This window comes from Vibrio sp. 1288 (assembly GCF_033344475.1).
Genome location: NZ_JAWPOX010000039.1, coordinates 1 through 41,115 on the forward strand (window position 1 = coordinate 1; position 41,115 = coordinate 41,115).

Annotated in this window: 36 protein-coding genes and 1 pseudogene; 17 read left to right on the top strand and 20 right to left on the bottom strand. The window is 45.0% G+C overall.

Annotation, left to right across the window (positions count from 1 at the left end; all coding sequences use genetic code 11):
- Window positions 1-69 precede the first annotated feature (69 nt).
- Together R8O11_RS21170 and rnk are read right to left on the bottom strand one after the other, a co-directional pair.
- Window positions 70-960: pseudogene (locus R8O11_RS21170) on the bottom strand (GGDEF domain-containing protein); the annotation flags it as partial.
- Window positions 961-1,198: 238 nt separating this feature from the next.
- Window positions 1,199-1,606 carry a nucleoside diphosphate kinase regulator gene (gene rnk / locus R8O11_RS21175; RefSeq protein WP_005390213.1) on the bottom strand — a complete coding sequence of 136 codons (408 nt, stop codon included), beginning with the start codon at window positions 1,604-1,606 and terminating at the stop codon, window positions 1,199-1,201.
- 527 nt (window positions 1,607-2,133) lie between these two features.
- Here rnk and nirB point away from each other — a divergent pair.
- From nirB to cobA, 4 genes are all read left to right on the top strand, one after another.
- On the top strand, window positions 2,134-4,698 hold the full coding sequence (gene nirB / locus R8O11_RS21180) for a nitrite reductase large subunit NirB (RefSeq protein ID WP_205391159.1): 2,565 nt from the start codon (window positions 2,134-2,136) through the stop codon (window positions 4,696-4,698).
- Window positions 4,699-4,711: 13 nt separating this feature from the next.
- The gene (nirD, locus tag R8O11_RS21185; RefSeq protein WP_054575426.1) at window positions 4,712-5,035 is read left to right on the top strand and encodes a nitrite reductase small subunit NirD; all 324 of its coding nucleotides are present in this window, start codon (window positions 4,712-4,714) and stop codon (window positions 5,033-5,035) included.
- A 211-nt stretch (window positions 5,036-5,246) separates the two neighbouring features.
- On the top strand, window positions 5,247-6,095 hold the full coding sequence (locus tag R8O11_RS21190) for a formate/nitrite transporter family protein (RefSeq protein ID WP_005387971.1): 849 nt from the start codon (window positions 5,247-5,249) through the stop codon (window positions 6,093-6,095).
- A gap of 206 nt (window positions 6,096-6,301) precedes the next feature.
- On the top strand, window positions 6,302-7,060 hold the full coding sequence (cobA, locus tag R8O11_RS21195) for a uroporphyrinogen-III C-methyltransferase (protein WP_017634651.1): 759 nt from the start codon (window positions 6,302-6,304) through the stop codon (window positions 7,058-7,060).
- 16 nt (window positions 7,061-7,076) lie between these two features.
- On the opposite strand, the gene R8O11_RS21200 is transcribed toward cobA, so the two are convergent.
- A complete protein-coding gene (locus R8O11_RS21200) occupies window positions 7,077-7,517 on the bottom strand; it encodes a DUF4174 domain-containing protein (protein ID WP_005387976.1) in 441 nt (146 codons plus the stop codon).
- Window positions 7,518-7,636: 119 nt separating this feature from the next.
- Between R8O11_RS21200 and R8O11_RS21205 the strand changes: the two genes are divergently transcribed.
- Complete coding sequence (locus R8O11_RS21205) at window positions 7,637-8,125, top strand: NYN domain-containing protein (RefSeq protein WP_005387978.1); 489 nt, start codon at window positions 7,637-7,639, stop codon at window positions 8,123-8,125.
- 86 nt (window positions 8,126-8,211) lie between these two features.
- Here R8O11_RS21205 and R8O11_RS21210 read toward each other — a convergent pair whose 3' ends face one another.
- Window positions 8,212-9,543 carry an anaerobic C4-dicarboxylate transporter gene (locus R8O11_RS21210; RefSeq protein ID WP_005376060.1) on the bottom strand — a complete coding sequence of 444 codons (1,332 nt, stop codon included), beginning with the start codon at window positions 9,541-9,543 and terminating at the stop codon, window positions 8,212-8,214.
- Between the two features lie 419 nt (window positions 9,544-9,962).
- Between R8O11_RS21210 and R8O11_RS21215 the strand changes: the two genes are divergently transcribed.
- Together R8O11_RS21215 and R8O11_RS21220 are read left to right on the top strand one after the other, a co-directional pair.
- Complete coding sequence (locus R8O11_RS21215) at window positions 9,963-10,700, top strand: siderophore ferric iron reductase (RefSeq protein WP_042520969.1); 738 nt, start codon at window positions 9,963-9,965, stop codon at window positions 10,698-10,700.
- A gap of 89 nt (window positions 10,701-10,789) precedes the next feature.
- Window positions 10,790-12,961, top strand: coding sequence for a TonB-dependent receptor (locus tag R8O11_RS21220; protein WP_005376064.1), 2,172 nt, complete (start codon window positions 10,790-10,792; stop codon window positions 12,959-12,961).
- A gap of 49 nt (window positions 12,962-13,010) precedes the next feature.
- On the opposite strand, the gene R8O11_RS21225 is transcribed toward R8O11_RS21220, so the two are convergent.
- Entirely contained in the window at window positions 13,011-13,202 is a 192-nt protein-coding gene (locus R8O11_RS21225; protein WP_005376066.1) for a DUF2986 domain-containing protein, read from the bottom strand.
- Window positions 13,203-13,338: 136 nt separating this feature from the next.
- Here R8O11_RS21225 and R8O11_RS21230 point away from each other — a divergent pair, with 136 nt between their 5' ends.
- Together R8O11_RS21230 and R8O11_RS21235 are read left to right on the top strand one after the other, a co-directional pair.
- Complete coding sequence (locus tag R8O11_RS21230) at window positions 13,339-13,848, top strand: GNAT family N-acetyltransferase (RefSeq protein WP_033907038.1); 510 nt, start codon at window positions 13,339-13,341, stop codon at window positions 13,846-13,848.
- Between the two features lie 14 nt (window positions 13,849-13,862).
- A complete protein-coding gene (locus R8O11_RS21235) occupies window positions 13,863-14,252 on the top strand; it encodes a nitrous oxide-stimulated promoter family protein (protein WP_005387988.1) in 390 nt (129 codons plus the stop codon).
- A 50-nt stretch (window positions 14,253-14,302) separates the two neighbouring features.
- Here the strand turns inward: R8O11_RS21235 and R8O11_RS21240 are convergent, their stop codons facing one another.
- Entirely contained in the window at window positions 14,303-15,463 is a 1,161-nt protein-coding gene (locus tag R8O11_RS21240; RefSeq protein ID WP_033907039.1) for an MFS transporter, read from the bottom strand.
- 176 nt (window positions 15,464-15,639) lie between these two features.
- Entirely contained in the window at window positions 15,640-16,074 is a 435-nt protein-coding gene (trxC, locus tag R8O11_RS21245) for a thioredoxin TrxC (RefSeq protein WP_005376074.1), read from the bottom strand.
- A gap of 162 nt (window positions 16,075-16,236) precedes the next feature.
- Here trxC and R8O11_RS21250 point away from each other — a divergent pair, with 162 nt between their 5' ends.
- A complete protein-coding gene (locus R8O11_RS21250) occupies window positions 16,237-17,331 on the top strand; it encodes a ketoacyl-ACP synthase III (RefSeq protein ID WP_033907040.1) in 1,095 nt (364 codons plus the stop codon).
- An 86-nt stretch (window positions 17,332-17,417) separates the two neighbouring features.
- Here R8O11_RS21250 and R8O11_RS21255 read toward each other — a convergent pair whose 3' ends face one another.
- From R8O11_RS21255 to R8O11_RS21300, 10 genes are all read right to left on the bottom strand, one after another.
- Window positions 17,418-18,743: a DUF1501 domain-containing protein gene (locus tag R8O11_RS21255; RefSeq protein WP_033907041.1), complete on the bottom strand. Its 1,326-nt coding sequence runs from the start codon at window positions 18,741-18,743 to the stop codon at window positions 17,418-17,420.
- 9 nt (window positions 18,744-18,752) lie between these two features.
- A complete protein-coding gene (locus R8O11_RS21260) occupies window positions 18,753-20,321 on the bottom strand; it encodes a DUF1800 domain-containing protein (protein ID WP_318194409.1) in 1,569 nt (522 codons plus the stop codon).
- A 407-nt stretch (window positions 20,322-20,728) separates the two neighbouring features.
- Window positions 20,729-21,991 carry a hydroxymethylglutaryl-CoA reductase gene (locus tag R8O11_RS21265; protein WP_033907044.1) on the bottom strand — a complete coding sequence of 421 codons (1,263 nt, stop codon included), beginning with the start codon at window positions 21,989-21,991 and terminating at the stop codon, window positions 20,729-20,731.
- Window positions 21,992-22,343: 352 nt separating this feature from the next.
- Window positions 22,344-23,561, bottom strand: a complete 1,218-nt coding sequence (manA, locus tag R8O11_RS21270; protein WP_033907045.1) for a mannose-6-phosphate isomerase, class I — start codon at window positions 23,559-23,561, stop codon at window positions 22,344-22,346.
- 123 nt (window positions 23,562-23,684) lie between these two features.
- The gene (locus tag R8O11_RS21275; RefSeq protein WP_005480243.1) at window positions 23,685-25,025 is read right to left on the bottom strand and encodes an MFS transporter; all 1,341 of its coding nucleotides are present in this window, start codon (window positions 25,023-25,025) and stop codon (window positions 23,685-23,687) included.
- Window positions 25,026-25,031: 6 nt separating this feature from the next.
- Entirely contained in the window at window positions 25,032-26,534 is a 1,503-nt protein-coding gene (uhpB, locus tag R8O11_RS21280; protein WP_064376966.1) for a signal transduction histidine-protein kinase/phosphatase UhpB, read from the bottom strand.
- Window positions 26,534-27,142, bottom strand: a complete 609-nt coding sequence (gene uhpA, locus R8O11_RS21285) for a transcriptional regulator UhpA (RefSeq protein WP_064376967.1) — start codon at window positions 27,140-27,142, stop codon at window positions 26,534-26,536. The genes uhpB and uhpA overlap by 1 nt, the downstream gene beginning before the upstream one ends.
- A gap of 138 nt (window positions 27,143-27,280) precedes the next feature.
- Entirely contained in the window at window positions 27,281-28,675 is a 1,395-nt protein-coding gene (uhpT, locus tag R8O11_RS21290; protein WP_021707729.1) for a hexose-6-phosphate:phosphate antiporter, read from the bottom strand.
- A 406-nt stretch (window positions 28,676-29,081) separates the two neighbouring features.
- Entirely contained in the window at window positions 29,082-29,912 is an 831-nt protein-coding gene (fdhD, locus tag R8O11_RS21295; RefSeq protein ID WP_017447522.1) for a formate dehydrogenase accessory sulfurtransferase FdhD, read from the bottom strand.
- 53 nt (window positions 29,913-29,965) lie between these two features.
- On the bottom strand, window positions 29,966-30,850 hold the full coding sequence (locus R8O11_RS21300; protein WP_258494607.1) for a LysR family transcriptional regulator: 885 nt from the start codon (window positions 30,848-30,850) through the stop codon (window positions 29,966-29,968).
- Window positions 30,851-31,517: 667 nt separating this feature from the next.
- Between R8O11_RS21300 and R8O11_RS21305 the strand changes: the two genes are divergently transcribed.
- A complete protein-coding gene (locus R8O11_RS21305; RefSeq protein WP_318194410.1) occupies window positions 31,518-33,842 on the top strand; it encodes an FdhF/YdeP family oxidoreductase in 2,325 nt (774 codons plus the stop codon).
- A gap of 195 nt (window positions 33,843-34,037) precedes the next feature.
- Window positions 34,038-34,514: a DM13 domain-containing protein gene (locus tag R8O11_RS21310; protein WP_005376099.1), complete on the top strand. Its 477-nt coding sequence runs from the start codon at window positions 34,038-34,040 to the stop codon at window positions 34,512-34,514.
- Between the two features lie 198 nt (window positions 34,515-34,712).
- Here R8O11_RS21310 and R8O11_RS21315 read toward each other — a convergent pair whose 3' ends face one another.
- On the bottom strand, window positions 34,713-35,162 hold the full coding sequence (locus tag R8O11_RS21315; RefSeq protein WP_005376100.1) for a YkgB family protein: 450 nt from the start codon (window positions 35,160-35,162) through the stop codon (window positions 34,713-34,715).
- A 146-nt stretch (window positions 35,163-35,308) separates the two neighbouring features.
- On the opposite strand from R8O11_RS21315, the gene R8O11_RS21320 reads away from it, so the two are divergent.
- Window positions 35,309-36,109 (top strand): PhzF family phenazine biosynthesis isomerase, encoded by an 801-nt coding sequence (locus tag R8O11_RS21320; RefSeq protein ID WP_318131756.1) that lies wholly within the window; start codon window positions 35,309-35,311, stop codon window positions 36,107-36,109.
- Between the two features lie 140 nt (window positions 36,110-36,249).
- On the top strand, window positions 36,250-36,948 hold the full coding sequence (locus R8O11_RS21325) for an aspartate/glutamate racemase family protein (RefSeq protein ID WP_262583604.1): 699 nt from the start codon (window positions 36,250-36,252) through the stop codon (window positions 36,946-36,948).
- A 66-nt stretch (window positions 36,949-37,014) separates the two neighbouring features.
- Here the strand turns inward: R8O11_RS21325 and R8O11_RS21330 are convergent, their stop codons facing one another.
- Window positions 37,015-38,718, bottom strand: a complete 1,704-nt coding sequence (locus R8O11_RS21330; RefSeq protein ID WP_053303645.1) for an FAD-dependent oxidoreductase — start codon at window positions 38,716-38,718, stop codon at window positions 37,015-37,017.
- 151 nt (window positions 38,719-38,869) lie between these two features.
- Here R8O11_RS21330 and R8O11_RS21335 point away from each other — a divergent pair, with 151 nt between their 5' ends.
- The 3 genes from R8O11_RS21335 to R8O11_RS21345 are packed head-to-tail and all read left to right on the top strand — an operon-like array spanning window position 38,870 to window position 40,034.
- Window positions 38,870-39,160 carry an ArsR/SmtB family transcription factor gene (locus R8O11_RS21335; RefSeq protein ID WP_005376206.1) on the top strand — a complete coding sequence of 97 codons (291 nt, stop codon included), beginning with the start codon at window positions 38,870-38,872 and terminating at the stop codon, window positions 39,158-39,160.
- A 5-nt stretch (window positions 39,161-39,165) separates the two neighbouring features.
- Window positions 39,166-39,579: a YeeE/YedE family protein gene (locus tag R8O11_RS21340; RefSeq protein ID WP_372058356.1), complete on the top strand. Its 414-nt coding sequence runs from the start codon at window positions 39,166-39,168 to the stop codon at window positions 39,577-39,579.
- A 14-nt stretch (window positions 39,580-39,593) separates the two neighbouring features.
- Complete coding sequence (locus tag R8O11_RS21345; protein ID WP_031781165.1) at window positions 39,594-40,034, top strand: YeeE/YedE family protein; 441 nt, start codon at window positions 39,594-39,596, stop codon at window positions 40,032-40,034.
- Between the two features lie 36 nt (window positions 40,035-40,070).
- On the opposite strand, the gene R8O11_RS21350 is transcribed toward R8O11_RS21345, so the two are convergent.
- Complete coding sequence (locus R8O11_RS21350) at window positions 40,071-40,934, bottom strand: endonuclease/exonuclease/phosphatase family protein (protein WP_222711866.1); 864 nt, start codon at window positions 40,932-40,934, stop codon at window positions 40,071-40,073.
- Window positions 40,935-41,115: the final 181 nt, after the last annotated feature.

The window sequence follows — 41,115 nt, forward strand, 5'->3', positions numbered from 1 at the left end:
ACATGGAAGTTACTGAAGAACTTAATGAAAACAGGATGTTAAGTCTTCAGCAACAATTAAAGGGAACATAGCCTTTTGATACACTTCATTAAACGGTTGCTTTCCTTTGTTAAAGAGACAAACACCGATACTCATTCCTATAGTTACTTTATGTAAGTCTTGATTTATCGCTGGAATGATTGAGTCTAAGAGTTGATTGCAAAGTTGGGATATTTCCTCTCGACTTGAATGCCAGTTTAAGATAACAAATTCATCGCCTCCTATGCGTCCAACTTGAGACTTGCTTGACGCAAGCTCTGTTAAGCTATTGGCTATATTAATGAGGAGAGTATCACCAGTATGATGACCTAGCTGGTCGTTAACTGCTTTAAAATTATCTATATCAACAAACACTAAGGCAGACTGCTGAGACGGCTTGGTTTGAGGTTGATGATTAAAGTTTTCCTCAATTGCTTTTCTATTTAACAGTCCGGTCAATGGATCACTCGAAGCTAACTTAGCCAGTTGCTGCTCATATCGCTTTTCTTTTGTAATATCGATATGAGTGCCCATCATGCGCAGTGGTTCGCCATCAGAACCATACTCGACGATGCGCCCTCGATCGTAGACCCAACTATCACTGCCGTCTTTATGAATCATGCGATGCACTACCTCATAAAGGTCGGTTTTGCCAGCTAGGTGATCTTCAAATGCACCCACCGCAAGATCATAATCTTCAGGGTGGAGATTGTTTTTCCACGTTTCAACCGTCGCGGTTAACTCATGGGGCTGATAACCTAGCATTTTGCCCCACTGCATATTGAATATCGTCAAAGTACCTGAAGGAATATGCTGCTCCCACAAACACAGTCCATTACTGTCGAGTGCAGCATTCAACTTTTCTTGTAGTCGCGCATTCTTCCGCTTCAGCTCTTCATTTTCTTTTTCTAAGCAGGCAATTCGAGTTAGATATTCTTCCATTTTGCGCATAATTTACGTCGTTTTCGGAGCGACAATATACGAAAAATACTTTGCAATTTCTATGATTGAGCTTGGAGATATAAGTATTGAATATGCGGTAAATAATAAAGAATCGGTGATGTTACTTAAGAGCAGCAAAGTAAATGCTTGGAAAACAAAGAAGGAAATAGGGGGTAAGCGAGGGGCTCTCCTGGTGCAAAGTCTTAAATGGAGGCCTTTGCACCGGGACTACTGAGGGTTAGCGGTTTAGTGCACCACAACGCTCAGGTTGGTATGTGATATCGACAATTTCAATTGTCTTCACTTGATTATTTGGCATTGGCCAGTCAAGTTTTTGGCCGACAGACAAACCGATCAGTGCGCTGCCTACGGGCGCAAAAATAGAGATATCATCACTGCTTTTCAGTTCAGAAGGGTAAACCAGTGTCTTTGTCATGGTTCTATCTTCACCTGAAAATTTAAACTCTACAGTCGAGTTCATCGTGACCACGTTATCTGGCATTTGTTCTGGCTCAAGAACTGTTGCTCGGTCGAGCTCTGCTTCTAATTCCACAAGCTCCGCTGCGATGTTTGGCATTTTATCCAACAAGGCCGTGATTCGGTTCATATCTAAGCTTGAGATGTAGATAGAATTGTTTTCTGACATTTTATGACTCCCAAATAAAAGGCCGCCTCACAAAAATGGGACGGCACTCTATATGTCAATTACGGTATCAATCATATGGACGCTATTCCATATGAACTAAACCTGATTTTAGTCTTTATAGTGCGACTTAGCTAGTAAAAAATTTTTGTTGTGAAGCTTGATTTTTCTAAATCTTTCAATCACTTCAGATATTGTTCTCTGTTCACCTTGAAACGGTGAAGTCAAGTGAGTGCGTCGTTTAGAAGCAAAGCAGGATTTATCGTAGGTGTGCTCGGTTTCGATGGTCAGCCTAACTTCATAAAAGCAAAACGGTATAGTCCGTTGCTAGCATGGCTTCGGTTATCTCAGTTTGTTAAAACTACCAATATCCGTTAATAAATTACTTTTTATTTCGCAATAGTCAGATAAATCCGTTCATCTACCCCTTTAGGGTAGTTTGAAATTGTAATTGATTTACATCATGTATTAATTTTCTTTCACAATTAACAATGAGCTCAGTGATAAGAACCTAACCCTTAGGAATTATAATGAGCAAGTTGAAGCTAGTAGTCATCGGTAACGGTATGGTAGGGCACCGTTATATTGAAGACTTAGTCGAGAAAGCTGATATGTCTAATATAGACATTACGGTTTTCTGTGAAGAACCTCGTGTCGCATACGACCGTGTGCATCTTTCCTCTTACTTTTCTCACCATACTGCAGATGAACTTTCTTTAGTAAAAGAAGGCTTCTGCGAGAAACACGGTATTAACATGCTGATCGGCGAACGCGCGATTAACATCAACCGTGAAAACCGCATTGTTTACTCAAGCACTGGCCGTGAAGTTCAATACGACAAGCTGATTCTTGCTACTGGCTCATTCCCATTTGTTCCACCTATTAAAGGTCACGAAAGCAAAGACTGTTTTGTTTACCGTACTATCGAAGATCTTAAAGCGATCGAAGCGTGTGCGAAGAAGAGCAAATCAGGCGTTGTTGTCGGTGGTGGTCTGCTAGGCCTTGAAGCAGCAGGCGCACTGAAAGCACTGGGTGTAGAAACGCACGTTGTTGAGTTCGCGCCAAAACTAATGGCTGAGCAACTTGACCTGGCTGGTGGTAACCAACTTCGTCACAAGATCGAGCGTATGGGCGTGAACGTTCACACCAGCAAAAATACGCTTGAGATTGCGCCAGAAGGCACAAACGCACGCAACGTTATGCGTTTTGCTGACGGTTCAGAACTAGAAACAGACTTCATCGTATTCTCTGCAGGTATTCGTCCACAAGACAAACTAGCACGCCAAATGGAGCTAGAAGTGGCACCTCGTGGCGGTGTTGCTATCAACGACCATTGTCAGACTTCTGATGAGAACATCTACGCGATTGGTGAGTGTGCGTCTTGGAACGAAATGTTCTACGGCCTTGTTGCTCCTGGCTACAAGATGGCGACCGTTGCTGTTGACCACCTACTAGGTAACACAGAAAGCAAATTCGAAGGCGCTGACATGTCTGCGAAGCTGAAACTTCTAGGTGTAAAAGTAGGTTCAATCGGTGACGCGAACGGTCGTACTGAAGGCTGTAAGAGTTACGTTTACCAGAACGAAGAACAAGAAGTTTACAAACGTCTTATCGTTTCTAAAGACAACAAGAAACTGCTTGGCGCGGTTATGGTTGGCGACACCTCTGACTACGGTGACCTGCTTCAACTTATGTTGAACGAAATCGACCTACCAGAACACCCGGATGCGTTGATCCTTCCTGCACACGCAGGCGCTGAGAAACCAGCACTCGGTGCAGACGCTCTACCAGAAAGCGCAGTAATCTGTTCTTGTTTCGACGTAACCAAAGGCAAGATCGCACAAGCGGTTGCTGATGGTCACCACACATTGGGCGACATCAAAGCAGTGACTGGCGCAGGTACAGGCTGTGGTGGTTGTATTCCTCTAGTGACCTCTGTTCTAAATGCTGAGCTTGCTAAATCTGGTATCGAAGTGAAGAACGACGTGTGTGAGCACTTTGCATACTCACGCCAAGAGCTGTTCCACCTAATCCGTATTGAAGAGATCAAAACGTTTGATGAGCTTCTAGAGAAATACGGTAAAGGTTACGGCTGTGAAGTTTGTAAACCACTGGCTGGTTCTATCTTGGCTTCTTGCTGGGGTGAGCACATTCTTAAGCCACAACTGGTTAAGCTGCACGACACGAACGATAACTTCCTAGGTAACATCCAAAAAGACGGTACTTACTCTGTTATCCCACGTATGGCGGGTGGTGAAGTAACACCTCAAGCACTGGGTGCGTTAGCGAACGTTGCAGCAGAATACAACCTATACACCAAAGTAACCGGTGCTCAACGTATTGGTCTGTTTGGTGCTCAAAAAGACGATCTTCCAGAGATCTGGCGCAAGCTTATCGACGCTGGTTTCGAAACAGGTCAAGCGTACGCAAAAGCACTTCGTATGGCGAAGACCTGTGTTGGCTCAACGTGGTGTCGTTACGGCGTTCAAGACTCTGTTGGTCTGGGTTCTTACATCGAGAACCGTTACAAAGGCATTCGTACACCTCATAAGATGAAGTTCGGTGTTTCTGGCTGTACTCGTGAGTGTGCGGAAGCACAAGGTAAAGACCTTGGTATTATCGCGACTGACGCAGGTTGGAACATGTACGTATGTGGTAACGGTGGTATGAAACCTCGTCACGCAGACCTACTTGCAAGTGACCTAGATAAAGAAACGCTAATCAAGTACATCGACCGCTTCATGATGTTCTACATCCGTACTGCTGCGCCACTACAACGCACATCAGTTTGGATGGAAAACATGGAAGGTGGCGTTGACTACCTACGCGAAGTGATTGTTAACGACAAACTTGGCATCAACACTCAACTAGAAGCTGACGTAGCGAAGCTTGTAGACGAGTACGAGTGTGAGTGGACTGCGACCATCAACGACGAATCACAACTGACTCGTTTCGCGCACTTCATCAACTCTGACAAGCGCGATGAAAACGTCGTGTTTGTACAAGAGCGCGAACAGCACCGCCCAGCAACCTTCACGGAAAAACACCCTGAAGCGAAAGGCGACATCCTACACGTAGCGATCACTGAAGCATAAGGGAAGTTTGATTATGTCATTTGAAAAGATTTGCCAAATCAGCGACATCGTACCGGGCACGGGTGTTTGTGCTTTGGTTAATGGTCAGCAAGTTGCGGTATTTCGCCCAACACAAGCAGAAGAAGTGCTGGCGATCAGCAACACAGACCCGTTCTTCCAATCAAACGTGCTTTCTCGCGGTTTGATCTGTGAGCACCAAGGCGAGCTTTGGGTGGCAAGCCCACTTAAGAAGCAGCGCTTTAACCTGACAACAGGTGCGTGCATGGAAGACGAGCGTTTTAGCGTGAAAGCGTACAAAACCCGCGTAACCAACGGCGAAGTAGAAATCTCTGCGTAAGCTTGGTTTTCATTCCCTCCTCTTAGGGGGAGGGAATGAACTGAAACCTAGATTCAATAGACAAAGGCTTTCCAAGCATCATCTCAGGGGAACAGGGAAGCGAGGTGTTGTAGACAGCGTTCAGGTGTCAACGGGAAGCCTTTCTCTATTCAATCTTTAACTTTTTAACTTTTTAACTTTTTAACTTTCAATTTTGGATAAGGACACATTCATGTCTACTGATTTTAAGCCTGCAGAATTCGTGCAAACCATGATCAATGTTGGTGAAGCGAAAACTAATACAAGCACGCGAGACCTTCTGCTTCGCGGTACGATGGCTGGCGTTATTCTTTCGCTTGCGGTGGTGGTTGCTATTACCGCGATTGTACAAACGGGTATCGGTCTTGTAGGAGCACTTGTTTTCCCCGTTGGTTTCGTAATTCTAAGTGTGATGGGGTATGACCTAGTAACCGGTGTTTTTGGTCTAGCGCCTCTGGCTAAGTTTGCTAACCGTCCGGGCATCACTTGGGGTCGTATCTTCCGTTGTTGGGGTCTTGTAGGCTTGGGTAACCTTATCGGTTCTCTGATCGTTGCTTACCTAGTGGCTATCTCTCTAACAGGTAACTTCTCTCTAGAACTGAACGCAGTAGCGAAGAAATTTGTGGCTGTTTCTACCGCGCGTAGCCTTGGTTTTGAAAACATGGGTATGGACGGATGGATCACGTGTTTCGTACGCGGCATCTTCTGTAACCTAATGGTATGTCTAGGCGTTATCGGCAACATGACAGCACGTTCAGTATCTGGTCGCGTAGCAATGATGTGGTTCCCAATCTTCATCTTCTTCGCTCTAGTATTCGAGCACACAGTAGTAAACATGTTCCTATTCCCACTAGGTATGATTCTAGGTGCGGATTTTGGTATCGCGACTTGGTTGAACTTCAACCTTATCCCAACCATCCTAGGTAACATTGTTGGTGGTCTAGTAATGACTTGTATTCCACTGTACCTAACTCACGCTAAAACTGCGCCTTCTATCAATGCTGAAGAAGAAGTAAAAGCGCAACCTGCAATGGCTAAATAACCATTAACGGGTAATTCGCTTAATATGGTCCTGCTTCTGGATGGGCGGGACTATTCTCTAACTAGATTTCAATTTTTAACTTTCACTTTCGCGACATATTTTATTGATTTAGCTATAAAAAGTAATAACTCCTTAGAGTGGTTTTAGCCCTAAGTGCATAACGCGAGTGTTACTCTTTATATCTAAATTTTTCGATAGGCGTTGATATGACTACTGCTCACTCATCTTTAAACAGCGGCTTTGTTTCTCTTGTTGGTGCAGGTCCAGGTGATCCTGATTTGCTCACAGTAAAAGGCTTAAAAGCCATTCAAGCGGCTGAAGTTGTTGTATACGACCGTTTGGTGTCGAAAGACATTCTAGAATTGGCTCATGCATCAGCAGAGATGATCTACGTAGGTAAAAAATTAGACTTTCACTGTGTGCCTCAAGATCAAATCAACCAAATCTTGGTGCAGAAAGCACAAGAAGGTAAGCGTGTTGTGCGTCTGAAGGGCGGTGACTCATTTATCTTTGGCCGTGGCGGTGAAGAGTTAGAAGAACTAGCGGAATTTGGTATCAAATACGAAGTGGTTCCGGGTATCACAGCAGCAGCGGGTGCAACGGCTTATGCTGGTATTCCATTAACACACCGCGACCATGCGCAAAGCGTTCAATTCATCACTGGTCACGTACAAAAAGATGGTCGTGAGATTGAGTGGCATTCACTGGCGCAATCCAACAACACGCTTGTGTTCTACATGGGTTTGAAGCAAAGCGGCCACATTATGGATAAGCTGATCACTCACGGCTTAGATCCTGAGATGTCATGCGCCATTATTGAAAACGGTACGCGCCCAGAGCAGCGTGTGTTCCAAGGAAAGTTGAACGAGCTATCGATCATGGCAGAGCAAGCCGTGAGCCCAGCATTGATTGTGGTTGGCAGCGTGACTCAACTTCACAACAAGTTGGATTGGTTCGCAAAGTAATACTGCCCAGAACTGACTATATTTTACAGGGGCTTTGTTGCCTCTGCATTTCTTGCTTACGCATCGGCATTTGATCAATGAGGTTGTTGATAAACGACCAGTCTGTTTCTGCGCCCCAGCGGTGCTTTTCTAGACCATCTTTACCAAGCAAAATAGCGGTATGAGAACCTTTTTCGACCTCATAAAGACGAGCTAGCATTTTTAGGTCGAACTCTTCTTTAAGCCAAGCAGGAAAAGTATAACCTTGTTCTGTAATGACCAGCGTGACGACATCTCTGTCTTCCAACTCACACTCATTCATAAGTGTTTCTAGCAAGAATTGTTTGACGTATTCATCATTTTCTGGCGCAAAGTAGAGCACGCTTCTATGTGGCCAGTATTTGGAGTGCGCTGGATAACCAAATGCTGTCGATGACAAGATACAAGAAAGCAGTATCACTAGTAACTTTCCGCCCATGACAGTTCCCCTAGAAACCCAAATAACTTTTTATACGTTAAGTTTAGTGGAATTGGCTCATTGTGCTTTTTCCAAAACTGGCATAGGGTAGGCAGCAAATAAATTGAGCGTAGAAATAGATGAGTTCGGAAAGCAAACAAAAAATCGCCATTTTGGTTGATGTACAGAATGTGTATTACACCTGTCGCGAAGCGTATCGAAGCAATTTCGATTACAACCAGTTTTGGTATGTCGCCACACAAGGGAAAGAGGTGGTGAGTGCTCGTGCTTATGCCATCGCGAGTAACGATCCAAAACAACGTCAGTTTCATCACATTTTACGCGGTGTTGGATTTGAGGTGATGCTTAAACCCTACATCCAGCGTCGTGATGGCAGCTCGAAAGGCGATTGGGATGTGGGTATTACTCTCGATGCAATTGAAATTGCTCCCGAAGTTGAGGAAGTGATTCTAGTTTCGGGAGATGGAGACTTTAGTCTGCTAGTAGAGAGAATTCAGCAGCGCTTCAATAAAACGGTGACCGTTTATGGTGTACCTAAACTTACATCTCAAACTCTGATTGATTGTGCCGACAATTTTGTCGCGATTGATGACGATTTCTTGCTGTAGTGAATAGTGCAATAAAGAAAGGCGAGTCACTCAGGCTGTACGAAACGTACAATGACTCGCCTCTAATTTATCCTTGATTTGGCTAGTTACGAAGGAATGATCATTTGCCCTAGCAAGTAACCCAAGCAACACGCACCAATCACGCCGATTAAGCCCACAGACATGAATGAGTGGTTGAAGTACCACTTACCAATCTTAGTTGTGCCCGAGGTATCGAAGTTCACAGTCGCGATATCTGAAGGGTAGTTTGGAATAAAGAAGTAGCCGTATACCGCTGGCATCAAGCCGATAAGCAGCGCAGGTTCCAAACCTAAGCCGAGACCAACAGGCAACATCATGCGAGCCGTTGCAGCTTGAGAGTTCACCACAACCGACACAATGAATAACGCAAGCGCGAATGTCCAAGGATAGTTGGTTACCATCTCTACGATGCCAGATTTAAATTGAGGCATAGCGTACTGGAAGTAGGTATCTGACATCCATGCAATACCGAAGATAGCAATCGCCGCCACCATACCAGATTTAAATACCACCCCATTTGGTACGTCGCGCGGGTCAGTTTTGGTCGCAAGCAAAATGATACCGCCGAAGCAGAGCATCATCATTTGAATCACAACTGCCATGCTGATTGGCTTCGAGCCATCTACGATGGTACGAATGTCTGGCCACATTGCGATAACGACGATAACCAAGATAGAAGCAATGAACAGCAATACAGAGTTACGAGCACTTGTTGGTAGTACTTCATCAAGAGACGTTGCAGTTGTGTTGAGGATTTTTTCTCTCCACACAGGATCTTTCAAACGCTCTTGGTATTCTTCATCGTCGTCTAGTTCTTTACCACGCTTTAGGCTGTAAAGTGACATCAACAACGTACCGAATAAGGTTGCAGGTACAGTAACGAGCAGAATTGAGAGCAGAGTGATCTCGTGTTGAATATCAGAGAGTTGCGCCAAGTAGTAAACTACGGCCGCTGAAATTGGTGATGCCGTGATTGCGATTTGAGAGGCGACAGAAGCGGCAGCCATAGGACGCTCAGGACGAATGCCGTTTTTAAGTGCAACGTCGCCAATGATTGGCATGATAGAGTAAACCGCGTGACCTGTACCAAGTAGGAAGGTCATAAAGTAAGTCACGAACGGAGCAATAAGGGTGACGCGTTTTGGGTTCTTACGAAGCACACGCTCGGCAACTTGCAGCATGTATTTCAAACCGCCAGCGGCTTCAAGAATGGAAGCACATGTTACCACCGCTAAAATGATCAACATGACGGTGACAGGAGGAGAGGTTGGCGGCATCTTAAAGATGAAGACTTCAATCACCAAGCCAATTCCGGATACGACCCCAAGGCCTATACCACCATAACGTGAGCCGATATACAGCATCACGAGCAAAAATAGAAACTCAAGATACAACATGTGGATTTCCTTATTCAAAACAGAGGGCTACATAGCCAAATTACCTCTTTGTATTGTCTCGATATTCAGAAAGAAAATACTTCATGTTGTTCACAATCCGCTGGATAAGAAACAGCAATATTCAATTATTGGCAATAACTCACGCTACACAGGGGAACTGTTAACACAGTTTTATCAGGGTGTTTTTATGCTGTGTATTTTTGCGATCATGTGAGCGTTAAATGCGAAGAGGTTTAAGAGTTTGTTGCTATTCATCGCATACGTAACCAGACCTTACAGTTTCACAGAACGCGGAAATACAGTCATAACTAACCCTAAGAGTGCTTCTTTGTTATGAAAACGCAAAGGATAATAGTTTGCATTGCGATTGGTGCTTGGGTATAAAGGTGTCAGAATGACTACACCAACAATAAGCCATCATGTCTGAGCAATTTTTCCCGCAACTGTTTCAAACTTCGAGTGAGATTACACCTTATCTACACGGTGATATCGGCGAGATAGGGCAAGAAGCTATCCATATCGAGAATGATATCAACCCGATCATCCAAGGCCTTTACCAGCAAATCTCGGAGGCTCATCCGGAAGCGGGAAAAGCATATTGGTTGACAAGAACGTGGGATTTACTTTGTTGGCAGCCAGTTTATGTCGCATTCATCTCCATTTACGGTTACCACACGTTGCCAAACATTCGCGAGATAGCGCAGCACCTCAAACCTTGTTTTGTTTCTGGGTACCGATTCGCCGACGAAGCGCATATACATGGCGAGCCAGAAGCGTTGATAAAAGAGGCGGGGCGTCAAATCCGAGAACTGTTCGACTTCTATCAACAAGAGATGAGTCAATGGACACGCATTCGTCCTGGCTTCACCCATCAATTGATGTCGGACGGAATCATGGCTTGTTTAATTCGTCTCCAACAGCGCTTTCCGCAAATGACTAACTCGACACTTCAGGAGCATGCGGTCTTGTGGCTAAGCGCAATGGGTTTGGATGTTGATAATAGCCGCTCACTTCATGAGACGGAATCTGATCAGCCGCTAAAGTTAGTAAGAAAAAGTTGTTGTTTAGTCTATAAGTGTGAAGGCAGAAAGCTTTGTGCAGATTGTCCTCGTTTAGAGGAAAATCGACAGCTTATGAGCAAGAAGGTTCTTAATTAACATTTATTTAACTTGTGTAACAGTGCTCGATTTGAGAGTGAGAATAAGTATCATTGCATGCTCTTGTTGACAACAAAAAGATAAATACAATGATGAAAAGGACGTTTTCTTTCAATCTCATCGTACTTGCGATGAGCAGTGGATACGCAGTTAGCTCAATAGCAGCAGAAGATCTTCAACAAACATCGACTCCGAGCGATGAGCAATTGGTTGTTGTAGGCAGTGTGATGCCGAAATCGATCTCCGATATTCCAGGAACGGTTTGGTTTGTTGGCCAAGAAGAGATTGCTCAGCAATATCGTGCGGGCAAGACACTGGGTGATATTCTTTCTGCAACCATCCCTTCTTTAGACGTCGGCACCGGTGGTCGAACTAATTATGGTCAGAACCTTCGCGGTAGAGCAATGTTGGTAATGATTGATGGTGTCTCTTTACAGTCTTCTCGCCCGATTAGTCGTCAGTTAGACGCAATAGACCCATTCAACATCGAGCGAATTGAAGTACTATCTGGTGCAACCTCCATTTATGGTGCAGGCGCTACTGGTGGTGTTATTAACATTATCACCAAGAAAGCGTACTCGGATGACTTGTCGTTTGAATCCTACGTGAGTGGCACTACAGGCTTTAATAGCAGCGATGACTTTGATTACAAACTCGCTCAGTCTATCTCGGGTGGTAATGAGCGAATTACCGCTAGAGGTTCGGTTGTGTACACCGAGACACAAGGTGCATTTGACGCAAATGGCGACATTGTCACCCCAGACATTTCACAGGGCTCCTTGCAGTATAATTCAACGCTCGATGTTATGGGATCGACCGAGATTCAAATCTCCGATGCCAGCAAGTTAAACCTTGTCGCACAATACTATGACAGCCAGCAAGATTCGCCATACGGTTTGTACATTGTTAACAATAAATTTGTTGATGTACGAGAGGGGTTCGATTCCGACCGTGAACATGGTACAGAGCGAGTTCTCTTAAGTGCGAACTACGCTCACGACAGCGTATTCGGTCATCAACTGATAGGCGAGTTATCTTACCGTAGTGAAGACCAAACCTTTACTCCTTATTACCAAAGTGCCTCTCAACAAAAAACAGAAGTTTTTGCTGGGCGCTTAGCGTTAGCTAAAAGCTGGGAGTCATTCAAACTTGTTTATGGTGTCGATGCGTACTTAGACCGTTTTGAAAGTAACCAGGCTCTGTTCGATCCAACCATTGCGAACAGCTCTGGGAACTTAATTAATCGAACCTATGCCGAAGTGGGGCGTTACCCAGATGTTGATGTGGCGTCTTACGCAATGTTTGTCCAAGGGGATTACCAAATCAATCAAGATTGGTCAGTACAAGCAGGCTACCGCTACCAATACATGGACAATAAGATTGATGATTTTGTTGCCTATAGTATACAAAAGAAGATCGCATCGGGTAATGGTGTATCAGCGGATGCGGTACCAGGTGGCAGCACTGACTACTCAGTGAGCTTATTTAATTTGGGCACCATTTATCAGCTTAACGATGAATCTCAGCTTTGGGCGAACTTCTCTCAAGGTTTCGAACTCGCTGATCCTGCAAAGTACTACGGCCAAGGTAGCTACGATGCCGCGGATGCAAATGGTCACTACGCGTTGAACAATAGCATTAACGTATCTGACTCAAAAATGTCGGGCATCAAAACGGACAGCTATGAAATTGGTTACCGATTAGATACCGATACTGTCGCACTGCAAGCGGCGGGTTACTACTCGGTGTCGGATAACTCAATCAAGTATGACAAGAAGACGCTCCTAATCACCAATGTTGATGACGAGCAACGTGTATACGGTGCCGAAGCAAACATTAACTACTGGGTAAACCGTGATATTTTGTTAGGTGCATCAGGTCACTATGTGGTTTCTGAGCTGAAAACCAACGGTAAGTGGGAAGATCTAAGCGCGGGTAAAGCAAGTACATCAAAAGCGAACGCGTGGGCGGCTTACTATCAGGATGGCTATTCAGTACGTTTACAAAGCCAGACGATGTTTGATTACGAAGATGACGCAAACAATAAACTAGATGGATACACTACGTTTGATCTTCTTGGTAACGTAACACTACCTATCGGGCAGTTAGGTTTTGGTATTCAAAACCTATTTGACGAAGACTACACAACCGCTTGGGGACAACGTGCGCAGATTCTTTATGCAGCACACTACGATGCAGCAGCGTACGACTACAAAGGAAGAGGTCGCACATTCACACTGAACTACAGTGTCGAATACTAAAGCTAACTATCTCCGAATATCAAAAAAGCCGCTTGAAGCGGCTTTTCTTTTAGGCTTGATCTGTCTGCGCTGTGTCTACAACGTTTTCCGTGTGTTCTGAAGCTTGGTTTTGTTCTTCAGCTTCCATTTTCGCGCGTTCAGCTTTGGAGATATAACGCGGCTTATTGCTCTTATGTAGCTTAGCGTTATGCTTCTTCTGCTTCGCTTTCAAGATCTGATTGATTTTCTTCTTGCGGTTCATGGTGGTGGTCCTTTAATTTAGCGAGGCAGGATAGTTACTTTTTTATCAAGTTACAACTAAATAAGCGCCGGTATCGGTCGCAAAATTCAAGTACGTTCCTATGTCCAATCATCTATCGCGTTTTAATGGAGCCCAAATGAAAACACTGTACACCGAACGTTTGATACTGCGTCTTGTGAGTGTAGATGATGCACCATTTATACTAGAACTTTATAACCACCCAGACTTCTACCGTTTTGTCGGAGATAAACAAATTCGTACCGAATATGAAGCGGCGAGTTACATAAAAGAAAACATGCTACGCATGCAAAAAATTAGAGGCGTGAGTTTACTCGTTGTAGAGAAGAAAGAAGATGGGCAACCCATCGGGATTTGTGGGTTGGTTAAACGTGACACATTACAACACTATGATCTCGGATATGGATTTTTACCTTCCGCTTATGGCTTCGGCTACGGAACGGAGTCTGCAACCGCAGTGCTGGAATACGCTAGAGAGGAAATGAAACTCGATAATTTGGTTGCCATCACCAACAATGACAATATTCGTAGTATAAGTTTGCTCAAAAAACTGGGCTTTGAGTTTGAACGAGTTGAGCAGCAATATGATAATGGCCGCACGTTAGAACTTTACACAATGATGTTGTGATTTTTGGATAGTGCATGAGCGATATTTTACTTGGCAAACTCGCCACTGAATTTAAGACAGTAAAAGCCATGGTAGAGGTTTACTGTCATGACCATCATGGAACAAAACGTGACTTATGCTCAGAATGTCGTGAGCTGCTTGAATACGCAGAAGTGCGCCTCGACCGCTGTCCTTATGGAGAGAATAAACCGACGTGTAATAAATGTCCGATTCACTGCTACAAACCAGAGCCGAAAGAACAAATGCGTTTGGTCATGCGTTACTCTGGCCCCAGAATGTTACTGAAACATCCCATCTTGGCGGTTCGTCATTTGCTTCATGAAAAGCGCATGGTACCGGAAAAGCCTGCAGCGAACGCGTCAAACCGTCACAAGCGTTTATCTAAACAAAAATGCGAAGAATAAAAAAAACGAGGGCGACATGCCCTCGTTTTCGTTGAGTAGAAGCGGCGTGATTAGAGGCCAGCGGCCATACGCTGCTTGGTTTTGCTCGCAGCAAGTAGCATGTATACGCCAGTCGCAACCAAAGCGGCAAACAAGTAGCCTAGTAAGCCGTGTTCTTGGCCCATAAATTTATCAGCGACAACTGGGCCAGCAACAGAGCCGATGCTGTAGCTAAACAGCATGACTTGTGTCGCAGAGACAATAAAGCGTTCATCAAGTCCTTCGCAACCTAAGTTGATTGCTATCGGGTACAAGGCAAAAGTAGCTGCACCTAAAAAGAATAATGCAGCAGCCAATACCACGGCTGACGAGGAAATAAAGGTCATACCGATCGAAAAAATACCCAAAATACAGAAAAACGCCATTAGCACTGTGCGGCTCATGTATTTGTTTAACGCGGTCACCATTGGTTGAACTAGCATGCCACCTAGAATCACTAGCGCCATCAATGTACCAATGTCTTGATGGCTAATTTTACGGTTAGTTAACTCAACTGGCATTAATCCGTAGATTGCACCTAAGGTCAAACCTGAAACAACACAACCAATAATTGCTGCATGGTTTAGTTTGGCAATTTGCTTAAATGATAAAGCGGTTGATTCATGGCTGTTTGGCTGCTCACACTCAATGAACATTAGCACCAGCATCGCCATTAGTATCAACGTCGTGATCGCAATAAACGGAACGCCGCCACTTACGCCAAGCACGCCAATACCAAACTGGCCTAATGCTGAACCACCATAAAGCGATAGCATGTACAAGCTCAAACGTTTCGCACGCGATGCTTCGTCTCCAGACATTAGCCAAGACTCAACAATGACAAAAACACCAGCAACCGCGATACCCGCAATAAAGCGAGCGGCAAGCCACATCAATCCGTTAGCAAACACGGGTAGTGTGACGATAGTTAGCGAAAATACGGCCAAGCAACCAATAAACGCGTTACGGTGACCAACTTGACGTACGATACGTTCAATAAAAATAGCACCGGTTAATAAGCCGCCATAAAACACACTCGCCAACCAACTCGCGTAATCTGCTGAGATGTTGTATTCACCGAGCATGAGAGGGATCAAGCTCATTAAATAGCCCGAAGCCACCGCATAAAGAGACAGTGCGACGACTGGAACTGTAACTCGTGGTGATGCTGCAGGAACGACTGTGTTTTCCACTGTTTTGCGCCTATAAGTTAAATGAAATCTAAGGGTTATTCGGCGCGAATATGAGGCTAATAGTTAGGCAAGTAAAATGATAAATTTAAGTCGTTTCGACAAATAATATTTATTAACTAGATAGGTTGATAAGTTGCATAAAAACGCCAACCTACAAACAAGGTTGGCGTGGAAGATTATTTAGTAAGTGCTTGATTTAACCATTGATCAAATTGAGTTTTAGGTAACGCACCATTGATCATATCAACGCGTTGACCATTTTTGAAAACCATAATGGTAGGAATGCTGCGAATACCAAATTGCGCCGCAAGTTGTTGTTGAGCTTCGGTATCAATCTTAACAAAACGAGCCGTTCCGGCTTGCTCATGAGCAACATCAGAGAAAACAGGAGCAAAACCAACGCACGGGTTGCACCATGGGGCCCAAAAATCTACTACAACAGGCATATCACTTTGTAATAGAGCAGAAAAGTTATCTTGTGTACCTTCGATAGGCGAGCCGTCTAAAAGTGCACTTTTACATTTACCGCAAGTTGCAGATTCGGCAACGCGCTCATTAGGGACACGATTTAGACCGCCGCACGAAGGGCAGCGAGTTTTAAACGATGACATGACTTCTTCCTTTATTACGTATTGATGAAAACATGACTTACCAGTCAGCCTCATTATTTGTATACTTATTTTTTAACCTGCCGAAATAACGCAGCGCAGGTTTGTATTTGAGCCTAAGGTTCTAAGAAATTTTATTAAAATACAACAATAAATAGGTCTGCGATGACAAATTACTACGCTGAAATTACAGGTTGGGGGAAATGTGTTCCGCCAGCCGTGCTCTCTAACGATGATCTTAGCACTTTCCTCGATACTTCCGATGAGTGGATTCGTACCCGCACTGGTATCGAAAACCGCCGTATTAGTCATGTAAACACGTCAGACATGGCGACCGTTGCTGCTAAACATGCATTAGCTCGAGCAGGCGTCGATGCAACAGACGTGGATTTAATCATTGTGGCGACTTGTTCACCAGATTCATTGATTCCAAATATCGCGTCTAAGGTACAGCAGAACCTAGGTATTCGTGCAGCCGCTGCCTTTGACTTAAATGCCGCATGTACGGGATTTGTCTATGGCCTAGAAACGGGCACACGTTTGATTCAATCAGGTAACTATCGTAACGCGATCATTATTGGTGCGGAAAGATTGTCTTTCTACATCGATTGGGCAATGCGAGATACCGCTGTTCTATTTGGTGATGGTGCGGGCGCCGTTGTGTTATCAAGAACGGAAAAAGAAACGGGTTTACTACAGTCTCAAATCGGTTGTGACGCAAAAGGCCGCGATATTCTGTCCGTACCAAAGTTTGGTACTTGTATGGATCGCTTTGCGGAAGACAACGGTTACTGGGATTTCAACTTTGTAGGACAAGAAATTTTCAAACGTGCAGTAAAAGGCATGGGGCTAGCTGCGAAAACCGTACTGAAAGCATCACAGTTAACGACGGACCAAATCGATGTTGTGATTCCGCATCAAGCGAATATTCGTATTATTCAAACCTTGTGTGACCTGTCTGGAATTCCGCACGACAAAGCGTTTGTTAACATTCAAAACTATGGCAATACTTCAGCTGCGACGGTGCCAATTGCATTGTGTGAAGCGGTAGAGCAAGGTCGAGTTAACCCAGGTGATAATATGCTTCTTGCTGCGTTTGGTGCAGGTTTGACATGGGGTGCGGCAGTATTGAAATGGGGTGACCGCGTAACGCCAGTTTCTGAAAGTGATGCGGTTCTGCCTGAATGTGAGCAATCCGCGTTAGAATTACTTGAGCGTGCCATTAAGCTGTGTAACGAACGCCGTCGCGACGAGGTGTAACGGACACTCTGCAAACATAAGATGGGTAAGGGAGCGCGAGGCTCCCTTATTTGATGATGCGTTCTACAGCTAACCTGAAAAATATCTTAAGCCATAAAACCCAGGTTTGAATGAGTAAAATTACGGATGTTCGGGAAGACGTATTCCAGTGCAGCGTTATCACTCACGCCCATCCACTGTGCTAGTGTTGAACCAACTTGATCAGCGGCAATTTTGGGTATGAGTCGGCCTTGAGAGTAATCATCGTTTCCGCCCAGTATTAGTTCCGGCCATGTACCGATAGGTTGTTTCCCATTTACCGCGCCTCCAATTAATAGTTGATGGCCACCCCAGCCATGATCAGTACCATTTCCGTTGCTCATCATCCGTCGACCGAAGTCAGACATAGTGAAAGAGGTGACTTGCTTGTTTAGCCCTAACCGTTCGACCGCACGATACATTGCCAAAAGGTTTGTCGCGAGATCCTCAAGTAACACTGGATGACGTGCCAGTTGCGAATCGTGTAGGTCATACCCAGAGTGTTTAACGAAAAAGACTTGTCGTTGCTGCTTCAGGACATCTTGGCTTGCTATCAATTTGTACACGGTTTGCATCTGCTTGCCGAGCGTCGATGACGTAAACAGCGGCTCGTCAGCAATGTGGTTGAGTTGCTCGCTCAGTACACTGCTCATTACCATCGACTCATCAACCATCAAATTAAAATGACCATTAAATGGATTGTCAGTTTGATGAGAGAGAAGGCGATCATAGATCCCCTTGTATAGCGGGTTCTCAATCGCGGTAAGCTGAACCGCGCGATCTTTTTTCAGGACAGTTTGGCGGTGTTCCATTGCCCGTAACCAAAGCGAGTTGCCATGCACACTGTATAGCGGTGTTATTTCTGATTCAGAGTTTAATACATCCAACATTCTGCCAGCCCAACCAAGATTTTTAGACTCGCTCATTCCACCAAGTAACCAAGCGTCTGTTTGAGAATTATGAGAAAACAGTTGCTCGGGAAGTGATGCTTCACCTTGCTCAATAGCTTGTTTGGTGACGGGATGGTTGAGAATGCCACTATTGAGCACGATGCTGGCATCGCCTTGTTCGAAAACGGAAGTTAACGCATTTAACTTTGGGTGTAAGCCGAGCTTCACTGGGTGATTTGAGCTATCGACAGCACTCAAATTGATAGGGAGTATGTCTTCTTTGGCGACAGAGAGTGGCCCTCTGACTTTGGAATATTGACGATAGTGCGCCTCCGATAATGGCAGTACGGTGTTGAACGCATCGTTTCCGCCAGCTAAATACACACATATTAATGCTCGAAAGTCATTAGATGGCGCTGCGAGAGAGTAACCTGGCAGACTAAGAGAGGCTAGTGCGCCCATCGATAGCGTGCTTTGTATAAAATGTCGTCGTGAAATATCCATAATTCACTCCTAATCCTGAATATAAAATTCGTCGCCAGAAATGGCGGTAAATATCACTAGAGCGAGTTTTGTTGTTGGCACATAGTCCTCACGATAATCATTCAGCGCGGTGAGCATGAGCTCTTTCAATTCAGCAGAAGCCGTTCCAGCAAAGAAACGCTCGTTAACCAATTCGACTAAGGCATGGTGATCGTCTAGAAGAAGATAAAGCTCGTTAAGATCGAAGTGGTAGGAATCACCACCTCCTCTACGAGTGCTGGTTAACATATAGTTGACCAAATCGGTATAAACAGACCAATTGAGAAGTTCATACTCTGGAGAGTTAATACCAGACTCCGTAAACTCGTTAGACGGCTGATAGTCTGGAGAGTAAAAATTAAACACGGAAGGAGAACGAAGCGGCCCTTGATTAGCGATGTTCATCATCGTTGTTGCGTCTTCGTAACGTGATCCTTTAACCGTAAAACCTGATGCTCGATGAAAATTAGTCAGGACCAGTATCGGTTCTTTCACTTTTATAGGCGGGGTATCCGTCATCCCTAATGCTTCAGGGTCGAGCAATATGGCTCGAACAACGGCGGTTAGATCGCCTTTTTCTCCTTCCCCATTGTTGTTAAATATCGTAGCAACACGCGCGACGTACTCTGGGCTTGGATTTGAACTGACCAAACGTTGGATAAGTAACTTTGAAACAAATGGAGCAACATTTGGGTGAGACATCAACATATCAATCACTTTTGAAAGCTCTTCTTGTGCGGTTAGACCCGATGGGATCACGTTCCCTAGAAATCGCTTCTCGCCGGTGTCGTGTCTTTGACTGATAACTCGCATCGGTTTCACGAATGCGATGTCGGAATTTTTCCATCCAGTTAATGCTCGCGCGAGCTCTTGAATATCAGTTTGATTGTACGTGGGGATAGGTTTGCCTGTTGCGTGGTTTAGCTTTTTACTGCCATCTAAATTGAGTTCATACAAACCGATAGTGAATAACTGCATTAACTCTCGAGCAAAGTTCTCATCGGGAAGCGTTCCTGTCGCACTATTTTCTTTTGCACTACCGAGCATAGACAAATAGCTCCCCATGACTGGATGGATGGAAACGTCATACAACAGGTCTCGGTAGTTGCCAAACGCATGCTCAACCAACAGATCGTAGTAATTCACTAACCCTGTAGGTTTGCTGGAAAGAACGCCGCCATAACGAGAAATGACTACGATCTGACTCAATGCATAAGCCGTTCGCTGTCTGAGCTGATCTTCAGCAGTAACAACAATTTGATACCAAGCATTTTCTCGGTTTGACTGTAGGCCTTTAGAAAAAGGCGTTTGATAAAGTGGTTGATGGTAGGTTGCTGGCAGGTTGATTTGTTTCTGTATCCAATCCTCTAACCCGTTTTCCCTAACCTCATTAATTAACGCAGGTGTTGGTCCAAAAGAGGTTTGATAGAGAAAACGCGCAACGGTTTGATCGGATGGGGATTGCTGTATTTGTGCTGATACATTAGACACATGGCTCAGCAATAAGATAGCCAATCCTAGTACCCAAGCAGAGATTTTATTTAGCTTCTGACGTCTCATAGTTAACTCGCTTACCCGAAGTAACGATTTAAGTCCATTTAACGGGAGTTATTAAGCTCTTTTGAGCTGTTTAGTAAATTTATGAAAATCAAGCAGCTGCATAGGCGAGTATAGTAGCTATAAGTGGTGAACAAAAAACTCAAACGATGAATTTGGTACTATAGTGCTAGAAGTTTTTGATGCTACTTTTTCTAAGATACTGATATTAAATATGGCCAATGAAGAGTAACAAGCAGAGATATCGCAATGGATGTATAAGGGGGACAGCTAAAGTACTGTTAACAAGAGATTGGTATGTTTGTTAAGGCTTAAGTTAGTTTCAAGAAATTATTGAGCCAATAAATAAAGTCCATTGGTTTGCACAAGAGAAAACCACACGGATGTTCTCTTGTACAAAGCAACAAAGGTTATTTTCGGGCAAGCTTATGGTGAGCACGAGAAAAGTGATCGGCACAAAATGCGCCCACAATCGAGAGTTCGCCAGCCAGACAAAGCGAAGCTGCGACTTCGGCTAACGCTTTCGCATTGCCGTTGCCGAGCAAACCCAAAATATCCAAACATGCTTTTTGCGTTGGAAGGCCAGTACCACCGCCAACCGTTCCCACCATGATGTTTGGCAAGGTCACGCACGCGTACAAGTTGCCTTGAGCGTCCACATCCATACGAGTGATTCCAATGGCAGACTCTGCAACGCAAGCGGCATCTTGACCACAAGCAATGTACAGCGCGGCAAGGGCGTTTGCGTAATGCGCGTTGACGCCAATTGTCCCGCTGAGTAAACCGCCCACTGTGGTCATTTTGCCAAATTGAACCATAGACTCCGGCGTCGTATGCAGATATTTTTCCACTAACTCAGCAGGAATGGTCACTTCGGCGGATACTTTCTTACCGCGTACTGAGCGCAGTGTGTGCGCGTTTGGTTTTTTGTCGCCTGATAAGTTGCCATCCAAGAATGCTTGAGTTGGTTTGATTGGGCTGGTCGCCAAAATATGATGGAACACTTCGTTTGTTGCGATGGTCACCATGTTTTGTCCGGAAGCGTCACCAGTCACGTATTCAAAGACCAAATAAACATGGTTTCCTTCGATATTTACATTGATGTCTTTGAGTTTGCCATGTGAGGTGGTGGATTCCGAAATTTGACGAAATACGTCAAACTGGGTCACAACCCAACTGACGAACTGGCCAGCGTCGGCAAGGTTATTAAAGGCGAACACTGGTGTTCGGCTCACCCCTTCACTTAGTAACAATGCGCTCGCGCCACCAGCGGCGGTGATAAGATTTGCGCCACGGTTGTAGGAAGCGACTAACGCGGCTTCTGTCGTTGCAAGCGGAACCAAAAAGTCATCGTTCGCATACAAGCCGTTGACGCGCAAAGGGCCTGCAATGCCGACCGGCACATTAACAGTACCAATGAAGTGCTCGATGTTGTTGGAGTAAGCATCGCAATGTGACTGCGTGAAAGGATCAAGGAGATGATCTTTATTGGTCATGTGTTCCAATACTTGCCAACGGCGCGCCAAATGCTTATCCGATAGGCCAGGGCTTAAGCAGAGACGTTTCTCTGGCTTGTGAAACTTCGGTTCTAATGCCGATTGAATCTTACTGCTGGTTTCGATATCGGAAAGGGCGGAGCTTTGAACAGGGTTATCTTGGTTTAACTTCGGCATACAAACGTTAACTGAAAAATCGAACCAGAGATTGTAGTGATTAGGGCTTTGATTACAACGTTGATTATACGTTTTGCAACAAATACCACTGTGTGAGTGCCTTTGTTATCCAAGTAATTTGATATTGGAGCGGAGGAGTTACCAGAAATAAATGGGTTTTGACAATGAATGTTGCAGTAAATGGCAGAGCCGGGAGGTTATGGCTCTTAGAGAAATTGGACTGTGAGTGTCTGGAGTCGACAAGGGATAAGCATGATTGCCTTAAAAGCGGAATGGTTCAATCTATGAAAGGAATAAATTGTCTAACCCAGTCCCTTGGGTCAGACGCTAGCTTGAATCTGTTATTCAGAAGTTAGTTAAATGCGCGAGCCACACGTCCCGCACTTTGAATACGGTAATGGCCAACGTAAGCAGGAACAAATACAGATTGTCCTTTCGCGGCGGTTAACGTCTCACCGTTATCACTGATGAGTGTCAGGTCGGCATCAATCGCCATCAAAATCTCTGCGCTATTGGCATCAACCACTTCATTGTTCGGTTGGTTTAGAATGCTGAAGCTAAAGTCTGCCACTGGGACCGGATAAAGGCTTTGGCAACCATTGGCATTAGGATCTAGAACAAGGCTGTTAAACGGCTTAGGCGCAAAATCTGTGCATTTAACCAGTTCTTCAACATCCATGTGTTTCGGCGTGAGTCCTGCACGCAAAACGTTATCTGAGTTCGCCATGATCTCTAATCCAGTACCTTTAATGTAAGCGTGTGGCGTTCTTGCGCTCAGGAACATCGCTTCGCCAGGTTGCAGCGTGATGACATTCAACAGCAATGGTGCAAACAAGCCGACGTCGCCGGGGTATTGAGTGGATAGATCCAAGATGAGTTGGAAAACGTCGCTGTCAGTGCCTTGCTCCGATTGACGTGAAGCGTGGGCAAGAAGCTGTTTCAGTGCACGCTCTTTTGTTTCTCCTTCCATGGTCAGAATGTGCACAAAGAAATCGCGTAAACCTTGTGAGTTGATTTCGCGTTTGAATGCATCTAGCGGTGTGCGTAGCTCATCGATATCGCAAAGGCCAAATGCCTCAATAATCTCGTCATACGAACGAAAACCGTTCATGGCTTGGTAACTTGTCAGCGCGTACACCAACTCAGGTTTATGGTTTGGATCCTTGTAGTTACGATGGCTTGCGTTTAGTGGGATCCCGGCACTTTGTTCTTTTTCGAAGCCTATTTCGGCATCTTGTTTGCTTGGGTGAACTTGAATCGACAGTGCATGTTCGGCCGCTAAGATTTTAAACAGAAAGGGCAGGTCGCCAAATTTTGCTGCGGTTTCTGATGATAAATAAGCGGGTTGGTTTTGTTTGATCAGTTCAGACAAAGGCAGCGTGTTTTGCTCAACCTGAACTTCAGAGCAGCCGTTTGGGTGAGTACCCATCCATACTTCTGCTTGAGGCTCATTCGTTTCGTTAGAAAAGCCAAACAAATCGTGAATAGAAGAGGTGCTTCCCCAAGCGTAGTTTTGGATTTTGTTGTTCATTTGAAAGAAGCTATGCGATGAAATAGTGTTCAAATTCATGAATTTTTCCCATAGTTAACCCTCCGAACTGAATCGGAAGAAAAATTGAGCAGAGATACGTTAAATAAGGAGGGCGAGCGCGGTTAGGTCACTCGCCAATTTGCCCGAGGGCGATAAGTCGATTTACAACCGAGGTTTTGGTTCGAGTGGTTTTCGTGAAGGTTGCGCTTGCAAAAATGGCAGCAACAAAAGGCCAATGACGGCTGCACAAACTGAAATGGTGATGAAGAAACCTGTCCAATGATATTCTTCAAGAATTAATGCCAGTGGATAGCCAGACAATGCAGCGCCCATGTAGGCGAACAAGCCAACGAATCCTGTTGCCGCGCCGGCAGAATCTTTGTGAGAGCACTCCGCCGCCGCCATACCGATCAGCATTTGTGGCCCAAAGACAAAGAAGCCGATGGAGAACAATCCCGCGGCTTGGAACGCAAAGTTGGTCAGGGGCATCAGCCAAAGCGCAGAGACAGATAAAAAAATCCCAATCGCGAACAGCAAGTTCATTGGCCCACGGTTACCGCCAAAGAGTTTGTCTGAGCCCCAACCCGCAACCAATGAACCAACAAAACCTCCGATTTCAAACATCGACAGAGCAGCGTTGGCGTTAATCAGGCTATAGTGATGCTGCTCGGTCAAGTACAGGTTTCCCCAGTCATTGATTGCGGTTCGGACGATGTAAACCAACACATAACTGAACGCGAGCAGCCAGATGTATTTGTTGTTAAATACGTACGATTTTAGAATTTCTCGGTAGGTGAGGCCACGTCCGTAATTTTCCTGCGCAAGTTCTAGTGCGTCGTTGCGCCATTGGCCGACACTTGGTAAACCCATTGTTGTGGGTTTGTCGCGCAATCGCCAACAAACGAATAGACCGAGTAATACCCCGATGATGCCGGGTAGAATAAAACCTTCACGCCAGCTGTAGTGCAACGTTAAATAGCCCACCAAAATAGGGATCAGCGCGCCACCAACGTTGTGTGCGGTGTTCCAAATCGCCCATAAGAAGCCACGCTCGGAACGTGAATACCAAGTCGTTAACAGCTTGGAGCATGAAGGCCAGCCCCAGCCTTGGAACCAGGCGTTTAAGATCCACAGAGTAATGAAAGCCGCGAGTGAGCTAGAAAAACCGAACGCGATATTGACCAGACCTGTCGCAATCAATCCTAATCCCATGAAATAACGAGGGTTAGAGCGATCTGAAATCGTACCGGAAATAAACTTCGAGCAGCCGTAAGTAATGTAGAAAAGCGTACCGATAAGGCCCAAATCGCCTTTATCTAAGCCAAGATCGGTAATCATCGCTGGTGCGGCGTAGTTAAAGGTCTTACGAGTAAAGTAGAAACCTGCGTAGCCGATGTACATCCCCAACATAATGTGCAAACGCCAATGGCGGTAACGCTGGTCGATTTGCTCGTTGCTCAGACTCGGTTGAGTAAATTTAGGTGAACGTAAAAATCCAAACATCTTGAGTTACACCTTAGGTAAAGTAATGCTGATTTGTGTGCCAGTCACTTGATCGCTGGTGGAGTAGATAACCATTTTTCCACCTAACGCGTGCACACGCTCTTGCATGCCGCGAACGCCCATGCCTTTCATGCTGTCCTGAACTTTGAAGCCGACACCATCATCGTGAATCATTAGTGACACCGCCGTTTCTCCAATTGTCAGCTCAATATTGATCAACTGCGCTCCTGCGTACTTGGCGGCGTTATTCAATGACTCTTGGCATAAACGGAATAGGGTGACTTTGAGTGTGTCACTCACGCTGGTGTAATTGCCTTGCCAGTTCAGTTGAACAGTTGTTCCATGATTGGCGAATTCCATCTCTCGCGTCAGTTGCTCGACGGATTCTTTCAAGTCCAAATCATCCAGCATTTTGGGTCTTAGCTTGCTCAACAGTCGCTTAGTGGTGTCGTACACGTTGAGGGAAAGCCCTTCGATCATGTCGGCGCAACCTACGCGTGTTTCTGTGTTATTTACCCGCTTAATGATGTTGGCTTGTGTGCGGATTGCCGTGATGTTCTGGCCGATTTCGTCATGTAGCTCGCGCGCAATATCGCGTCTTACCGATTCTTCCGCTTTGATAAGCTGGCGAGACAAATTCTGATTGCGTGCAAGTTCGCCGCGCAGTTTGTGATTGAGGTCTTTTTGTTTCTGAACCCCTAAGCCGAGCATAATGCCGGTGATGGTTTGCGCCGAGAGAGATAATAACAAATCGGTGATTTCTAGATTTGATACGCCGCTGCGAGCCGCAATCAGCGCAATGCTGTTGAGCATGGTGGCGAGCAGGGCTCCTTGCCAGCCGTAACGAAGTGCCAACACGATGATTGGGATAGCCATACAAAATGGCGCAAATCGTTTTAGCTCTTCAGGCAAGCTGGTTTGCACCAAAATACTGCCGATCAAAAGCAGCGCATAAAGCACGATATGACGTACCTGAAATACAACGGCATTACTAAGTAGGAGAGAGCTAAGCGGAGACCAACGACTTTGGAACAAATAGCTCCACAACAGGTAGCACATAGGCACCACGAGCAAGCCTCCAGAAATGCTAGCCAGCCATACCATGTAAACAGAAGGCACGTGAAATCCGACCGCCATTACGTTGATGAAGGCGGTAATGATGATCACAATGCCCATGACGGCTAAGTGGCGGTTTTGGTCACCGTAGTAGTATTTTTTCGCAATCAGAGTGACCGGGATACTGGCAATGCTCGCAATCAGCACGGTAAGCCACTGCGGTTGACCCAGTAAGATCGCAAGTGCGATGGAAAGCCACCACTCTGAAAGATAAATCGTTGGCCAATAAGCGGTGCGAGTGTGTAGGGCGACACCTAATCGTAAAGCGAAAGGAAACAATAAGATCGCCAGCTCGGGATCATTGACAAAGTAATAGGCAATCACCCATAAGCAGAACCAGGCGCAAGCCATAACAAAAAGTCCGCAAATGGTGGTAACAGCATAAGCTCGCATTAAAAGGACTCTTGAGAAAATAGTTTGGCGAGCTCAACGTTGTTTTTCACGCCGAGTTTGTCGATGGCATTCGCACGATGAACATGCACAGTCTTGTGGCTCAAGCCAAGCTTTGCCGCGACAGACTTTACATCCAACCCAGTGGCAAGTAGCTGACATACCTCGTTTTCACGTTTTGTCAGTTGGCATAGAGAGGTGGTGTTGTCGCTAGGCGTTGCAAGTTTAAGTGCAATATCTGATGTGAGGTAACAGCCGCCAGAAGCACTGGTTCTCACGGCTTGAATAAGTTCATCTGGGCTACAGCGTTTACTAAGATAGCCTTTTGCACCTAGCTTTAGTGATTTTTCCACCATCGCAGGGGAGTCATGCACGCTAAGCATCACGCAGGCAATGCCAGTTGGTATTTCGCTGAGAAAGTTTAAGCCGCTTTCATCTGGCATGGAAATATCTAGGATGACGACGTGTGGGTGTACCGCAGGCAACCCTTTTCGCGCTTCGGCGACAGAGCCGAATTCACCAACAACGGTAATATCACTTTCTAAATTTAATAATTGTGCGAAACCTGAACGCACGATGACGTGATCATCAACTAGAGCAACATGAATCATTATTACAACCAAATAGAGCAGACGACTAACAACAATAAGCTCCAACAGGAGCTAATAGAAAAATCTTTAATGATACTGAATTGAGCCATGCTTTTTAATGATCTTGCGCGCTTTACCGAAGTAAAGCGCGCAGAGAAGCTAGGCTTGGTTTTGTGCAAGTTGAAGCTTCTTCGCGTGTCGAATCTTCTTCTCTTCCGCGATAGCGACGAAAGCAAGCAAAACAATACAAATCATGGCGGAGGTATCTAGGGCTGCGAAGGTACCTTTCCAACCTGTTAAGCCGAAGATAGGTGTACCGTCTGCAATCATACCGAGACCAAGTTTCGCGAAGCTGTCACCGATTAGGTAAGCGAATGTACCTTTTACGCCGTCAGCCACACTGATTGCTTTTTTAGGGACGAAACCAACCGCGGCAACACCGATAAGAAGTTGCGGACCAAACACCAAGAAGCCCAATACAAATAGTGAGGCCAAGTACATGAACTCGCTAGTGGCGTGCTGGTAGAACTCAAGCGATACGATGATCAAGCCAAGAGACACACAAGCAACCAATGCGCGGCGACCGTTTGCTAGGTCAGACAGGTAACCCCACATCAAAGTACCCACAAGCGCACCGACTTCGAACAGAGTAAAGCCAGAGATTGCCGTTTCTTTTGACAGACCAAGCTCTTGGTACGCGTATACCGTTGACCATTGGTCGATGCCGATACGAACGATGTAAAGGAAGATGTTGGCAAAGCAAAGTAGCCAGATAACTTTGTTTTTAAGAACGTATTCAACAAAGATTTCTTTTTTGGTCATCTGGTTTTCTTCTGCGGCGGTGTCTTCTTCACTCACTGCTTCATCGAAAAGTTCTTCTACTTTACCTAGACCGTAAGCTTCTGGAGAGTCGCTACCAAAGCGCATACCGATAAAGCCAACGATGATCGCGATGATAGAAGGGAACACGAACATGCCGATTACGTGGCCGTCGAATAGGTAGTTAGCACCGAAAAGAGCAACACCCGCTGCGCCCGCACCACCAACGTTGTGTGACATGTTCCACAAGCCTAGGTAAGAGCCGCGCTTGTTACGAGGTGTCCATTTTGTAATGGTTGAGTAACTAGAAGGGCCACCAGTACTTTGGAAGAAACCACTTAGAGCGTAGAAAGCCACCATCAAGAACAGGCTTGCACTACCGCCGCCCATGCTGAAGCTGAAACCGAGCATTGCAAGACCAGAAAGGATCAGCATAAAAGGGAGGAATTGCTTGGTGTTCTTACCGTCAGCGTAGTAAGACACAACGGTTTTACCGATGCCGTATGTGATGGAGAAGCCAAGGCCAATAAGACCTAGGTCTGTCATGCTCAAACCGTAAGTTGAGATCATGTCGTTTTGCGCGACATTGAAGTTCTTACGAATCAAGTACATGGTTAGGTAGCCGATAAATACGACCAAGTAAGATTGGATGAACGGTTTAAACCACATCTTTCTTCTAACTTCGACAGGAAGATCGAGGGTCGGCTTCCGCACCTGTTCGAGGAATTTTAACATGATGAACTCTCTTGTAATTGTTTTAGAAACACAACGGAGACCGTTATGCGCTCTTGTTACCTTTGACTGAGCGGAATTCTAGAGAGTGGTTTTGTGAGGCACATGAGATGGTTGCCTAGATCGGCTAGGAAAAATTCCTAGAAATGCCTAGGAAGGAGGAAAAGCGTGAAAAGAGTCACACAAAATCCTTACTAATCTATGGGTTTTTGACTGGGTTCTTATCGGATTGGAAAGCGTTCAAATGCAAGCGGGTTAATATGCGTAAGCTTAGTGCAGACAAGGGGTGAGCACGTTTGGTTGGAGAGAATAGTGGCTTGTCGCTAAGTATCAATTGGGAATGAGAAGCAAACAACAGAAACCCGGAGGTCTCTGTTAGAAATATTAGGAATTCGGCTAGGTTGACGTGTTAAGGCGCAGGGCTGTATAGACGCGGCGAGCCGTGTTTTGGTAAGTGAATTAGGTTCAAATGGTTTCTTCTTGCCCATTCGACGGTTAACGCTGTAGGTGCAGATAAGCAAACCAGAGTGGGGATACGCGCGCGAACGGCTTTGTGGATCAACTCCAAGCTGCAACGGCTTGTCATGATAGCGAAGCCACTTTGAGGCTCGATGTGATTGTTGGCTAATGCGCCAATCAACTTATCTAGCGCGTTGTGGCGGCCGATATCCTCTCGGCACAACTTGATGTTGCCTTGTAAATCTGCAAATAAGGCGGCGTGTAACGCGCCAGATTCACGTGCGGCTTCTTGATGCAGTGCGACTTTGTCTCGCAGCCCTTCAAATACATCGGAGCGCGGAGGAAGAGACGGTGTCAGCGGCGCCAAATCAGGCAAAGCTTGTTCCAGAGCCTCGACACCACAAATGCCGCATCCGGTTGTGCCGGCAAGATTTCGGCGCTGTGTTTTTAACGCCCAGAAAGCGCGGTTGCTGATTTCCACTTCCGCATAGTGAGATTCGTGATCGCCACCAATTTCAATGTCTTTGATCTCTTTGAAGTCGTGGACGATGCCTGTGCTTAGGCTAAATCCTTTCACGAAGTCTTCCAGATGGCCTGGCGTCACCATCATGACCGCTTGGCTAATGCCGTTGTAGCTGATAGCTAAGGCGGATTCACTCGCCAGCGACATTTGTTGCACTGGGCGGCCATCAATCAATTCTCGGTAATTGAACGCACTTGGTTGAGGTGGTGCTTGATTGAAATCGGACAGTTCAAAATAAGATTGAGTAGTACATCTCATGAAATCACCTCATAAGCCGTTATGTATGCCAAAAATTGACGTGTGGATTCTTGTTATCGATTGAATATGTTTTTTGCTTCTGCGAAGCACTGATCGGTTAGCGCGGAGAAGGGTTCTTGTTTTCGCTTTAACAAACCTAGCGGGGCGTGAACGGCGGCTTCTTCGATAGGGATAATGCGAAGCGTATCGTTCAACTCTTCCAATCCACAGTTCAGCGGCATAATGGCGCAACAAAGGCCACTGGTTACTGCTTGGATCAAGTGAAAGGTGGAGTTACTTTCAATGACGGTTTGCGGAACCAGCCCTTTACTCACAAAGCTAAGATCAATTGAGTGGCGATAGTGCATGCCCTTCGAAAGCAGCCCTAGCGGAATGTTATTGAGTGACTCCCACAACACTTCAGATTCGGCAAAATCAAAATGACGCTCATCGAATAAAACGCCAAGTTTGGTTGAATCTAGTTCGATAACATCGAAGTAAGCGGTGTTAACTTGATCGACATAACACATCCCCAAATCAAGTTGATTTCGATTGAGTTGGTCTATGATCTGTTCGGTCGTCATGGAGAGTATTTGAAAGCGTAACTCAGGGAACTGGTGAGCTAATGGTTTGAGCAATTCCATCGGGTTTTGGCTGGCGAGTGGCACCATTCCAAGCCGAAGAGAGCCGACCAACTGACCACGGCAGTTAGCAGCCTCGGCTTGCAATCCATCATGAGCGGCTAAGACGGTTTTTGCCCAAGCTAAAATGCGTTCTCCAGCTTCAGTAAACCCTTCAAATCGTTGACTTCTTTGGATTAATTCGAGGTCGAGTTCTTGCTCTAAGCTTCGGATTCTCATGGACAAGGTAGGCTGCGTAATGTGGCACAATGCGGCGGCTTGACCAAAGTGTTTGGTCTGTTCAAGTGCGATGAGATATTTAAGTTGTTTGATATCCATAATGGCTTGTTAACCTTGCGTTGTGAGTCACATGTACGGGGGGAACTCCCTAAAAAGGGCACGGCACTACCGTACTTTTTAAGCGCTGGAGCGTTTTAACTGGGAAATGGAAAACCAAAACCAAGTCAAGAATAAAACCACACTCAAAATTGATCTGAATCAAGGCTATTCCTGATATTAATTAGGGTCAAATTTAAAGTATCTATAGTGTGATAGATATTATCTATTATCAAGAGTGCCGATTTTATTGAGTTCGTTAAGCGAACTAGGCGGAATCGAATAGAAAAACGATTAACCTCATAAATTGTATTGATTAAAAACGTGATGACCGTCAGTGGAAAAATTCGTCATAGATTTTGTTTATCGCTCGGTCAGGATTATCAATTGGACGCATATTGAATATCGACTTAATCTTTGATTTAGATCAAGACGCAACAATGCAAATTGAATCTACCAGTCTTAGAAACAGTAGGCGGGTATCCGATATCAAGAATCTAGATAAGTAAACGCTCGGACAAGCGAGAGTATGTTGAGTGGTTACTTATTTGGATTAAAAAATACATGGATTAGAAACTAAGCCCTTCAATACTTCCGCATTATCTCAATAAATAACGCGCTTGTTTTCACGGGCACCCTGCTTGCTGGTATATCTGCGAGGAGTAAAGTCGTGAGCCAAAAAGAACAAATAAAAGCATACAAAGGTCCAGCTGGTGGTTGGGGTGCACTGAAAGCCGTAACCAGAAGTTGGTGGGGCAGTGAAAATGCAGTTAAAAACATTCGCACTATGCTCAAAACCAACCAAAATGGCGGTTTCGACTGTCCGGGATGTGCATGGGGTGAGTCGCCAGATAGTGGTAAAGTCAATTTCTGTGAGAATGGCGCGAAAGCGGTAAACTGGGAGGCGACCAATCGTCTGGTTGACCCTGAGTTTTTTGCCAATCACAGCGTTTCATCTCTCTCAACGCAAACCGATTACTGGTTGGAATACCAAGGCCGTATCACGCACCCAATGCGATACGATGCTGAATCCGATCACTATGTGCCAGTCTCTTGGGATGAGGCTTTTGCACTTGTCGCGAAACATCTCAATCAATTGGATTCACCACACCAAGCTGAGTTTTATACCTCTGGTCGTGCAAGCAACGAAGCGGCGTTTTTGTATCAGCTATTTGTGCGCGCATTCGGTACCAATAACTTTCCAGATTGTTCCAACATGTGTCACGAAGCCAGTGCAATAGGGATGAAAGACACCATTGGCGTTGGTAAAGGCACAGTGATCTTTGATGATTTTGAAGAAGCTGATGCGATTTTCGTGATTGGTCAAAACCCGGGCACGAACCACCCACGAATGCTTGAACCTCTGCGCGAAGCGGTAAAACGTGGTGCACAGGTTATCTGTCTAAACCCGCTCAAAGAGCGCGGATTAGAGCGTTTCCAAAACCCACAAATGCCGATTGAGATGTTGAGTAACGGCTCAGAGCCTACAAACACGGCGTACCTGCGTCCTGCTTTAGGTGGAGACATGGCAGTGTTTCGTGGCATCGCGAAATTCTTGTTGCAATGGGAGCGCGAGGCATTGCAAAACGGTGGCAAAGCGGTATTTGACCGCGAATTCATCAAACAACACACGATAGGTATTGATAAGTATTTGGCTGAAGTGGATGCAACCGCTTGGGAACACATCACGGAACAATCGGGTCTTGATTTAAGTGAAATCGAGATGGTGGCGAGCATGTATCGACGTGCAGAACGTGTGATCATGTGTTGGGCGATGGGGTTGACTCAGCATCGTCACTCTGTGCCAACCATTAAAGAAGTCGCAAACGTGCAAATGTTACGAGGTAACGTTGGTAAGCCGGGAGCGGGGCTTTCACCAGTGCGTGGTCACAGTAACGTTCAGGGCGACCGTACGATGGGCATTGATGAAAAACCTTCAGATCTGTTGTTGGATCGCATTGAAAGTCGATTTAACTTTGCCGTCCCGCGTGGTGAAGGCCACAACACTGTGCAAGCCATTAAAGCGATGGAAGAAGGGCAAGCGAAAGTATTTATCGGTTTGGGCGGTAACTTTGCACAAGCAACGCCAGACACAGAACGTACGCACAACGCGATGCGAAACTGTAATTTAACCGTACACATTTCGACGAAGTTAAATCGTTCTCACCTTGTCACAGGTAAAGATGCGCTTATTCTTCCATGCTTAGGCCGTACTGAGATTGATCAGCAAGCGACTGGCCCACAAGGCGTGACGGTTGAAGATACCTTCAGCATGGTACATATCTCATTTGGTCAGCTAAAACCGCGTTCGGAGCATTTGCCTTCAGAACCAGCGATTATTGCCGGTATTGCCAATGCGACACTCGGGGCAAAACCAATTGATTGGTTGTGGGCGATTGAAGATTACGACCGTATTCGCGATTTGATTGCCGACACGATTCCGGGCTTTACCGACTTTAACCATAAGCTTAAACACCCGGGTGGATTCCACTTGGTAAACCCAGCTGCCGAGCGTCGATGGAATACACCAAGCGGCAAAGCACAGTTCAGCTCTAGCGAGTTGCCGAAACAGTTGATCAGCGAAGCGATACTCGAAAAAGGCCAAAAGCCAGATTTGATCTTGCAAACCATGCGCTCACACGACCAATACAATACGACACTTTACGGCTTGAATGACCGTTATCGTGGAGTATTTGGTATGCGCGAAGTGCTGTTTATCAATGAAGCGGATATTCGTAAACTCGGTTTTGAACCGGGCGACAAAGTGGACATGGTGTCATTGTGGGAAGATGGCGTTGAGCGCCGTGTGAGCGGATTTACGCTTGTTGCCTATGATGTACCAGCAGGTCAGGCGGCGGCTTACTATCCAGAAACAAACCCATTAGTTCCTTTGGACAGTTATGGGGATAGAACGTTTACGCCAACCTCTAAGTTTATTGCGATAAAATTGGAAAAATCGATATCCGATAAGATCGCTTTGGTGGAAGCGGAATAGTGACCAAACCAGCACAACGACATTTCCGATAAGCAAACGGCTGATATTAATTATCAGCCGTTTTTAATTGCGCTCAGTCTGCATTTAGTGCGCATAGCTTGTGTATAATGTTAATGACATTATGCTGCTCGATACTAGACAGATAAGGCCGATTTGAATCTAAATTCAAGTAGTAAAACTAATAAGAAGATGCTTATGACCTTGAAAAATATAATTAAATTAACAATCAGTCACTTAGTGGCAGTTTCTATTGGCATTGCGATAGGTATCTATACTTTACCGATCCTTATTGCACCACCTGCGCCGACCGATGAGCAAGTTGCTAAGAGTAAGCAAGGTGCAGAATACAGCGCAGTGTTTAAGAGGGAACTCAAAGGTAGCGATGCTTTTCATTGGGGAGAGGGAGAGATTCATTTGAGTTCTGAAGTCATTACGTTGGTAGGAAAACTCGCTCCCGGACCAGACTATAAACTCTATCTATCTCCTAAGTTTGTCGAAACGGAACAAGAGTTTAATGACCTTAAATCTGAGATGAGCTTAATTGGTGATGTCAAAACGTTCGATAACTTCGTTGTTGAGGTTCCTCAAAGCACTTCAATTTCTGAATACAATACGGTTGTTGTATGGTGCGAGACATTCGGTGAGTTCATTACTTCGGCAAAGTATCAATAAACCTTAGCAGTAGAGTGAAAGGCTTTTCTTTTCACTTTACGCTAGGATGTTGTTTCGCATAATTAAGAGGCAAAGACTCTTAAACATTCTAAATTTAAGAGCCTTTATTTAGAGTTATTGACAGAACCATTCGACTTGTAAGTCGTTTGCACCTTTCAGGCTACGTTCTGGAAAAACAAGATTTCGAACTATTTAGAGTTATTCTCTGTTTGGCTTGTTTCGTTCGATGACGCTAATCGCAATGGCTAAAAATAGAATATCTTTTACTAAAAAGAAGTTTGTCACCAAAACCCCATCAGACACTTTCCATGTATTCGGTGTCGTAATTAGAAAGCTGAGTGTCGCAAGAAAAATAATTGCGGCGGCTATGCCAGAAAAATAAGCGACTCGTGTGTTTTTAAGGCCAACGATTAATCCAATAGCGACAATGATTTCTGTTGCGCCAATGATGTTTGATACGGCTTGAACTGACATCACATCATACAACCAACTCATCAGAAAATGATTTTCAACGAGCGGTTGTATAAGCTTGGCCTCTGTAGGTGTGAATTTATAAATACCAATCCATATTAGAACTAAAGAAACGCCGAAAACTCCGATAAGATATCCAATTGAGTCACATTGATGATGGCTTTTTACGTTTTGCATAATTAACTACATTCTCCTGTTTGTTAGCGCTTCCAACAAGACCTATAAGGTTGGTAGAAAATTTCATAGGTTTTTTCGCTCAAACAACAGATATTAAAAATCACGTGATACAGAATTACGTGTTTGATAGAACTTAAGGATATTTCGTGGAAGTTAAAATTTTTCAGGTTGACTCGTTTACATCAGAGGTTTTCAAAGGTAATCCCGCGGGTGTTTGTATCACAGAGTCAAGCCTTGATGAGGAAACGATGTTGGCCATCGCGGCCGAGATGTCGTTATCTGAAACTGCATTTCTGTCACTCAGTACAATGCAACTTCGTTGGTTTACACCGAGGACGGAAGTTGCTTTGTGTGGACACGGCACACTTGCAACGGCGCACGTTCTGAAAGAGCAGGGGTTATATAATACTGGAGATACGATTGAGTTCGTTACGCTATCTGGGGTTTTAACCGCACAACTCGATCATGAAGAAATTCATTTGGTGTTTCCTGCTCCAACTTTAGATATGCGAGCGAGTATTAACAAAGACTTACTTCATGGTTTGGGGCTAGATGCCGCCAATGTAGTCGCCTACGGTCAGTTTGATAATAAGCAGTTGATCGTCATTAATGATGAATTTGTGCTTGAACAGCTCGACCCTGATTTTGGTGTGCTGCTTAAACAAAAAGGTCGTGGTGTCGTCATCACTGCTCAATCAAGCACTGACGCCGATTTTGTCTCTCGATACTTAGCGCCTTGGGTGGGTGTTAACGAGGACCCAGTTACAGGCTCTGCACATTGCGCTTTATGTGTTTACTGGGCTAAAAAGCTCAACAAAAAGCAACTGAAAGGCTTCCAAGCCTCTAAGAGAAGTGGGGTCGTTCATACAGAGTTGTTAAGCACTGAGCACGTTAAGCTTTCTGGAAATGCAGTAACGATATTGCGAGGATATATGAGAATCGCGTAGCGGTCCTTGTGGGAATGATTTTATTTTCGTGTTACCCAATGCTCAATAGTGAAGATGCTTGAATGCTGCTTATTTAAGTGGCTGATTTTTTTTTGTAAAAACACCCCTGGCACGGTGGTGTATAACGATTGGAGAGTTATATGAAAACTATCGGCCTTCTAGGTGGTATGAGCTGGGAGTCGACGCTTAGCTATTACAAATTGATCAACGAAGGAGTCAAAGAGGCGTTAGGCGGCCTAAATTCCGCAAAAATTTGTATGTATAGCGTGAATTTTTCGGAGATAGAGAAACTTCAACATCAAGGTAAATGGGAAGAAACGGCAAGCATTCTATCTGATGCTGCATCTTCAATAGAAAAAGGGGGCGCTGACTTCATTCTTATTTGTACTAACACAATGCACAAAGTTGCGCCTCAAATTGAAGCCAGTATTAATATCCCCATACTACATATCGCAGACGCGACTGCTGAGTTACTTCGTGAGAAAGGGGTTCAAAAGGTCGGACTCCTTGGTACTCAATTCACAATGGAGCAAGACTTTTATAAAGGAAGGCTTTCCGACCGTTATGGGCTTGATGTCGTCATTCCCGATCAAGACGACCGCTCTAAAGTACATAACATTATTTATAAAGAGTTATGCCAAGGTGAAATCAAAGAGGAGTCAAGGACGATATACTTGCAAATTATTGAAAAACTAAAAGAGCACGGAGCTGAAGCTGTGATTCTCGGGTGCACTGAAATTGCCTTACTTGTAAACCAAAGCCACACCGAGGTTACACTACTTGATACCACTTCTATCCATGCTCAAGCAGCTGTCCGTTTGGCAATTGAAGATGAATGATCTACGCTTTCTTTCCTGCAAAAAAAGAGAAAACCAAGCACAAGGTTTTCTCTTTTTATTATCAAGTTATAAGCGAGCAAATTTGAGAGTTCTGTATCCACCAATCAAGTTGCGGGCTTTGTAACCATTGTTGACCAGCTGACGGTATGCTACGTTACCACGTAACCCAACTTGACAGTAAATCACGATCTCTTTGTCTTTAGGAAGTTCGTGCATGCGACGACGTAGTTGATCGACAGGAATATTAATTGCACCTTCAAGATAACCAACGGACTCCAATTCACCAGGATTACGAACATCAAGTAACAGTTGGTCTTCTGTCAGTGAATCCATTTCATCATAATGAATCGCAATCGCGTCACCTTTGATGATGTTATTTGCCACAAACGCCGCTTGGTTAATTACATCTTTAGCAGAGCCATAAGGTGGCGCGTAAGTTAGCTCGAGGTGTTGCAGTTGCTCTACCGTCATACCAGCACGCTGAGCAACTGCCATTACGTCGATACGTTTATCAACACCGTCTTTACCTACTGCTTGCGCACCTAATATTTTACCTGTTACTGGATCAAACAGCATTTTGAATGACACGGTTTCTGCACCTGGGTAGTAACTCGCGTGACTTGCTGTATGCACATACACTTTTTCATAAGCGATGTTTTCACGTTTCAGCTGTTTCTCGTTTTTACCAGTAGAAGCGACGGCTAAATCAAAAATCTTACAGATCGCCGTGCCTTGCGTACCTTGGTAAGTTTCTTGGCGGCCAAGCATGTTGTCTGCTGCCATTCGGCCTTGACGGTTTGCCGGGCCCGCAAGTGGCACTAGAGTTTGCTCGCCAGTCACAAAGTCTTTCTCTTCTACCGCGTCGCCGACAGCGTAGATCGAAGGATCGCTGGTTTGCATGTATTCATTGATATAAATACCACCAAGAGCGCCGATTTCTAAGCCAGCTTCTTTTGCTAATTTGGTCTCGGGGCGAACACCAATTGCCATAATCAAAATATCGGTGGTGAGTCTTTCACCATTGTTTAGTGTTAATTCCAATTCACCTTCTAGATGTTGGTGTTTTTCGCTCTCACCAGAGTCGAAACTTGCCACGTGCTCGTTAGGTACGAATTTCACCGACTCAAGTGCGACGCCAAGTTTAAGGTCGATGCCTTTCTCACGAATTTCAGCATGTGCGAAGCCAGCCATTTCACGGTCAACGGGCGTCATCACTTGATCCGCCATTTCAACTAATGTGGTTTTTATGCCTAGCTGGTGGAAGGCTTCCATCATTTCCAAACCGATAAAACCACCACCAACGACAGTAGCGTGTTCAACTTTGTTGGTTTCGATCGTTTTAATGATGCGATCCATATCTGGAATATTGCGCAGCGAGTGCGTTAACGGGTTATCAATACCCGGAATAGGCGGCACAACTGGACCTGCGCCAGGGCTGAGTAGAAGAAAGTCGTAGCTCTCTTGGTATTCCGAGCCATCAAGCAAATTGTTAACCGTAACCGTTTTGTCTTGACGGTTAATAGAAACCACTTCGTTCATCACACGGACATCAACATTGAAACGCGCTAGAAAGCTCTCAGGCGTTTGAAGAAGCAGTTTGCTGCGCTCTTGGATATCGCCACCAATGTGATAGGGTAAGCCACAGTTTGCAAATGACACAAATGGGCCGCGTTCAAACATAATGATTTCTGCGTCTTCACTAAGACGACGAGCGCGAGCTGCTGCAGATGCACCGCCAGCAACCCCACCAATAATCACGATTTTGCTCATGGATTTCTCCTGCTGAATGATCGAAAACGCCTACACCTTACTTAAATAAATTAGCTGAGTCTAATGTTATTTAATCTACATTAGCATTGACTTAATAATATTAATTAGTAATATCTAATAAAATGTAATGTAGTAATGAAGAGGCATAAGAATGGGCGACAGTATGCTACAAAGTGCGACCGAAGCGAGTGAGCTGCTTAAAATTATGGCTCATCCAGAGCGCCTAATCGTGATGTGTAAGCTGATTGAAGGCGAGAAAGGGGTCGGTGAACTGTTTGAAGGTTCATCATTAAGCCAATCTGCTTTTTCACAACATCTCACCGTATTGAGAAAGCACGACATTATTAAAGCTAGAAAAGTTTCTCAGCAGGTATTTTATTCAATTTCTGATGAAAGAGTTGGTCCGCTGGTTGAGGCCTTTAAGCAAGTTTTCTGTAAGTAATTAGTTTGGCGGTTGCTATGTTTGAAGTTCCTTGGATGTCGCTGTTGGGCGGCATAATAGTTGGCGTATCAGCGATAACACTGATGCTATTTACTGGCAAGACTGCTGGGATCAGTGGGATCTTAAACGGTGCCGTTGAGAACGCAGATCGCGTTTGGCGCATTGTTTTTTTAATTGCGATGGTATTAGGTGGCGTGTTTGCTGTTTATGTTCTTGGCGGGCATGTACCAGAACAGTACAGCGGCTCTGTTGTTTTAGTTATCGTTGCTGGCTTGTTAGTCGGTGTCGGTACGCGTATCGGCAATGGTTGTACTAGTGGTCATGGCATTTGTGGGATAGGGCGTTTCTCAATCCGTTCTGTGGTCGCGACGTGTACTTTTATGGCCACAGCCATGTTAACCGTCTTGCTAGTATCGTGAGGAATAGTGCCGTTATGAAAACTCATGTAATGAAAAGTATTAAGCAAATGTCCGTTGTTGCATTTTCTGGTGTGCTCTTTGGTATTGGTATGGTGGTCTCTGGTATGGCTGAACCGGCAAAAGTGATTGGCTTTCTCGATATTACTGGAGCATGGGATCCAAGCTTAGCCTTTGTAATGGGCGGAGCACTTGCGGTGTTCGTTCCAGCTTATCTTTTATTAATAAAGCCAAGAAGCGAATCTGTGTTTGGTGATGAGATTGTATGCCCAACTTCTAAAGCGATAGACAAAAAGTTAGTCGGTGGTGCTGTACTGTTTGGTATTGGTTGGGGGTTACTGGGTGTGTGTCCTGGTCCTGCGGTTGCCAGCCTTTTCACTGGCAACACACAAGTTCTGCTCTTTATAGTGGCAATGTTGGCTGGGTCATTCACCGCTAAAAGAGTGGTTCGTCAATAAAGAAAGTACTTCAACGTTAAAAAGAGTACTTAAACGCTAAAAAGTGAGTGTCGTAGAAACCGGGCAATGGTCACTCAGTTTATAGTCGAGTACATCTTGTGTTTTGAAAACGGTTTGAACACCAGACGACGCCTTTAAATCACCACTCACAATAATGTGGTCTATCACCGAGCGGAATTGGTGGGTTTTATTCGGATTACGATTAGAACGCACTTTACATTCCGCTTTAGTGTCTTTAGTCACTAGCTTTGCACTAGTATTGTCCGATATCACGTCCCACAACCAATCTCCTTGATAACCCAAGTTGTGGTTAAAGTCGCCAAGCACGACATAATGTTGTTTGTTGTCCTCGCGCGCCTTTATCCACTTAGCTAGTGCCTGTCCTTGTTGTTTCACTATCTTACAATCGCGGTTATTACGATACGTGCCACTGCAACCCGCTTTCAGATGTACAGAGAGTAGGTGAGTCTCGTTTTCTTGGTTTGGATTTAATATAAGGTAGCTCGCGAAGCGCAGCTTGCTGTTGCCTCGTGTGATAGAGAAGTCTGGCTTGTCTAATACGCTTACACCATTGCGCACGGCAAAGCCTGTGTATTGGTTGGTGTCGTTAAACTGAAGGTGTCGGTTGGAGGCGTTTGAACGATCGGAAAGATAGATAGTGAAGTCATTGCCAACAGCTTTTTGCATTGCAGCGACGCTTTCGACTTCTTGAAAAGCAAGAATGTCGGCTTGTGTTTTATCCACATAGTGGGTCAGTTTTTCAAAATCTTGTGGTGTTCTCGACACTTTTCCACCATCTATAGATAACCATTCTATGTTCCAACTGGTTAGATTGATGGAGTTTTGAGCAAATGAAAGAGAACTAAAAAGTAATATTAACGTAACAAAAAGTGATCGCATTTTGGCCTGTTGCACTCCTATCTTTTAGCGTATTCCTTTCCATCCTTTATCCTACAAGACCTCCAAAAATAGCAAGTAGATTTAGTACCAATTTTGCAATTTTCATGGCTATGTTCCCTTTAATTGTTGCTGAAGACTTAACATCCTGTTTTCATTAAGTTCTTCAGTAACTTCCATGTAA

Excerpts from the sequence above, each read along its gene's own strand:
- rnk (WP_005390213.1), bottom strand. The coding sequence starts at position 1,606 with ATGTCAGAAAACAATTCTATCTACATCTCAAGCTTAGATATGAACCGA.
- nirB (WP_205391159.1), top strand. The coding sequence starts at position 2,134 with ATGAGCAAGTTGAAGCTAGTAGTCATCGGTAACGGTATGGTAGGGCAC.
- nirD (WP_054575426.1), top strand. The coding sequence starts at position 4,712 with ATGTCATTTGAAAAGATTTGCCAAATCAGCGACATCGTACCGGGCACG.
- R8O11_RS21190 (WP_005387971.1), top strand. The coding sequence starts at position 5,247 with ATGTCTACTGATTTTAAGCCTGCAGAATTCGTGCAAACCATGATCAAT.
- cobA (WP_017634651.1), top strand. The coding sequence starts at position 6,302 with ATGACTACTGCTCACTCATCTTTAAACAGCGGCTTTGTTTCTCTTGTT.
- R8O11_RS21200 (WP_005387976.1), bottom strand. The coding sequence starts at position 7,517 with ATGGGCGGAAAGTTACTAGTGATACTGCTTTCTTGTATCTTGTCATCG.
- R8O11_RS21205 (WP_005387978.1), top strand. The coding sequence starts at position 7,637 with ATGAGTTCGGAAAGCAAACAAAAAATCGCCATTTTGGTTGATGTACAG.
- R8O11_RS21210 (WP_005376060.1), bottom strand. The coding sequence starts at position 9,543 with ATGTTGTATCTTGAGTTTCTATTTTTGCTCGTGATGCTGTATATCGGC.
- R8O11_RS21215 (WP_042520969.1), top strand. The coding sequence starts at position 9,963 with ATGTCTGAGCAATTTTTCCCGCAACTGTTTCAAACTTCGAGTGAGATT.
- R8O11_RS21220 (WP_005376064.1), top strand. The coding sequence starts at position 10,790 with ATGATGAAAAGGACGTTTTCTTTCAATCTCATCGTACTTGCGATGAGC.
- R8O11_RS21225 (WP_005376066.1), bottom strand. The coding sequence starts at position 13,202 with ATGAACCGCAAGAAGAAAATCAATCAGATCTTGAAAGCGAAGCAGAAG.
- R8O11_RS21230 (WP_033907038.1), top strand. The coding sequence starts at position 13,339 with ATGAAAACACTGTACACCGAACGTTTGATACTGCGTCTTGTGAGTGTA.
- R8O11_RS21235 (WP_005387988.1), top strand. The coding sequence starts at position 13,863 with ATGAGCGATATTTTACTTGGCAAACTCGCCACTGAATTTAAGACAGTA.
- trxC (WP_005376074.1), bottom strand. The coding sequence starts at position 16,074 with ATGTCATCGTTTAAAACTCGCTGCCCTTCGTGCGGCGGTCTAAATCGT.
- R8O11_RS21250 (WP_033907040.1), top strand. The coding sequence starts at position 16,237 with ATGACAAATTACTACGCTGAAATTACAGGTTGGGGGAAATGTGTTCCG.
- R8O11_RS21255 (WP_033907041.1), bottom strand. The coding sequence starts at position 18,743 with ATGGATATTTCACGACGACATTTTATACAAAGCACGCTATCGATGGGC.
- R8O11_RS21260 (WP_318194409.1), bottom strand. The coding sequence starts at position 20,321 with ATGAGACGTCAGAAGCTAAATAAAATCTCTGCTTGGGTACTAGGATTG.
- R8O11_RS21265 (WP_033907044.1), bottom strand. The coding sequence starts at position 21,991 with ATGCCGAAGTTAAACCAAGATAACCCTGTTCAAAGCTCCGCCCTTTCC.
- manA (WP_033907045.1), bottom strand. The coding sequence starts at position 23,561 with ATGAATTTGAACACTATTTCATCGCATAGCTTCTTTCAAATGAACAAC.
- R8O11_RS21275 (WP_005480243.1), bottom strand. The coding sequence starts at position 25,025 with ATGTTTGGATTTTTACGTTCACCTAAATTTACTCAACCGAGTCTGAGC.
- uhpB (WP_064376966.1), bottom strand. The coding sequence starts at position 26,534 with ATGCGAGCTTATGCTGTTACCACCATTTGCGGACTTTTTGTTATGGCT.
- uhpA (WP_064376967.1), bottom strand. The coding sequence starts at position 27,142 with ATGATTCATGTTGCTCTAGTTGATGATCACGTCATCGTGCGTTCAGGT.
- uhpT (WP_021707729.1), bottom strand. The coding sequence starts at position 28,675 with ATGTTAAAATTCCTCGAACAGGTGCGGAAGCCGACCCTCGATCTTCCT.
- fdhD (WP_017447522.1), bottom strand. The coding sequence starts at position 29,912 with ATGAGATGTACTACTCAATCTTATTTTGAACTGTCCGATTTCAATCAA.
- R8O11_RS21300 (WP_258494607.1), bottom strand. The coding sequence starts at position 30,850 with ATGGATATCAAACAACTTAAATATCTCATCGCACTTGAACAGACCAAA.
- R8O11_RS21310 (WP_005376099.1), top strand. The coding sequence starts at position 34,038 with ATGACCTTGAAAAATATAATTAAATTAACAATCAGTCACTTAGTGGCA.
- R8O11_RS21315 (WP_005376100.1), bottom strand. The coding sequence starts at position 35,162 with ATGCAAAACGTAAAAAGCCATCATCAATGTGACTCAATTGGATATCTT.
- R8O11_RS21325 (WP_262583604.1), top strand. The coding sequence starts at position 36,250 with ATGAAAACTATCGGCCTTCTAGGTGGTATGAGCTGGGAGTCGACGCTT.
- R8O11_RS21330 (WP_053303645.1), bottom strand. The coding sequence starts at position 38,718 with ATGAGCAAAATCGTGATTATTGGTGGGGTTGCTGGCGGTGCATCTGCA.
- R8O11_RS21335 (WP_005376206.1), top strand. The coding sequence starts at position 38,870 with ATGGGCGACAGTATGCTACAAAGTGCGACCGAAGCGAGTGAGCTGCTT.
- R8O11_RS21345 (WP_031781165.1), top strand. The coding sequence starts at position 39,594 with ATGAAAACTCATGTAATGAAAAGTATTAAGCAAATGTCCGTTGTTGCA.
- R8O11_RS21350 (WP_222711866.1), bottom strand. The coding sequence starts at position 40,934 with ATGCGATCACTTTTTGTTACGTTAATATTACTTTTTAGTTCTCTTTCA.